Source organism: Sphingomonas sp. 2378 (assembly GCF_038084995.1).
Classification (GTDB): Bacteria; Pseudomonadota; Alphaproteobacteria; order Sphingomonadales; family Sphingomonadaceae; genus Sphingomonas.
Genome location: NZ_JAXCMJ010000007.1, coordinates 1 through 55,405, shown reverse-complemented (window position 1 = coordinate 55,405; position 55,405 = coordinate 1). Strand labels below are relative to the sequence as shown.

The following is a 55,405-nucleotide window of genomic DNA, read 5'->3' as shown; positions in this document are numbered from 1 at the left end:
CGCCTCCGCGATCAGTTCGGGCAGGCGGCGGGGCGCCTCGTCCAGCGTCAGCGCATGGGTGCGGATCGCGTCGGTCGGGATCGCGCCGCTGCGGATGCTGGCGATGACATGGTCGAAATCGACCGACAGCGCGTTGCGGCTGCCGATCAGCGTCGTCTCGCGCTTGTGGAATTCGGGATCGGGAAAGACCAGATCGTCCTTGCACACGCCCACCAGCGTGAAGCTGCCGCCATGCGCCAGCCAGTTCAGCCCCGCGCGCATTGCATGGATATTGCCCGTCGCGTCGAAGACATGGTCGAACATCTCGCCATTCGTCATCGCCGCCAGCCGCGCGGCCATATCGACATCGGCGACCACCCCCTCGGCAAAGCCCAGATGCTCGCGCGCATAGGCCAGGCGCGGCGCGCGGGTATCGACCAGCACGATCCGCCCCGCCCCCGCGATCCGCGCGAACAGGGCGACCGCGATCCCGATCGGCCCCGCGCCGATGACGATCACCTCCTCGCCCGCCGTCAGCATCGATCGCCGCACGGCATGCGCGCCGATCGCCAGAAACTCGACCATCGCCGCCTGGTCGAGCGACAGGCCCTCCGCATCGATCACCGCGCTTTCGGGCACCGACAGCATCTCGCACATGCCGCCATCGGCATGGACGCCCAGCACGCTGATCCGTGCGCAGCAATTGGGTTTGCCCCGGCGACAGGCGCGACAGGTGCCGCAGGCGATATAGGGATTGATCGTCACCACCTGCCCGACCGCGAAGCGCGAGCCCGATGGCACCTCGACCACCTCACCCGCCAGTTCGTGCCCGATCAGGCGCGGATATTCGAGGAAGGGGTGCTTGCCGCCATAGATATGATAGTCGGTGCCGCAAATCCCCGCCCGACGCATCCGCAGCAGCACCTCGCCCTCACCCCGCACCGGCGCGGGGCGATCCTCCACGCGGATCTCGTTCGGCCGCACACAGACCAGAGCCTTCATTCCACCCTCTTCCACATTCCTATATGCGACCATGCTCTCACATATGCCATTGAAGCGCTAGTGCAGGATGGCTAGTCTGGCAAGAATTGCTCTCGGGGCGACCGATGGTACGCATCCGGGGGCGACATGAGAGAAGAGAGGAGGCCCGTTATGGCCCGACGCCTGTGTTTCGCGCTCGATCTGGTCGCGGATGCCGAACTGATCGCGGAATATGAACATGCCCATGCCGCCGGACGCGCCTGGCCCGAGGTGACGGCGGCGATCCGGGCCAAGGGGTTCCTGGCGATGGAGATCTGGCGCACCGGCGACCGGCTGTTCATGATCGCCGAGGTCGCGGACGACTGGCCCCGCGCCATCCCCGCCGAACTGGCCGCCACCGATGCGCGCTGGGAAGCGGCGATGGACCGCTTCCAAAAGCCCCTGCCCCATGCCGCACCGGGCGAGAAATGGGTGGCGATGGAGCGCATCTATTCGCTGGACGAACAATGACCGGCGTGGCCCCCGCCAGTCCCTGCATCCTGCAATTCGGGACCAGCCGCTTCCTTCAGGCGCATGTCGACCTCTTCGCGGAGGAAGCGCGCGCCGGGGGACAGGCGGTGCCGCCGATCGTCATCGTCCAGACCACCCGAGACCCGGAGCGGGCAAAGAGGCTGGCGGGATTTGCAGATCCGGCGGGTTTCCCGGTCATCCTGCGCGGCTTGCGTGAGGGCGCTCCCTTTGAGCGGACCGTCACGATCCGTAGCGTGCGCGAGGGGTTGAGCGCCGCCGCGCAATGGGATCGGCTGACCCGGCTGGCCGTGGAAGAGGCGACGCATATCGTCTCCAACACCGGCGATAGCGGCTATCAGGTGCCCGACAGCGATCGCATCGCCCCGGACGAAGGCGGGGTTCCGGTGAGCTTCGTCGGGATGCTGACCGAATTGCTCCATCGCCGGTGGCGGGCGGGTGGTGCGCCCGTAACCATGCTGCCGTGCGAGTTGGTCGCGCGCAACGGCGACACGCTGAAGGGCGTCGTCACGGGGCTCGCGCGCGAACAGGGGCGCGACCCTGCCTATCTCGACTGGCTGGAGCGGGCCTGCGTCTGGGCCAACACGCTGGTCGACCGGATCGTCAGCGAACCGCTCTCCCCTGCCGGGGCGGTCGCCGAACCCTATGCGCTCTGGGCGGTCGAGCGGCAGCCGGGGCTGATCCTGCCCTTCACCCATCCCGACATCGTCCTGACCGACGATCTGGAGCGATATGAGCGGCTGAAGCTGCACATCCTCAATCTCGGCCATAGCTGGCTGGCGGCGCGCTGGCATGCACGGAGCGGCGCGGCGGACCAGACGGTCCGCGCCGCGCTGGCCGATGGCGAGACGCGGGCGGCGCTGGAGCGGGTGATGGTGCAGGAGGTCATCCCCGGCTTCGCCGCGCATGGGCTGGCCGAAGAGGCGCGCGATTATGCCGCGGCGACGCTGGAACGGTTCGCCAATCCGTTCCTCGACCACCGGCTGTCGGATATTTTTTCCGGACATGCGGCGAAGATCGACAAGCGGGTCGGCGCGTTCATCCGCTGGGTCGATGCGACGGGGGGGACGGTCGCGATGCCGGAGTTGCGGATGCTGGTGGAGCGGGCCTGAACTTCCCTACCTCCGTTCAGCCTGAGCGAAGTCGAAGGCCAAGGGATTCCCGTGCTCTAAGGTCGGGGGCGTGCACTTCGACTTCGCTCAGTGCGAACGGGCGTCGAAAGTCCCTCCTCACGCCGCGCGCGGCAGACAGGCCGGCCCCTTGGCCCCCGCCGCCTTGTAGGTCAGGACGAACTCCTGATGCCCCAGCGCCTCGGACTTGGTTTCCGCGCCCGCCGACACCGCAACGATCAGGTCGACGATCTCCGCCCCCACTTCGTCCAGCGTCGCCTCGCCATAGAGGATGCGACCGGCATTGACGTCCATGTCGCCTTCCATGCGCGCGTACATTTCCGGGTTGGCCGCAATCTTGATGACCGGCGAGATGGCCGAGCCGACCACCGAGCCGCGCCCGGTGACGAACAGGTTGATATGCGCCCCGCACGCGATCAGTTCGCCGATCTCGGCATTGTCGACGATATTGGGGAAGCCGAACTTCGGGTCGCCCGCAGGCACCACATCGAGCAGATACAGCCCCGGCCCCGGCGCCTGTTCGGCGGGCAGGATGACGCCGGTGATCGGACGGCTGCCCGACTTGGCATAGGCGCCCGCCGACTTCTCCTCCTGGCTCGACAGGCCGCCTTCGGCATTGCCCGGCGCGAAGCTGCCATAGCCCATCGCCCGGTAATAGCGTTCGGCCTGCGCGACCGAGGCGATCAACGCGTCGGCCACCTCCGGCGTCGCGGCACGCTCGGCCATATGGCCCTCGCACCCAATCATCTCGCCGGTTTCCTCGAAGATGCAGATCGCGCCCGCATCGTACAGCGTGTCGAAGGCGCGACCCACCGCCGGGTTGCCGGTGATGCCGCTGGTCCCGTCCGACCCGCCGCAGATGGTGCCGATCACCAGCTCGGACATGGTCATCGGCACCCGCACGGCCTGCGCATCCGCCGCCGCGCGGACCCGCTCGACCGCCGCGATCCCCGCCTCCATCGCGCCGCGCGTGCCGCCCGACTGCTGGATGACGATCGTCTCGACCGGACGCCCCTGTTCGCGCGCATTGGCGGCCAGCGCCTCGCGGTTGAAGCTCTCGCAGCCCAGCGACAACAGGACGACGCCACCGACATTGGGATGCGTCGTCAGCGACTTCATCATCGCCAGCGCATAGTCATTGGGGTAGCAGCCGGGAAAGCCGATCAACTGCACGCGCGGGTCGTCCATGCGGTCGACGATCCGTCGCGCGACATGATGCGCACACTCGACCAGATAGACGACGACGATCGCGTCGCGAATGCCCTTGCGGCCATCGGGACGTGCCCAGGCCTGCCAAGTCGGTCCGGTCATGCCCATCGTCATGCGTGATCTCCGTGCGCGTCGCGCAGATGCGCGGGAATATAATCGCTTTGCATATTGTGCATGTGGACCCAGCCCCCGGCGGGCGCGTCCTGCGTCATCGATCCGATGGGCATGCCGTATTTGATGACCTTGGCACCGGCCGCCAGCGGCACGACCGCCAGCTTGTGGCCCAGCGCCACGCGCTCGGTGATCAGCAGGTCATGGCCGTCCACGACGATATGCTCGCCCGGCTCGACCGTGCGGCAGCAGACCGCGACATTGTCCGTCGGGGTCAGGCGGATCGCCGCGACGCTCATGCCACGTCCCCCGGAACGGGCGCATCGGGGCGGACGAGCCCTTCGTCCCGCAGCTCCGCCCAGAAGGCGGACGGAATGGGTTCGGCATAAAGACGCATGGTATCGGCCACTTGTTGCGGATCGGCGATGCCCGGAATGACGCTCGCGACCTGGGGATGCGCCAGGACGAAGGCGAGCGCGGCGGCGGGAAGCGAGACATGGTGCCGCGCCGCGACCTTTTCCAGCGCGCGGACCTTGTCCAGCACGGCGGCGGGCGCGGGGGCATAGTTGTAGCGGGCGGCGGCCTCGCTGCCCGTCGCGAGGATGCCGCTGTTATAGGGCCCGCCGACGACGATGGCGGTATCCGCCTCCGCGCAGGCCGGGAACAGCGCGTCCAGCGCCCCCTGTTCCAGCAGCGTATAGCGCCCGGCGAGCAGGATGACGTCGAACCGCGCCACCTCCATCAACTCCAGACAGACCTCGACCTCGTTCACCCCCAGCCCGAACCCGGCGATCGCGCCCTCGTCGCGGAGCCGCTCCAGCGCCTTGAGGCCACCGCCCGCGATCAGTTGCTCGCGATATCGCGCATCCGCCTCGCCATGCGTGACGCGGCCGATATCGTGGATGAAGGCCAGATCGACCCTGGCCAGCCCCAGCCGCTGAAGGCTGTGCTCATGGCTGCGCATGATGCCGTCATGCGTATAGTCGTAGCGCATGCGGAAGGGCATGGCGGTGTGGAAGCCATCGCGCTCGCGATCGTCGGTGATGCCCGCATCCGGGTCCATCAGCCGCCCGACCTTGGTCGAGACGATCACGTCGCCCCGCCCGCGCAGCGCGTCGCCCAGCCGCCGTTCGCTCAACCCCCGGCCATAATGCGGCGCGGTGTCGAAATAGCGGAAGCCGGCGTCCAGCGCCGCCTCCAGCGTGGCGGCGGCCTGCGTATCGCTCATCGCGGCATAGAGATTGCCCATCGCCGCCGCGCCGAAGCCCAGTTCGGGAAGCCGACAACCGGTCCGACCCACCGGGCGGCGGGGAATATCGGTCATAGGTCCAGGTCCAGTCGATAGATCCGGTTGGCGTTGCGGCCCCACAGGTCACGTCGCTCATCCTCCGAAAAGCCCGCCAGCAGCGTCTCATAGGCGCTAAGCGTCCGTTCGAGATCGGCGGCCAGCCGGTCGGTCGGGAAATTGGTCGCGACCATCACGCGGGAGGGGCCGAACCGGTCGATCACCTCCGCAATGATGTCGGCGAAACCGGCGGGATCGAAACGCGGCCCGATAAAGCCCGCCCCCGACAGCTTGATCGCGGCATGCGGCATGGCGGCGAAGGCGATCAACCCGGCGCGCCATTCCTCCAGCCCGTCCGCCGGGATCGGCAGCGCGAGATGGTTGAGGATGACCGGCACCTCTGGATGTCGAACCGCCACCTCAGCCAGCCCCGCCAGTTGCGCCGGAAAGCCATGGAAGTCGTAGCTGAGCCCATAACGCCCGAGCAGCGCATAGCCTTCCCGCCAGCGTGGATCGCGAGTCAGATCGCGATCATAGGCCCGGCGCGCCGCATCGGTCGGGTGCCAGTTGATCAGGTGACGGATGCCCTTCACGCGAGGATGCGCCGCCTGCCATGCCAGTTGCGGCTCGACCGCCGGATGGTCCAGTTCGACCCGCGCGACGATGCCGCTCGGCAGTCCGTCCGCATCGGCGACGCGATTCAGCCAGACGGTCTCGTCCGCGCCCTGATCGGGATGCGCGCCCGCATCGACATGCACAGCGCCGACCAGGTTCCACGCGGAAAGCTCCGCTCGGTAATCGGCGATCCGATAATCCCCGGCGATCGCGGCGGTGGCCGCATCGTCCAGCCAGGGATAGCGCAGCACGCCATGATCCCACAGGTGGAAATGCGCGTCGACAAAGGGAGGGCGATGCTGGCTCACGCCATCGTCCATCCGCCGTCGATGACGTGCATTTGCCCGGTGGTATAGGCGCTCTCGTCCGAAGCGAGATAGAGCGCGAGTGCCGCGATCTCCTCGGCCCGGCCCAGCCGCCCCATCGGCTGGCGCGCGATAAAGGCAGCGCGGGCCGCCTCCGCATCGCCGGTCGCGGCCAGACGCTCGTCCAGGCTCGGCGACTGGACGGTGCCGGGGCAGATCGCGTTGCAGCGAATGCCTTTGCCCACATAATCCAGCGCGACCGAGCGCGTGATCCCCGCCACCGCGCCCTTGGACGCGCAATAGGCATAGCGGTTGCCCACGCCGATCACCGCGCCCGCGACCGACGCCATGTTGACGATCGCCCCGCCGCCCCGCGCGATCATCGCGGGCAGGAAGGCCTGGAGCATATGGGTGATCGCATGGACGTTCAGGTCGAAGGACAGCCGATACCCGGCGTCCTGCGTCGCCAGCAGGTCGCCCGCATCGACATAGCCCGCGCAGTTGAACAGCACGTCCACCGCCCCCGTCCGCTCACCGAACGCGGCGATCGCCGCCGGGTCGAGCAGATCGAGCGTCTCGGTCTCGCAACCTTTCAGCGTCGCCAGCGCGTCGGCGTTGCGATCCACCGCGATCACCTGCGCCCCCTCGGCGGCGAACAGTTCGGCGGCAGCGCGGCCGATACCCTGGCCCGCGCCGGTCACGATCGCACGCCTGGCCTGCAAACGGCCCATCACTTCATCTCCTTGTGACGCTTTATCAATATGGCGAAGGCCGTGACGACCGCGAAGCTGACGGTTGGAACCAGCATCGCGGCGGTGATCCCCGCACGGTCGGACACCAGACCCATCAGCGCAGTCAGCCCCGCGCCGCCGATGATCGCCATGACGATCAACGACGCACCCGCACGGCGCAGCGGCCCCAGCCCCTCGATCCCCAGCGCGAAGATCGTCGGGAACTGGATCGACATGAAGAAGCTGGCCGCGACCAGCGCGATCAGCCCCGGCCAGCCGCCCAGCAAAACGGCCATGGCGGTCAGCACGATCGACGCGGTCGCGAAGACGGTCAGCAGCCTGACCGGCTCCAGCCTCGCCATCAACGCGCTGCCCAGAAAGCGCCCCGCCGCGAACAGCACCAGCGACACGAACAGCGCATCGGCCCCGCCCCGCTCGCCCAGCCCCGCATTGGCCTGCGCATAGCGGATGGTGTAGCTCCACACCCCGACCTGCGCACCGACATAGAAGAATTGCGCGACGACCGCGCCGAGCAGCCGGGGACGGCGGAAGACATCGACGAATCGCCCACCGCCACTGGCGTCGCCCGCCCGCGCCGGAGCCCCGGCGGGGAAGCGGACGAACGCCGTCGCCAGCGCGAAGAGCAACACGACGATCGCGATCGCAACATAGGGCGGCGCGATCGCCTGCACCTCGGCCTTGTAGAAGGCGGTGCGGGCGGCGGCGTCCATCGTCGCCAGCGCGGCCTCGTCATGCTCGATACCCGACAGGATGAAGAAGCGCCCGATCAGCACGCCGGTGATCGCGCCCAGCGGATTGGCCGCCTGCGCCCAGTTGAGCCGCCGGGTCGCGCCCGCCGGATCGCCCAGCTCGCCCATCAACGGGTTGGCCGAGGTTTCCAGGAACGCCAGTCCCGCCGCGATGACGAACAGGCCGAGCAGGAACAGTTGGTACAGGCTGGCCGCAGCAGCCGGATAGAAAAGCAGCGCGCCGGTACCGTAGAGCGTCAGCCCCAGCACGATCGCCGCCTTATACCCATAGCGCCGCATCACCAGCGAGGCGGGCACCGCGAGCAGGAAATAGCCGAGATAGAAGACCTGCTGGACGAAGCTGGTCCCGAAGTCGCTGAGCGTGAAGGCCTTCCGAAACTGCGCGATCAGAATGTCGTTCAGATTGTTGGCCATGCCCCACAGGAAGAACAGGCTGACCGTGATGATCAGCGCGGGCAGATAGCGCCGCGATGCGGTCCCCTCACCGGAATCCGCAGGGTGTCGAGAGGAAGCGGTCAGCGTATCGACCGGCAGATCGGCGGGAATGGCCATGCCTATCGTTCCTCATGCCCAGGGGATGCTCCGACTGGCACCATGGCGGCGCTCCTTCTCCATGAAATCTGTCTTTTATAGGCGTAATCTTACGACTTCAGCGCTTCGATTGGCAAGGGCTATCGCAGGCGGGATCGGGATTTGGTCGGGGCATTCCCGCCCTTGCCTCTGCGAGGAGGAGTGTTCGGCTTTGGCGGATTGTGGGGCGATGGCGGCTGGAGCGAAAGAGATGGTCGCCGATGCGACAGGCGGGTGTCCCGACTGGAGGGGTTGCACCTGTTTCGCGGTCGGGCGCTCGCTCTCCTTGCCAGGAGCGAAGGAGGCCATGGCGATCGGAGGTCGATTGCGTCTATGGGAACCGCCCCTGCCCTCATCGGTACATCCCTGCACGCATGACCGATTTCATCCTCAACCTGATCGCCTGGGGCGGCTATTTCGGCATCTTCCTGCTGATGGCGCTGGAAAATGTCGTACCCCCTATCCCGTCGGAGGTCATCATGGGCCTGGGCGGCATGGCGGTGGCGCGCGGGCAGATGGAGATGATCCCGCTGATCCTATGGGGCACGGCGGGCACGACGGCGGGCAATTATGCCTGGTACGCGGTCGGTCGCTATATCGGTTACGAGCGGTTCCGGCCCTTCATCGACAAGCATGGCCGCTGGCTGACCATGGAGTGGCGCGATGTCGAGCGGCTGCACCGGTTCTTCGTCCGGCATGGCGGCTGGGTGGTGTTCGTTTTCCGCTTCATGCCCGCCTTTCGCACCCTGATCTCGCTGCCCGCCGGGATCACGCGGATGCCGCTGGGCAAATTCCTGCTCTGGACCTTTGCGGGCAGCACGATCTGGAACGCGATCCTCGCCTATGCAGGCCTGTGGCTGGGCGAGAATTTCGAGGCGATCAACCGCTATGTCGGTCCGGCGGCGGTGGTGATGACGGTGGCGATCGTGATCGGCTATCTCTGGCGGGTCATCACCTGGAAGCCGTCGCGCAAAAGCTGATGCTCAGGCGCGGGGATGCGCGGTGCGATAGACGTCGAGCAGATGCGCCGCATCCACCGCCGTATAGATTTGCGTCGAACTCAGGCTGGCATGGCCCAGCAATTCCTGAAGCTGGCGAAGATCGGCTCCGCGCCCCAGCAGATGCGTTGCGAAGCTGTGGCGCAAGGCATGGGGCGTCGTCCGCGCGCCCAGCCCCAGCCGATCGCGCGCGCCCTGTACCGAGCGCCGGATGATCGCGGGCGACAGCGGCCCGCCCTTGGCCCCGCGAAACAGCGGCTCGTCCGGCTCGAGGGCGAAGGGCACCAGCGCGGCATAGCGCTCGATCGCCTCGCGCAATTCGGGCAGCAGCGGCACGATCCGCGTCTTGTCGCGCTTGCCGGTCACGCGGATCGTCTCGCCGAGCGGCAGGATATTGGCCGGGAGCATCATCGCCTCCCCGATCCGCAGCCCAGCGCCGTAGAGCAGTAACAGCACCGCCCAGTCGCGCGCCGCGATCCAGGGTTCGGCGGCGCTTTCGCAGACATCCTCCGACAGGGCGATGATGTCGGCGGGCGCTTGCGGGCGCGGGATGCTGCGCTTGCGGCGGGGGCCTTTCAGCGCGGGCGGCTCGGTTCCGGTCCAATGGAGGAAGGTTCGCACCGCCGACAATTCCCGCGCGGTAGAGGCGGCGGTCAGCCCCTCGCCCCGCCGTCTGGCGAGATAGGCGCGCAGATCGGCGGCGGTGATCCGCGCGAGCGTCGCGCCATCGATCGCCTCGCCCCAATGCTCGGAGAGGAATCGGCATAGCCGCTCGGCGGTGGCGACATAGGCGCGCACCGTGTGATCGGACCGGCGCAGGTCGACGGTCAGGTGGCGGTAATAGTCGGCGATCAGCGCGGTCATGCCGGGGGTTTAGGGCCGGAACTTGCCGAGCACGAGGGGGTAAGGTGATTTGGTTCGCCGCACGCGGGGGAAATCCGACGGGGATCACGGCTTGGGGCGAGGCCCCTACTCCAAACCCCTCCCCTGCCGGGGAGGGGCTTCGCACACTGCGATGCCCTGACCGAGGGCGTGGCCTCGCTCTCACCAAGGCATCGGCCAGCGGCAAGAAAACCAAAGTCACCTCTGGCCGCTCCCCTCCCGCAGGCGGGAGGGGATGGGGGAGGGCAAGGAGTCTCACCGAGACCAGCGCCCGTGGCCCAGCCCCCACCCCCAACCCCTCCCCCCTGCCGGGAGGAGGGGCTTTGCTTACGGCTCCGCGCCAACACGGAAATAAAAAAGGGGCGCTCCCTTTCGGAAACGCCCCTCTTCAAACGCTCGGGTGTGAATCAGCGATCCAGGATCGCGTCGATCTCGGCCCCCACCGCATCCATCGCGGCCATGCCGTCGACACGGCTGACGATCCCGCGCGCCTCATAGACCGGCAGGATCGGGGCGGTCTTGGCGCGGTATTCGGCCATGCGGGTGCGCACCGTCTCGGCATTGTCGTCGGGACGACGCTTGAACTCGGTCGAGCCACATACGTCGCAGACGCCCGCGACCTGGGTCGGCTTGAAGCTGTCATGATAGCCAGCCCCGCACGACGCACAGGTGAAGCGCCCGGTGATCCGCTCGACCAGCGCATCCTCGTCCACCGCCAGTTCAATGACATGGTCCAGCGTCTTGCCACGCTCGGCCAGCAGCACGTCCAGCGCCTCGGCCTGTGCCTCGGTCCGCGGATAGCCGTCGAAGATCGCGCCGCCTTCCGCCTCGGCCGCGTCCAGCCGCTCGCCGATCAGCGCCGAGACGATCGCGTCCGACACCAGTTCGCCCGCATCCATCACCGCCTTGGCCTGGAGCCCGACGGGGGTGCCCGCCTTGACCGCCGCGCGCAGCATGTCGCCGGTCGACAACTGCACCATGCCGCGATTGGCCACCAGCCGCTGCGCCTGGGTTCCCTTGCCCGCCCCCGGCGGACCCAGCAGGATGATGTTCACGCCCACGTCACTCTCCCCTGTATTCCCTGTACCGTCCGCGCGATCAGCGCAGACGACCGCCTTTCAGCTTCGCCTTCTTGATCAGATCGCCATATTGATGCGCGAGCAAGTGGCTTTGAATCTGCGTCACCGTGTCCATCGTCACGTTGACGACGATCAGCAGGCTGGTGCCGCCCAGATAAAAGGGAATCTGGAGCGCCGAAACCAGATATTCCGGCAGCAGACAGATGATCGTCAGGTACGCCGCGCCGATCACCGTGATGCGGGTCAGCACATAATCCAGATAAGTCTCGGTGTTCTTGCCCGGACGGATGCCGGGAATGAAGCCGCCATAGCGCTTGAGGTTGTCCGCCGTCTCTTCCGGGTTGAAGACGACCGCGGTGTAGAAGAACGAGAAGAAGATGATGCCCGCGCCGTACAGCAGCATGTAAACCGGCGAGCCGTGCTGCAGATACTGGTTCAGACTGATGATGAAGTCGCCCCAGCGGCTCTCACCCGCGACACGCTGGCCCGCGAACTGCGAGATGGTCAGCGGCATCAGCAGCAGCGACGAGGCGAAGATCGGAGGGATCACGCCCGCCGTGTTGATCTTGAGCGGAAGGTGGCTGCGGTCGGCCTGCATCCCGCGCTGCGTGGCGCGCTTGGGATATTGGATCAGGATGCGGCGCTGCGCGCGCTCCATGAAGCAGATGAACAGGACGAGCACGATCACCGCGACGATGATGCCGATCAGGCGGACCGGATCGATGCTGCCGGTCCGGCCGCCTTCGAGCAGGTTGACCAGCGTGGTCGGCAGATGCGCGACGATGCCCGCCATGATGATCAACGACACGCCGTTGCCGATACCCCGGCTGGTGATCTGCTCACCCAGCCACATCAGGAACATCGTACCGCCGATCAGCGAGATGACCGCGGCGATGCGGAAGGTCATGCCCGGCTCGATCACCGCCTGGATGCCCTGGCTGGCGCCCAGCGTCTCAAGGCCGACGGCGATGAAATAGCCCTGGATCGCGGTCAGCAGCACCGTGCCGTAGCGGGTATATTGGTTCAGCTTCTTGCGGCCGCTCTCGCCTTCCTTCTTGATGGCGGCAAGCTGCGGGCTCAGCGAGGTCGCGAGCTGCACGACGATCGACGCCGTGATGTACGGCATCACGCCCAGCGCGATCAGCGACATGCGGCTGAGCGAACCGCCCGAGAAGGTGTTGAAGAAGTCGAGCACGCCGCCCGTGGTCTTCTGGCTCAGCAGCCCCAGCGCGGTCGGGTCGACGCCCGGCAGCGGAACATAGCTGAGCAGGCGGAAGACGATCAGCGCGCCGATGGTGAACCACAGCCGCTTCTTGAGGTCGGTGGCCTTGGCGAATTTCGCCAGGCTGATGCTTTGCGCCATCTGGTCGGCTGCGGATGCCATAGCTGTTGCGTTATCCTGGAAACGAAAAACGGCGGGATGCGTTTTGAACCGCCCCGCCGCTCATATAGGCGCGAAGACGCGCTTGTCTAATCCGGATGAAAAAATCCGCCGCTGTCATGGTGGCCTCGCGCCATCCGACAGCGGCGGATCTTATCCGATTCAGGCCTTGGCGGCGAGCTTCGCGGCGCGGGTCTTGCCCTTCTTCGCAGCGGCCTTCTCGGCGGCGGGCACGATGTGCGGCACGTCGACCGAACCACCGACCTTCTCGACCGCCGCGCGCGCCGAGGCCGACACGCCCTGCACGACGAACGACAGCTTGGCGGTCAGTTCGCCCTTGGCGAGCAGACGGACGCCGTCCTTGCCGCCACGCGCCAGGCCAGCGGCCTTCAGCGCGGCGTGGTCGATCGTGCCGTCGGTCTTCAGCTTGCCCGAGTCGACCGCCTTCTGGATCGCGCCCAGGTTCACCTCGGCATAGTCCTTGGCGAAGATGTTGTTGAAGCCGCGCTTCGGCAGACGCATGTGGAGCGGCATCTGACCGCCCTCGAAGCCCGCGATGGACACGCCCTCACGGCTCTTCTGGCCCTTGACGCCGCGACCACCGGTCTTGCCCTTGCCCGAACCGATACCGCGACCGACGCGGATCTTGGACTTGCGGGCACCCTGGTTGTCGGAAAGTTGATTCAGCTTCATGATTTGCACTCGCTTTCGCTTGTTTCGCGCATGGATGGGAAGTGCGCGCGCCTAGCAGCGTTGGGCGGCGGAGTCACGCCCTTTCGTCGCGAACAGCCGCGCCACGAGGATCGACGATTGTCGCAGTCCCCTCTACCTCGGTCAATGACGCAAATCGTCCCGGAACCCTATGCGCAAACGCCTTGCCTCATCTGCCGACGTGCTACACATGATTCCCAGTTTTCAACGACGAATGAGGCCGACCGATGAATTCGACGCCCGCCGCCCGGATTCCTCGATTGATCCACCAGACCTATCGGACGAAGGATCTGTCCGATGACCTGCTGGCCAATGTCGAGCATCTCAAGACGCAGAATCCGAGCTTTTCGCATCATCTTTACGACGATGCCGATATCGCCGACTTCATCCGCGACGAATATGGCGCGAAGGTCCAGGCCAGCTACGACAGGATCAGGCCGGAGTACGGCGCGGCGCGGGCCGATCTGTTCCGCTATCTGCTGATGTATGCGCGCGGCGGGGTCTATCTCGACATCAAGAGCACGACGACGCGTCCGCTCGAAGAGACGTTGCGGCCCGACGATTCGTTCGTGACCTCGCATTGGGCGAACCGTCCGGGCGAACGTTACGAGAATTGGGGGAACGACACCGTCCGCTTCCCCGAAATGCCCGAGGGCGAGCTACAGCAGTGGCATATCATCGCCGAGCCGAAGCATCCCTTCCTCGAAGCGGTCATCAAACGGACGCTCGGCAATATCGATCATTACAGCCCCTGGCGCCTGGGCATCGGTGCGCCCGGCACGCTCCAGACCACGGGCCCGATCTGCTACACCCGCGCGATCCTGCCGCTGTTCGGCCAGCATCCGCACCGGCGCGTGCGCACCAATGACGAGATCGGGCTGCAATATTCGATCTACGAACGGCTCCAGCAGCATCAGGCGCTGAGCAAGAACTATTATCGCTTCCAGACCAAGCCGATCGTCAACGCCACCGATAGCCTGGGCAAGGTGTCGCAGGCGGCCTATCAGGCGCAATGGCTGGTCCAGCGCAAATTCCGCCATCTGGGGCGGATACTGGGTCTTCGCAAATAGCCGAGCGCCTTTGATCCGAGGCTCTTGGCCGACGCGGATCGGCGTCGGCGTGGATGCGAGGTGATTGCGGCACGCGGAGATATCGCGCCCCGCCGGCCAACGCCCGAGCGGGCCTGAGGCCGGATCTACATTCAGATATGTCCATCTTTTCCCTCGCCCCCCATAGAGGGAGAGGGTTGCGCAGACTTGGCCTTTGCAGAAGCAAGGGCTTGGTCGGAGCTGGGTGAGGGGAAAGCGTGAGCGCGCGCGAGCCTATGGCTCGCTCAACCCCTCACCTAAGCTCCGTCAGCCAGCAGGCTGGCAAGCTCCGCCAACCCTCTTCCCTGTCCAGGGGAGAGGTAGCATGAATGGCGATGGGCCCTGGGCATCGTACATCCCACGGATCGAAGCGCCGTAGGAGCCCCCCTCGCTCCCGGCAAACCACCCCTGCCCTCGTGAACCACGAACGACCTATGACGATCGCGGCCCCGCCAACGCGCTTATGCCCAACGAAAAGAGGCCGTGGTCACCCCAGGATGACCACGGCCCCAATTCGCTTGTTCCGATGGGAAAGGGCTTAACCCTCGACCACCTGAACCATGTGCTGCACCTTGCGGATCATGCCGCGGACTTCAGGGGTATCCTGAAGCTCGGCAACCTTGTGCATCTTGTTCAGGCCCAGGCCGACGAGGGTCGCGCGCTGGTCCTTGGTGCGGCGGATCGGCGAACCGGTCTGCTTGATCTTGATGGTAGCCATGGTCGCTTACTCCACGACGGCCGCGGCTTCCGCCTCGGCAGTCTGCTGGGTGGCACCGTGACCGCGACCCAGCAGGTCGGCGATCTTCTTGCCACGACGCTGCGCCACCGCCTTGGGCGAGGTCTGCTCGCCAAGGGCTTCGAAGGTGGCACGGATCATGTTGTACGGATTCGACGTACCGACCGACTTCGTCACCACATCGGCAACGCCGAGCGATTCGAAGATGGCGCGCATCGGACCACCGGCGATGATGCCGGTCCCCTGGGGTGCCGACCGCACCGTCACGCGGCCCGCACCGAAATGGCCATTGCCATCATGATGCAGCGTGCGACCGTCCTTCAGCGGAACGCGGACCATCGCCTTCTTGGCGGCAGCCGTCGCCTTCGAGATGGCTTCCGGCACTTCGCGCGCCTTGCCATGACCGAAGCCCGCACGTCCCTTGCCATCGCCGACCACGACGAGCGCGGCGAAGCCGAAACGCTTACCACCCTTCACGGTCTTCGAGACGCGGTTGATGTGGACGAGCTTTTCGATCAGCTCTTCGCCCTGGTCTTCGGTGCCACCGCGACGGTCGTCGCGACGACCACGGTTGCCGTCACGGCCGCCACGGCCGCGATCGCCGCCCGGACCGCGGCCACGGCCGCCCCGGGGACCACGACCCTGGGTCGCGTCCTGCGCGGCGCCTTCGGCACCGGCAACGGCCACGTTGTTCTCGTCAGCCATATTAGAACTCCAATCCCGCTTCGCGTGCCGCCTCGGCCAGCGCCTTGACGCGACCGTGGAACAGGAAGCCGCCACGGTCGAAAACGACCTGCGTGACGCCGGCGGCCTTGGCCTTCTCGGCCACGCGCTTGCCGACTTCGGTCGCCGCTGCGACGTTCGCGCCCGACTGGCCGCGCACGTCCTTTTCCAGCGTCGAGGCCGAAGCCACGGTACGACCCGCCTCGTCGTCGATCACCTGGGCATAGATGTGCTTGCCCGAGCGATGCACCGACAGGCGCGGACGGGTGCCCGCACGCGCACGCAGCGCGGTACGGTTGCGCCGACGGCGCTTCTCGAAAAGAGAGAGACCCTTGGTCATTACTTCTTCTTCCCTTCCTTGCGGAAGATGAACTCGCCGTCGTACTTGATGCCCTTGCCCTTATACGGCTCGGGCTTGCGCCAGCGGCGGATCTCGGCGGCCAGCTGGCCGACCTTCTGCTTGTCCGCACCGCTGATTTCGACGGTGGTGGCGTCCGGCGTCTTCACCTCGATGCCTTCCGGCACGTCGATGTTGACGTCGTGGCTGTAGCCGAGCTGCAGCTTCAGGTTCTTGCCCTGAGCGGCGGCACGGTAGCCGACGCCGGTGATGACCAGCTTCTTCGAGAAGCCTGCGGTCACGCCGGTGACGAGGTTCTGCACCATGGTGCGCTGCATGCCCCAGAAGGCGCGGGCGCGCTTCGTGGCGTTGGCAGGCTGCACCGAGATGGCGTCCGCCTGGACGTCATAGGTGATCTCGTCGGCGAGCGGCATGGACAGGGTGCCCTTCGGACCCTTCACGCTCAGCACCTTGTCGGCGATGGTCGCGGTGACGCCGGCCGGAACCGGGACCGCCTTCTTACCGATGCGGCTCATCAGAACACCTCCGCCAGGACTTCGCCACCGACATTCTGCTCGCGCGCTTCGGCGTCCGACAGAACGCCACGCGGCGTCGACACGATGGTGATGCCCAGGCCGTTGCGAACGCGCGGAAGCTCCTGCGCGCCCGAATAGACACGGCGGCCGGGCTTCGAGACGCGCGCGACATGCTTGATCGCGGGCTGGCCTTCGAAATACTTCAGCTCGATGCGGATGCCGGCCGCGGGGCCCATCTGCTCTTCGCTGTAACCACGGATATAGCCTTCGCGCTGGAGCACGTCGAGCACGCGGGCGCGCAGCTTCGACGCAGGCGTCAGGACGGAGTCCTTGCGCGCGCGCTGGCCGTTGCGGATGCGGGTGAGCAAGTCACCCAGGGGATCGGTCACTGCCATCTCAAATGGTCCTTACCAGCTCGACTTGGTGACGCCGGGGATCTGGCCCTTGTTGGCCAGTTCACGCAGCATGACGCGAGCGAGACGGAACTTGCGGTAATACGCGCGCGGGCGACCGGTGATCTCGCAGCGATTGCGGATACGGGTCGGGTTGCCGTTGCGGGGGATCTCGGCCATCTTCAGGCGCGCGATCAGACGCTCGGTCTCATCGAGGCTCTGGTCGTTCGCGATCGCCTTCAGCTTCGCGTACTTTCCGGCATACTTCTTGACGAGGAGACGACGCTTCTCGTTCTTATTGATTGAACTCAGTTTCGCCATGGACTTAAGCTCTTTCTGTAAGGACCCCCTCCCCGGCGTGGAGAGGGGGCAGTCCGGTTACGCCGCCTTCTTCTCGTCGGCAGCGTCTTCCTTGGGGAACGGGAAGCCGAACAGACGCAGCAGCTCGCGCGCTTCGTCGTCGGTCTTCGCCGAGGTGGTCACGATCACATCCATGCCGCGCACCTTGTCGATGCGGTCATAGTTGATTTCGGGGAAGATGATCTGTTCCTTGATGCCGCAGGCATAGTTGCCGCGACCGTCGAAGGACTTGGGGTTCAGGCCGCGAAAGTCGCGAACGCGCGGCAGCGCGATCGTGATGAAGCGGTCCAGGAACTCGTACATGCGCTCGCGACGCAGCGTGACCTTCACACCGATCGGCATGCCTTCACGCAGCTTGAACTGCGCGATCGACTTCTTCGCCTTGGTGATGACGGGCTTCTGACCCGCGATCAGCTCCATCTCGGAGGCGGCCTGGTCGACGCGCTTCTTGTCCTGCGTCGCTTCGCCCACGCCCATGTTGAGCACGATCTTCTCGATCCGGGGGATCTCGTTGACGTTCTTATAACCGAACTTCTCGGTCATCGCCTTGATGATGCTATCGTCATAGATAGCCTTCATGCGGGGCTTGTAATCAGCCATCGATCTTCTCCCCGGTCTTGACGGCCACGCGGACCTTCTTGCCATCCTGCGTCTCGAAACGGACGCGGGTCGGCTTGCCATCGGCGGTCACGTGCGCAACCTTCGAGATGTGCAGCGGAGCGGCGGTGCGCTCCAGGCCACCCTGCGGGTTCGCCTGGGTGGGCTTGCGGTGACGGGTGGCGATGTTGACGCCGTCCACGACGACCTTGCCGTCCTTCGGCATGGCGAGCGACACGGTGCCGGTCTTGCCCTTGTCCTTGCCGGACAGGACGATGACCCTGTCACCCTTCTTGATGCGTGCAGCGGCCATTACAGAACCTCCGGCGCCAGCGAGATGATCTTCATGTGCTTCTTGCCGCGAAGCTCACGCACGACCGGGCCAAAGATACGGGTACCGATCGGCTCCTCGTTCTTGTTGACCAGAACGGCGGCGTTACCGTCGAAACGGATCACCGAACCGTCGGCGCGACGGATGTCCTTGGCGGTACGCACGATCACCGCACGGTGAACGTCGCCCTTCTTCACGCGGCCACGCGGCTGCGCTTCCTTGACGCTGACGACGATGATGTCGCCGACCGATGCGGTACGGCGCTTCGAGCCGCCCAGCACCTTGATGCACTGCACCCGCTTCGCGCCGCTGTTGTCCGCGACGTCGAGATTGGACTGCATCTGGATCATGGATCCGCTTCCTTCTCTCTTCTGGGGAGGATACCGACCCTACCCCGCCTTAAAAAACGACCCCCGGCGCGGGGCTACCGCACCAGGGGGAGAGGCCCCTTAGCCACTCCTGGACCGAAAGGCAAGCGAGTCGCCTCGCGCCCTTCGACCAATCCGCTCTGTGCCCCGAAGGGCTCCGTGGTCCCGTCCTTCCCGTGGCCTTCGACTTCGCTCAGGCTGACCGGGGTGGGGAGCCAGGCTCCCCGGACGGGATCGACGGACTCAGCCCTCGGCCGAGGCCCGTTCCGGCGTCATGTGGGTATCGACCCGCTCGACGACCTTCCAGGTCTTCAGCTTCGAGATCGGGGCGGTCTCTTCGATCCGCACCGTCTCACCGGCCTTATACTCGTTCGCCTCGTCATGGGCGTGGTACTTCTTCGACCGACGGATGATCTTGCCGTAGAGGGGGTGCTTGACCTTCCGCTCCACATTGACGACGACCGTCTTGTCGGTCTTGTCCGAGACAATCACCCCGGTCAGCACGCGCTTCGGCATGTGTCTCGGTCCTTACTTGGCAGCCGCAGCGGAGCGCTGCGCCTGGATGGTCTTGATCCGCGCGATGTCGCGACGGACTTCCTTGACCCGGCTGGGCTTTTCGAGCTGGCTCGTGGCCGCCTGGAAGCGCAGGTTGAACTGCTCGCGCTTCAGGTTGCCCAGCGCCTCGACGAGCTGGTCGTCGCTCTGGCCGGTATATTCAGTCTTGGCCATTACTCGCCTCCGAGGTGCGAGGTGTCGCCCAGGCGGGCAACGACCTTGGTCTTGATGGGCAGCTTCATCGCGGCGCGCTCGAATGCCTCGGCGGCCAGCGGGCCGTCGACACCGTCGAGTTCGAACAGGATGCGACCCGGCTTCACGCGGGCGGCCCAGAATTCGGGCGAACCCTTACCCGAACCCATGCGGACTTCGGCGGGCTTCGACGAAACCGGAACGTCCGGGAAGATGCGGATCCACAAGCGCCCCTGACGCTTGATGTGGCGCGTGATCGCGCGGCGAGCCGCCTCGATCTGGCGAGCGGTGATCCGCTCCGGCTCCATGGCCTTCAGGCCATAGGAACCGAAGTTCAGGCTCGTGCCGCCCTTCGCATCGCCGTGGATGCGGCCCTTGAAGGCCTTGCGGAACTTGGTGCGCTTTGGTTGCAGCATGTTCTTTGATCCTTAGCGGCGATGATCGTCGCGCGCCGGGCGCACGCCGGAGGTCTGAGCCTCCATCATCAGCCGGTCCTGCGCCATGGGGTCATGGCCCAGGATCTCACCCTTGAAGATCCACACCTTCACGCCGCACACGCCATAAGCGGTGTGCGCCTGCGCTTCGGCATAGTCGACGTTCGCGCGCAGCGTGTGCAGCGGAACGCGGCCTTCACGATACCATTCGGTCCGCGCGATTTCCGCGCCGCCCAGACGGCCGCCGCAGGTGATGCGGATGCCTTCCGCGCCCAGACGAAGCGCCGACTGCACCGCGCGCTTCATGGCGCGACGGAAGGCGATACGACGCTCGAGCTGGTCGGCGACGCCCTGTGCGACGAGCTTGGCGTCGATTTCGGGCTTGCGGATCTCGACGATGTTCAGCGACACTTCGGACGAGGTCATCGAACCCAGCTTCTTGCGAAGCTTTTCGATGTCGGCGCCCTTCTTGCCGATGATCACGCCCGGACGCGCCGCGAAGATCGAGATGCGGCACAGCTTGGCCGGACGCTCGATGACGACCTTCGAGATCGCGGCCTGGGGCAGCGTCTTCATGATGAACTGGCGGATCTTCAGATCCTCCAGCAGCAGGCGGCCATAGTCATGGCCTTCGGCGAACCAGCGGCTGTCCCAGGTACGGTTGATCTGGAGACGCAGGCCGATCGGATTGCTCTTCTGACCCATTATGCTTCTTCCTGCTCGCGGACGACGATGCGGAGCCGCGAAAACGGCTTCAGGATGCGGGTCGACTTGCCACGACCGCGCGTCGCGAAACGCTTCATGGTGATCGACTTGCCGACCGACGCCTCGGCGACGACGAGCGCGTCGACGTCGAGGTTGTGGTTGTTCTCGGCGTTGGCGATCGCCGAGGCGAGCACCTTGCGCGCGTCGACGGCCATCGCCTTCGTCGAGAAGGCGAGGATGTTCATCGCGTCGCCGACCTTCTTGCCACGGATCAGACCCGCGACCAGGTTCAGCTTCTGCGCCGAACCCCGGATCTGCGTGCCGACCGACAGCGCTTCCTTGTCACCGACCTTGCGGGGGGATGCGGGCTTCGACATCAGCGCTTACCCTTCTTGTCGGCAGCGTGGCCGGGGAAGTAGCGCGTGGGCGCGAATTCACCGAGCTTCATGCCGACCATGTCCTCGTTCACCGAGACGGGAACGAACTTGCGACCATTATAGACGTTGAAGGTCAGACCGACGAACGACGGCAGGATGGTCGAGCGGCGCGACCAGGTCTTGATCGGACCTGCGCGGTTGCCGGCATCCTGAGCCACTTCGGCCTTCTTCAGGAGATGGAGGTCCACGAAAGGACCCTTCCAAACGGAACGAGCCATTGCGTGTTAGCCCTTCTTCTTGGCGTGGCGGCTACGGATGATCATCTTGTCCGTCGCCTTGTTGTGACGAGTGCGCGCACCCTTGGTCGGCTTGCCCCACGGGGTGACCGGATGACGGCCGCCCGAGGTCCGGCCTTCACCACCGCCGTGCGGGTGGTCGACCGGGTTCTTCGCCACACCACGGGTCAGCGGACGATGGCCCTTCCAACGGTTGCGACCAGCCTTTGCCAGGTTGGTGTTGCCGTTGTCGGGGTTCGACACCGCGCCGACCGTCGCCATGCAGTTCGCATGGATGTAGCGCTGCTCGCCCGAGTTCAGGCGGACGATGACCATGCCCTTGTCGCGGCCCACGACCTGCACATAGGTGCCGGCCGAACGGGCGATCTGACCGCCCTTGCCGGGCTTCATCTCGACATTGTGGACGATGGTGCCGACCGGCATCTGGCCCAGTTCCATCGCGTTGCCCGGCTTCACGTCGGTCTTCTTGCCCGCGATAACCTTGTCACCAACGGCCAGACGCTGCGGCGCGATGATATAGGCAACGTTATCCTTGCCCTCGGCATCGGCGCCGTAGTTGATCAGCGCGATGAAGGCGGTGCGGTTGGGATCATATTCGATCCGTTCCACGGTGCCCTCGACGTCCCACTGACGACGCTTGAAGTCGATGAAGCGGTAACGCTGCTTGTGGCCGCCCGCGATACCGCGGCTGGTCACATGGCCCTTGTTGTTGCGGCCGCCGGTCTTGCGCTTGCCTTCGGTAAGCGCCTTGACGGGCGCGCCCTTCCAGAGCGCCGAGCGGTCGACGAGGATCAGGCCGCGGCGGGCCGGGCTCGTCGGGTTATAATGCTTGAGTGCCATCGGCTCAGATCCCCGTCGTCACGTCAATGGACTGACCGTCCTTGAGGGTGACGATCGCCTTCTTCATGTCCGAGCGCTGGTACGGAGCGCCCTTCCACTTCTTGGTCTTGCCCTTCTGGACGATGGTGTTCACGCCAGTGACGTTGACGTCGAACAGCGCTTCCACCGCCGCCTTGATCTCGGGCTTGGTAGCACCGGGGGCGACCTTGAACACCACGGCGTTGTGCTCGCTGAGGAGCGTCGCCTTCTCGGTGATGTGCGGCGCGACGATCACGTCATAATGACGCGGATCGATCGCCTTCTGCTGCTTAGCCATGGAAACGGGCCTCCAGCTTCTCGACAGCCGAGCGCGTCAGCACCAGGGTGTCATGCTTCAGAATGTCGTAGACATTGGCGCCGGCGGCCGGAAGGACGTTGATTTCCTTCAGGTTGCCCGCGGCCAGTGCGAACGACGTTTCGACGGCATCGCCATCGATGACCAGCGCGGTCTTGCCGAAGCCGAGCTTCACCAGATCGCCCTGCAGCGTCTTCGTCTTGTTACCCTCGACGGCCAGATCGTTCATCACGATCAGCGAACCCGCCTTGGCATGGCTCGACAGCGCCATCTTCAGACCCAGGGCGCGAACCTTCTTGTTCAGACCCGGATTGAAGTCGCGGACGCGGGCGCCGTGCGCCTTACCACCGCCGATGAAGACGGGAGCACGACGATCGCCGTGACGAGCGACACCGCCGCCCTTCTGACGACCGAGCTTCTTGCCCGAGCGGGCCACATCGGCACGCTCACGGGTGCCGCGCGCGGTGGCGCGACGCTTTTCCAGCTGCCAGGTCACAACGCGGTGCAGGATGTCGGCGCGCGGATCGAGGCCGAAGACCTCGTCGTTGAGCTCGATCTCTGCGGCGTCGGTGCCGGCGAAGGATTGAACCTTGACCTTCACGACTTAGCCCTCCTGGCTCTCGGTGGCTTCCGGAGCAGGCTCGGCAGAAGCGTTGTTGTTGGCGGCCGCCTTGATGCTGGCGGGGAACGGGGCGTCCGCGTGGCGCGAAACCTTGACCGCGTCCTTGACGATCAGCCAGCCACCCTTCGAGCCGGGCACCGAGCCCTTGACGAAGATCAGGCCGCGCTCGACGTCGGTCGACACGATTTCCAGATTCTGCTGCGTGCGGTTCTTGTCGCCCATGTGACCGGCCATCTTCTTGTTCTTGAAGACGCGGCCCGGATCCTGACGGTTACCGGTCGAACCATGCGAACGGTGCGAGACCGAGACGCCGTGGGTCGCGCGCAGACCACCGAAGTTCCAGCGCTTCATCGCACCGGCAAAGCCCTTACCCTGGGTACGACCCTGGATATCGACATACTGGCCGGGGACGAAATGGTCGGCGGAGATTTCCGCGCCGACGTCCAGCAGGCCGTCTTCGTTCACGCGGAACTCGACCAGCACCTGCTTGGGCTCGACTTCGGCCTTGCCGAAATGGCCACGCTGCGGCTTGGCGACATTCTTGGTCTTGGCGACACCTGCACCAAGCTGGACGGCGGTGTAGCCGTCACGATCCATCTCGCGGCGAGCGACGACCTGTACGCCTTCAAGCGCCAGAACGGTGACCGGCACGTGCCGACCATCGTCCTGGAACAGGCGGGTCATCCCCAGCTTCTTCGCGATCACGCCGGTACGCATGATCCTGTTCCTTCCTCGACAGAGGCCCCCAAGAACCATTCAAGGGGGGCATATCCAGCCCGGATAAAGCGAAACGAGCCCCCGTCCCGGGCTGGCGACCGGCGGACCGGTCAGACGGGGGACGCTGCCCCGGCACCATCTCGCTTGCGCGAAACCACCGGGAGGTATCCCTTAAGAGTGCCGGATCACGGGAGCGACCTCGGCGCGCTTCCTGGCTGCTTTAGAACCGGGAAACGCCAAAATCCCGTGGGACGGAATCGTCGACCACGGGAACGCTGGCCCTCTTACGCCAGCTTGATCTCGACATCAACACCTGCGGCGAGGTCGAGCTTCATCAGCGCATCGACGGTCTGCGGGGTCGGCTGCACGATGTCCAGCATCCGCTTGTACGTGCGGACCTCGAACTGCTCGCGCGACTTCTTGTCGATGTGCGGACCACGGTTGACCGTGAACTTCTCGATGCGCGTCGGAAGCGGGATCGGACCGCGGATAAGAGCGCCGGTGCGGCGCGCGGTGTCGGCGATGTCGCCGGTCGCCTGATCGAGCACGCGATGGTCGAACGCCTTCAGACGAATGCGGATATTGCTGTCCATGATCCCTACCGATGCGAAAGAGCGGGCTTTCCGGCCTCCTCCCTGCGGGCGACAAGTGCGATCGGCTTTCCGACCGGGCACTCGACCGTCCGCCGTGAAGGCGACCTTGGGCCGAAACAAACTCTGGGTTACGGCAGCGGCGGCGAACCACCCCTGCCCTCACTAAAAGCAAACGGCCGACCCCGGTGTTTCCGGTGCCAGCCGATTCCCTCAAGACGGGTGCCTATACGCATATGCCGGGGGTGCCGCAAGGGGGTGATCGAGGGTTTTTGTTGGAGGGCGTGGAACCATGCGCGGCCCCCGCCCCACTCCCCAACCTCCGTTCAGCCTGAGCGAAGTCGAAGGCCACGTCCTGGTCGGCCCGCGGGGCGTGCACTTCGACTTCGCTCAGTGCGAACGGGGTGCGGTCCGTCATCCCGGCGAAGGCTGGGATCTTCCGCAAAAGCTCCGTGCCTGCGGAGGAAGGCCCCAGCCTGCGCTGGGGCGACGTCCAGACAACGAAAAAGGCCGACCCCGTCGCCGGGGCCGACCCTTTCCTAAGCAGTAACAGGCTTTCGCCCGAGACTTACTTGTCGATCGCGCTGACGACGCCGGCGCCGACGGTGCGGCCGCCTTCACGGATCGTGAAGCGCTGACCGATGTCCATGGCGATCGGAGCGATCAGCTTCACGCCCAGAGCGACGTTGTCGCCCGGCATGACCATCTCGGTGCCCTCAGGCAGCTCGACGGTGCCGGTGACGTCGGTCGTGCGGAAGTAGAACTGCGGACGATAGTTCGCGAAGAACGGGGTGTGACGGCCGCCTTCTTCCTTCGACAGGACGTACACTTCCGACTTGAAGTCGGTGTGCGGCTTGATCGAACCCGGCTTGCAGAGAACCTGGCCACGCTCGACCTGGTCGCGCGCAACGCCACGGATCAGCGCACCGATGTTGTCGCCGGCTTCACCCGAATCGAGCAGCTTGCGGAACATTTCGACGCCGGTGACGGTGGTCTTGCGGGTGTCGTTGATGCCGACGATCTCGACTTCTTCGCCAACCTTGACGATGCCGGTCTCGACGCGGCCGGTGACGACCGTACCACGACCCGAGATCGAGAACACGTCTTCGATCGGCATCATGAACGGCTTGTCGAGCGGACGCTCGGGCTGCGGGATGTAGTCGTCGACGGCCTTCATCAGCTCGAGGACGGCTTCCTTGCCGAACTTGTCGTTCGAACCCGACAGGGCGCAGGTGGCCGAACCCTTGATGACGGGGATGTCATCGCCCGGGAATTCGTACGAGCTCAGCAGCTCGCGGATTTCCAGTTCGACCAGCTCGAGGATTTCCTCGTCGTCGACCAGATCGACCTTGTTCATGAACACGACCATCGCGGGCACGCCGACCTGACGGGCGAGCAGGATGTGCTCGCGGGTCTGCGGCATCGGGCCGTCGGTCGACGACACGACCAGGATCGCGCCGTCCATCTGCGCCGCGCCGGTGATCATGTTCTTCACATAGTCGGCGTGGCCGGGGCAGTCGACGTGCGCATAGTGGCGGTTCGTCGTCTCATACTCGACGTGCGCGGTCGAGATGGTGATGCCGCGCTCACGCTCTTCCGGAGCCTTGTCGATGTTCGCGAAGTCTACGGCGGTACCGCCGGTCGTTTCGGCCAGAACCTTGGTGATTGCGGCGGTCAGCGAGGTCTTGCCATGGTCGACGTGACCGATGGTGCCGATGTTGAGGTGCGGCTTGTTCCGCTCGAATTTTGCCTTTGCCATTTTCCTACCTTCTGAATCGAATTCGGTGCCGCATCCGAGGCCACGCGAACGCGGCCCCATAGCGGGTGTTTCAGGTGATTGCCAGCCCCTAGCGTGTTCGCGCCCCCAGTTGCCCCGGGGGCGCGATATACGCCTTAGGCGAGCTTCGCCTTGACTTCGTCCGCAACATTCTGCGGCACTTCGTCATAGTGCGAGAACTGCATCGAGTATTGCGCACGGCCCTGGGTGAACGAGCGGAGCGCGTTCACATAGCCGAACATGTTGGCCAGCGGGACCATCGCCTCGACCGTCTGCGCGTTGCCGCGCGTGTCGGTGCCCTGGATCTGGCCACGACGGCTGTTCATGTCGCCGATGACGTCGCCCAGATAGTCCTCCGGGGTCACGACTTCGACCTTCATGACCGGCTCGAGCAGCGTGATGCCCGACTTCTGGGCCGCTTCGCGCATCGCGCCGCGGGCACAGATTTCGAACGCCAGCGCCGACGAGTCGACGTCGTGATACGCGCCGTCATACAGCAGGACTTCGAAGTCGATGATCGGGAATCCGACCAGCGAGCCGGTTTCCGCGGTTTCACGGAAGCCCTTCTCGATCGCGGGGATATATTCCTTCGGAATGTTACCGCCCTTGATCTCGTCCTTGAAGACGAAGCCCGAACCACGCTCGCCGGGGGTCAGCTTGACCTTGACGCGGCCGAACTGGCCGGTGCCGCCCGACTGCTTCTTGTGCGTGTAGTCGATGTCGACCGGCTTCTTGAGGTATTCGCGATACGCCACCTGCGGCGCACCGACATTCGCCTCGACCTTGAACTCGCGCTTCATGCGGTCGACCAGGATCTCGAGATGGAGCTCGCCCATGCCCTTGATGATGGTCTGGCCCGACTCGGCGTCCGAGGTCACGCGGAACGAGGGGTCCTCGCGCGCGAGACGATTGAGCGCGACGCCCATCTTCTCCTGGTCGGCCTTGGTCTTCGGCTCCACCGACAGCTCGATCACGGGCTCGGGGAATTCCATCCGCTCCAGGATGATCGGGGCGTTCTGCGCGCAGAGCGTGTCACCGGTCGTGGTGTCCTTGAGGCCCGCGAGAGCGACGATGTCGCCCGCATAGGCTTCCTGGATGTCCTCACGGCTGTTCGCATGCATGAGCAGCATACGGCCGATCTTTTCCTTCTTGTCCTTCACCGAGTTCAGGACCTGCGACGACGTTTCGAGCTTGCCCGAATAGATGCGCGCGAAGGTGAGCGAACCGACGAACGGATCGTTCATGATCTTGAACGCCAGCGCCGAGAAGGGCTCGCTGTCCGACGAAGGACGCTCGTCCGGCGTCTCGCCGTCGAGCTTCACGCCCTTGATGGCCGGAACGTCGAGCGGCGACGGCAGATAGTCGATGACCGCGTCGAGCAGGGGCTGCACGCCCTTGTTCTTGAACGCCGAGCCGCAGACCACGGGGACGAACGCCATTTCCAGCGTGCCCTTGCGGATCAGCTTCTTCAGCTCCTCGACCGACGGCTCGTTGCCTTCCAGGTACGATTCCATCGCGGCATCGTCCTGCTCGACGGCCATTTCGATCAGGTCGCTGCGATACTTGGCGGCCTTTTCCTTCAGGTCATCGGGGATGTCCTGATATTCGAACTTGGCGCCCAGCGACTCTTCGAGCCAGATGATCGCGCGGTTCTCGACCAGGTCGACCAGACCCTTGAAGCCGCCCTCGATGCCGATCGGCAGATACAGGACCGCCGGACGCGCACCCAGGCGCTCGATGATCGAGTTCACGCAGAAATAGAAGTCGGCGCCGGTGCGGTCGAGCTTGTTGACGAAGCACATGCGCGGCACGCCGTACTTGTCGGCCTGACGCCACACGGTTTCCGACTGCGGCTCAACGCCCGCCACGCCGTCGAAACAGGCGACCGCGCCGTCGAGCACGCGGAGCGAACGCTCCACCTCGATGGTGAAGTCGACGTGCCCGGGGGTGTCGATGATGTTGATGCGGTTGTCGTTCCAGAAACAGGTCGTCGCGGCCGACGTGATGGTGATGCCGCGCTCCTGCTCCTGCTCCATCCAGTCCATGGTGGCGGTGCCTTCATGCACTTCGCCGATCTTGTAGGACTTGCCGGTATAATAAAGAATGCGCTCGGTCGTGGTCGTCTTGCCGGCATCAATGTGCGCCATGATGCCGATGTTGCGATACTTCTCGAGCGGATGGCTGCGGGCCATGATCGATCTTCCTCAAGCGTAGGGGGGAGCCGGTTGGCCCGGCTCCCCCTTATATAGGCTGTTTGCGTGACCAGCGGAAGACCGCCGGCACCGCACCCTGAAAAGGTTGCGGCGGGGCGGAAATACATCCGGTCCGCCGCAAGACCCTTACCAGCGGTAGTGCGAGAAGGCGCGATTCGCTTCCGCCATGCGGTGCGTGTCTTCGCGCTTCTTGACCGCATTGCCGCGGTTGTTGGCGGCATCCATCAGCTCACCCGACAGACGCGCGGCCATCGTGTTCTCCGAACGGGCGCGCGACGCGCCGATCAGCCAACGGATGGCCAGGGCCTGGGCACGCTCCGGACGGACTTCGACCGGGACCTGGTAGGTCGCACCGCCGACGCGGCGCGAACGGACTTCGATGCCCGGCTTGATGTTGTTCAGCGCATCGTGGAACACGCCGATCGGATCGCGCTTGGCGCGCGTTTCGACGGTTTCCAGAGCACCATAGACGATGGATTCGGCGACGGACTTCTTACCGTCCAGCATGACCGAATTCATGAACTTCGACAGGACCACATCTCCGAACTTAGGGTCCGGCAGGATTTCCCGCTTTTCGGGACGACGACGACGAGCCATTCTCGTATTTCCTTACAAAACTTCAGCCTTTGATGGTCGAGGAGCCTGAAAACAGGCCCGACCGGCTTACTTCGGACGCTTGGCGCCGTACTTCGAGCGGGACTGCTTGCGATCCTTCACGCCCTGCGTGTCGAGGACGCCGCGCAGCACGTGGTAGCGCACGCCGGGAAGGTCGCGCACACGGCCGCCGCGGATGAGCACCACCGAGTGCTCCTGCAGGTTATGGCCTTCGCCCGGAATGTACGAGATGACTTCGCGGCTGTTGGTCAGACGGACCTTGGCCACCTTGCGAAGCGCCGAGTTCGGCTTCTTCGGGGTCGTCGTGTAGACACGGGTGCAAACGCCGCGCTTCTGCGGGTTCTGCTCCATTGCAGGGACCTTGGACTTGGCCTTCTGCAGTTCGCGGCCCTTGCGGACCAGCTGGTTGATCGTCGGCATTGAAGCCTTCACCTTTCCATGAGGTTACTTTGCTGGAGCCATCACAGCACTTCGGAATACAAAAAGGGGCCATCGCGGCTTTCGCCCGGCCCTATTCGCATCCAGCAATGTTCAAGCTTGCCCGACGGATAAGTCCCGAATCCCGAGAAATCCCCTTCGTGCAGTGGCGGGCTATACGCGGGAAGGCGTGTCGGGTCAACGTGGGCTGGACAGGGCTTCGGATACCCGTCGCAGCCGGGTACGATTTTTTCGCACGGAACGCTTGCCCCGCCCGGCCACTCGGGCTAATGGCGACCGCCTCGCAGGAGTGTAGCTCAGTTGGTAGAGCATCGGTCTCCAAAACCGAGGGCCCACGGTTCGAGTCCGTGCACTCCTGCCACTTTTCATGACATCGTCGGATAGATGACGCCGCAGTTTGTGGCGGGCGCTGACGCGCGATGGCTTGCCTGAAACCGTCATCCCAGCGCAGGCTGGGATCTCTGACAGTCGTTCCGGCGCGCTCGATAAAGGCCCCAGCCTGTGCTGGGGCGACGGTGAGGTGTTGACGGAATGGACCGTCAATTCACCGGTCGGGGCCCGACGCCCGGCGGAGTCGCTGGGTCGACCTCATCGATTTCGTCGCCCCGGTTGCCGCCACCGGCCCCTGCCCCGCTGCCATGCACTTCGCCCGTCTTCGGATCGACCGAGGCGCGCCGGCCATTGTCCGCAGGCAGACTGGTCTCCGCATGGCCTTCACCGGTCGCGGGCGCGGCGGTGGTGACGCTGCCCGCCGGTTCGGCGCGGCCCATCGCATCCTCGTCATCTCGGGTATAACCCTGCCCCGAATAGCCGCTGTCGCGGTCGAAGGGCTGGGGTGGGCGCTTGTCGGTGTCGGACATGGACGATCTCCTTGCTGCCCAGGTCAACGGGAGAGGAGAGCCGCCGTTCCCCGAAATGCGAAAGGGGCGCCCGGCCTGTCGGCGGACGCCCCTCTCCCTCAAACCGAAGCCCGATCGAGTCAGCTACGGAACAGCGAATGCGGATCGATGATGTCGTCACCGCGCGTGACCGTATCGGCGTCGCGGCTCTGCTGCTCGCGCTCCGCCCGCAGCGAGGCGAGCAGCGCTTCGCGATCGCCCTCCAGGCGGTTGTCGGTCGGCTGCGCATCGGCATTGCCACCGGTCGACTTGGCCGCCTTGGCCACGGCCGAGTCCAGTTCGCGCTGCGTGGTCAGGCCCAGGGTCACCGGATCCTTCGGCGTGATGTTGGCGATGTTCCAGTGGCTGCGGTCGCGGATCGCCGCGATCGTCGTGCGCGTGGTGCCGATCAGGTTCGAAATCGCGCCGTCCGAGATTTCGGGATGGTTGCGGATGATCCAGGCGATGCCGTCCGGCTTGTCCTGCCGCTTGCTGACCGGCGTGTAGCGCGGGCCCTTGGTCCGGCGGACCTGTTCGGGGCCCTTGATCATCTTCATGCGGTAATCGGGATCGGCCTGCGCCTTCTCGATCTCGGTCTGTGCCAGTTCGTGCGCACGGACGGGATCGCGGCCGGTCAGTTTGGTGGCGGCGGTGTCGTCGGCGATCGCCTGCACCTCGAGGATGTGGAGGCCGCAGAAATCCGCGATCTGCTCGAACGAGAGCGACGTGTTGTCGACCAGCCAGGAAGCGGTCGCATGGGGCATGAGCGGCTGGGCCACGAAGATCACTCCAGTCGGAAAATAAAAGGGCCGCCCCTCATCGGAGCGGCCGTAGCGGCGGTAAATCTAGTGAAAGCCACACCCAAGAGCAAGGTGCACCACCACAAACTGTCCGGATTGGCCCGGCGTGCCTAAGCGGCGACGCCTATCAGACCCGGCGCCGGGGCTCAATCCTCATCGAATCGACCGAAGGGAAGAAGTTGCGAGGCGAGCCTGCGCGCCGCCTGCATATCCCCCGCACGCAGCGGGACCAGCACCTGCGCCGCACCGCGTTGCAGGATGCGGTCGAGCGCCGTGGGCGCCTCGGCGCGGGTCGCCTGCTCGGCGAGCGCCCGGCCACGCGGGTCGCGCGGATCGAGTTCCAGCCGCAACAGCGCGGCAAGGCCCGGAAACAGCGCGCGGTCGCCGCCCAGCGCCACCGCCCGCTCCAGCGCGGAGAGCCCCAATGATCGCTGTGCCCCCAATGCGGCGCGCCCCATGATCGTGCCGAGCTTCTTCACCGCGCCGATATGCCAGGCCCCCAGCGCCACCTGCGCCTCCGCATCGCGGGGGTTCTGCGCGACCAGCGCCTCGAACTGCCGCCGCGCCGCCACCGCATCGGTGCGGTTCCCGGTCAGCTTCGCGCGATAGCCGAGTGCGGTGGCGCGCATCAGCAAAGCCTCCCGGTCGTCGGGTGCCCGCCGCAACGCATTGCCCGCGGCGGCATAGGCATTGGTCACGCGGTGCAGCGCGCTCGCCTCGTCCGCATCGCCGAACGACGCCTGGGTCAGGATATCGCGCGCGGATTGGGCCAGCGCCGGAAGCGGCAGAGCGGCGCATGTGGCGACGGCCATCATGACGAGCCCCGCTCGCCCCCATCGCTGCGCCATCATCATCATCTCCCCCGACCCTCGCTGAAATCCATGCCGGAAAACGGCCGATCTGGTCTTTTGCCTTCGTCGCAAGCTTTGCCGCCGCGATCAAGCCCGGCTTAGGGGGATCAATGCTCCAGCGTCAGGACGATCTTGCCCAGATGGTCGCCCGCCTCCATCCGGCGATGCGCGTCGGCCACCTCGGCCAGCGGGAAGCTGCGGTCGATGACGGGGCGAAGCCGCCCTTCCTCGACATGCGGCCAGACGATCCGCGCGATCTCGTCGGCGACCATCGCCTTGAACTCGCGGTCGCGCCCGCGCAGCGTCGAGCCGGTCAGGATCAGGCGGCGGCGCATCACCTCCCAAATCGGGATTTCGGCCTTGGCCCCACGCTGCACCGCGATCGAGACGTGCCGCCCCTCCTCGGCCAGGCATCGCAGGTTGCGCGGGACATAGTCGCCGCCGACCATGTCCAGCACGATGTCGACGCCGCGCCCGTCGGTGAAGCTCTTCACCGCCTCGACGAAATCGGTGGATTTGTAGTTGATCGCCCTGGCCGCGCCGAGCTTTTCGGCGGCGGCGCATTTCTCGTCCGATCCGGCGGTGACGATGACCGTCAGGCCGAACAGCTTGCCCAGCGCGATCGCCATGGTACCGATGCCGCTCGTCCCGCCATGGACCAGCAGGGCGTCGCCGTCGCGGGCGTAGGCGCGCTCGAAGACGTTGGTCCACACGGTGAACAGCGTTTCCGGCAACGCCGCCGCCTGCACCATCGACAGGCCGTGCGGGACGGTCAGGCAGTGCTCGGCGACCGCGACCGCATATTCGGCATAACCGCCGCCGCCGATCAGCGCACAGACCGGCTGGCCCAGCATCTCGAACCCGACGCCCGCACCGACCGCGACGATCTCGCCCGCGATCTCCAGCCCCGGGATCGACGGCGCGCCCGGCGGCGGCGGATAGAGGCCCTGACGCTGCATCACGTCGGGCCGGTTGACGCCCGCCGCCGCGACGCGGATCAGCACCTCGCCCTCCCCCGGCATGGGGGTGGGACGCTGTAAGGGCACCAGCACTTCGGGACCGCCCGCCACCTCGGGATCGATGGCGGTCATCATTTCGGGAATGTCCACGATCCCCATCACATCGCTATCCGCGCGCACCGATCCGCCCCTTCGCCCGTCCGTCTTCGCGACCGTTATTGACATCGTCGGCCACCGGGTCAACGCTGCATACCCAGATGGATACGGATGATTCCCCCCTCCGCACGCCGGACAGCCTGACCACGCTGGTCCAGGCTGACCTCGATCCGCTCTCGCTCGCCGAGCTGGAAGCGCGGATCGCCGTGCTGCAAGGGGAGATCGAGCGAACGCGAAGCCATATGGCGCGCGCCTCGCTGCACCGGGCCAGCGCCGACGCGCTGTTCAAGCGGTGACCCGTACCGGATCGGCCGGGCGATCATATGCCTTTTGCCGGTCCATCGGGTCGCCCGCCGCCGCGCGACACGCTTTGTTCAGCGGTCGTGCGCTACCCCCGCTTGATGCCGGGGCCTGCCATCCCGACATTGGTCGAAACGAGGCGCCCGTCCCCTGCGCCTCGGAAGGAGTATCGTAGATGCCATCTTTCGCCCCCGCGCTCGAGACCACGCTTCACAAGGCGCTGGAAGCCGCGACGTTGCGGCGCCACGAATATGCCACGCTGGAGCACCTCCTCCTCGCGCTGATCGACGACGACCATGCCTCCAAGGTGATGGAAGCATGCCATGTCGACCTGGGCGAGCTGAAGGCAACGGTCGCCCAGTATCTCGACACCGAACTCGACGCGCTGAAGGTCGAGGCGGCGACGGACCCCTCCCCCACCAGCGGGTTCCAGCGCGTGGTCCAGCGCGCGATCCTGCACGTCCAGTCGTCGGGGCGTGACGAAGTGACCGGCGCCAACGTGCTGGTCGCGCTGTTCTCCGAACGCGAATCCTATGCCGTCTATTTCCTGCAACAGCAGGACATGAGCCGCCTGGATGCCGTCAGCTTCATCAGCCACGGCGTCGGCAAGGGCGGCGCGACCAGCGAATCGACCCCGCCCAAGGGCGTCGAGGAGGAAAAGCCCGCCAAGCCGACCGAGAAGGGCAAGGCCGAGAGCGCGCTCAAGCAGTTCACCGTCGACCTCAATGAAAAGGCCAAGGCGGGCAAGGTCGATCCGCTGATCGGGCGCGGGCCCGAAGTGGACCGGACCGTCCAGATCCTGTGCCGCCGGTCGAAGAACAACCCGCTCTATGTGGGCGATCCCGGCGTCGGCAAGACCGCCATCGCCGAAGGTCTGGCGCGCAAGATCGTCGAGGGCGACGTGCCCGAAGTGTTGAAGCCGGCCGTCATCTACTCGCTCGACATGGGCGCGTTGCTGGCGGGCACCCGCTATCGCGGCGATTTCGAGGAGCGGCTGAAGGCGGTCGTCAACGAACTGGAGAAGCTGCCCCACGCGGTCCTCTTCATCGACGAGATCCACACCGTCATCGGCGCGGGCGCAACCAGCGGCGGGGCGATGGATGCGTCGAACCTGCTCAAGCCCGCTCTGTCGGGCGGCACGATCCGCTGCATCGGCTCGACCACCTATAAGGAGTTCCGCAACCACTTCGAAAAGGACCGCGCGCTGCTGCGCCGGTTCCAGAAGATCGACGTGAACGAGCCGACCATCGAGGATACGATCAAGATCCTCGCCGGACTTCGCACCGCGTTCGAGGAGCACCATCAGGTCAAATACACCCCCGACGCGATCAAGTCGGCGGTGGAACTGTCCGCGCGCTACATCAACGACCGCAAGCTGCCCGACAAGGCGATCGACGTGATCGACGAAGTGGGCGCGATGCAGATGCTGGTGCCGGTCAACAAGCGCAAGAAGACGATCACGCCCAAGGAGATCGAGGCCGTGATCGCCACCATGGCCCGCATCCCGCCGAAAAGCGTGTCGACCGACGACCGCCAGCAACTGGAAACGCTGGAGACCGACCTCAAGCGCGTGGTGTTCGGCCAGAATGCCGCGATCGAGAACCTTTCGTCGGCGATCAAGCTGAGCCGGGCGGGGCTTCGCGATCCCGACAAGCCGATCGGCAACTACCTCTTCACCGGCCCCACCGGTGTCGGCAAGACGGAAGTGGCGCGCCAGTTGGCGACGATCCTGGGCATTCCGCTCCAGCGGTTCGACATGTCCGAATATATGGAGCGTCACTCGGTCAGCCGGTTGATCGGCGCGCCTCCGGGCTATGTCGGCTATGACCAGGGCGGGTTGCTGACCGATGCGGTCGACCAGAATCCGCATTCGGTGCTGCTGCTCGACGAGATCGAGAAGGCGCATCCCGACCTGTTCAACATCCTGTTGCAGGTGATGGACAATGGGAAGCTGACCGATCACCACGGCAAGACGGTCGATTTCCGCAACACGATCATCATCATGACGACCAATGCGGGCGCCGCCGACATGGCGCGCGAGACGGTCGGCTTCGGCAACCTCACCCGCGAGGGCGAGGATGAGCAGGCCGTGCAGAAGATGTTCACGCCGGAATTCCGCAACCGCCTGGATGCGATCGTGCCCTTCGGCTATCTCCCGCCCGAAGTCGTCGCGCGGGTGGTGGACAAGTTCATCCTCCAGCTCGAACTCCAACTGGCCGATCGCAACGTCCATATCAGCCTGGACGAGGCGGCGAAGAGCTGGCTCACCGAAAAGGGCTATGACCGCCTGTACGGCGCGCGTCCGATGGGCCGCCTGATCCAGGAAAAGATCAAGCAGCCGCTGGCCGAGGAACTGCTGTTCGGCAAGCTGGTCCATGGCGGCGAGGTGACGGTGCGGATGAAGGACGGCGCGCTGTCCTTCGCGATCGAACCCGCGGCGCCCAAGAAGCCGCGCAAGAAGGGGGGCAAGCCCGCCTCGGTCGACGCGAGCTGATCCCGCTTTCGACAGGATCGTGGATGAAGAGGCCGGGTGGCGACACCCGGCCTTTTTCATGTTCTCCGATCCGCGGGATCATCCGAAACGGATTGACCTTTTACCGGGAGCATTCTCGACTTTAACCACATTTTTGGGCTTTTGCAGACACATGGCGGCCCATGAACGGCGTGGGTCGCATTAAAATCTGGGCATTGGTGCTGGCGATGTGGACCATCGTCTGGCCGTTCGCCTCCGCCCATGCGCAGGCGGGAGAGGCCGTCGCCACCTGTATCCGCCCGATCGAACCGGGCCAGACCGCCGCCGCGATGTTCGGCCAACCGCAGGGCTTCGATTGCCGCGACGACCAGTCCTCCTATGGCGCGGGCGACTTCTGGGTCTTGTCCCAACCCCTGCCCGCCTTGCCCGGCGATCCGCGCGAGCGGCTGACCATCGCCTTCGCCAGCACTTGGCAGGACGCGACGACGCTCCATATCCTCTATGCCGACGGGCAGGTCCGGCGGATCGCCTTTACCAGCGCGACGACATCGCCCTATCTGCTGCTGGGCCCGATGATCGCGGTCCCCCTGCCCCGCATGACCACACGACCGGTACGCATCCTGTGGGAAGCGCATGGCGCGGCCAATATGCGCGGCGTGGTCCGGGGGGCACGGCTGCAACATCATGCCGAGGCGCTGGAGGTCGAGGGGCAACTCGGCCTGCTCTACGGCACGATCATGGGGATGGTCGTCGCGCTGGCGCTCTATAACATCGTCCTGTGGCCCGCGCTGCGCCAGCCCTTGCAGCCGGTCTATTGCCTGCTCCTGTTCTTCATCACCGGCTATGCCCTGTGTTCGTCGGGGCTGATCGGGCAGTGGTTGCCCTGGCTCGACAATAACGAGCGGCACCGGTGGAATGCGATCATGCTGGGCGGCGTGGCACTGACCATCGTGATCTTCGCGCGCTATTTCTTCGAGCGGGAGGTGTTTCGCGGATGGCTGGACCGGATGGCGGTGGTCGTCTTCTCCCTGATCGCCGTTCCCAATCTTGCCTTCGCGCTGCTGGCGCCCTTGTGGATCCGCACGCTCGACGCGCTGGTCGTGGCGGGGTTCGCGATCCTGCTGGCGTTCCTGATCGCCGTGCTGGTGCAGGCATGGCGGCGGCGGAGCAACTTCCTCTGGGCCTTCGCCATCGGATGGGGGACGCCGATCATCCTGGCGATGTTCCGGGTGCTCAATGCCGCGCATCTGATCGCCTGGCGCCCGTGGATCGACCAGTCGACGGTGTTGTCCATGGGAGCCGAAGCCCTCTGCGCCAGCCTGGGGGTCGCCTATCGAATCTATCTGCTCAGCCGCGAGCGCGATCTGGCCCGCGCCGATGAGCGCGTCGCCCGGCGGCTGGCCGATACCGACCCGCTGACCGGTCTGTTCAACCGCCGCGCCTTTCTGGACCAGGCGATCGGGCGGAGCGGGCCGCAGACGCTGATCCTGGCCGATATCGACCATTTCAAGCGGATCAACGACGCGCTGGGCCATGATGGCGGCGACGAGGTGCTGCGCATCTTCGCCCGGTCGCTGGCCGATCCGCTGGGCCCCGACATGCTGGTCGCGCGAATCGGGGGCGAGGAATTCGCCCTTCTCGCCGATGCCGCCCGTGCGCCCGATGCCGAGCTTCTGCTCGCCCGCCTGCGCGCCGCCAGCTATCCCATGGGCGCCAAGGTGACCGCCAGCCTGGGCCTGTGCACCGGCCCCATGGCCAGCGAGGAGGATTGGCGCCGCGTCTATCGCGAAGCCGATCAGGCGTTGTTCGCCGCCAAGGACGGCGGCCGCGACCGGGCCTGTTGGGGCGTGCCGCTGTCCGGCGACGGCTATCCACCGCCCCCCTTGCCCAACAACCGGCCCCGCCCTAGACAGGAGCAAGGGGAGAAGGGCGTGTGCGCGAACGGCGGATCTTGATGGCCATGACGATACTGGCGCTGATCGCGCTGGCCTATCGCCACCCCACCGCCGATATCCGCCTGATCACCCATGACATCGCCGACCGATCGCCGCGCCGTGTGCAGGCCGCGGTCGATCTGGGCCTGTTCGGCGTCTCGATCCTCTACACCTGGACCGTCGACCGGTTGCGCTGAGGTGCGATCCGGCGGCGCTGGACCGGACGGCACCGGCCCGGTTTCGCGGGAGTGGATCAAACTAGGCGCGAGCATCCTTGCGCGTGCGCCGGGCCTGCCCCATAGCGGCGTCATGGATACGCCCATCGAAGAACTGACGTTCGAGGACGCCCTCAAGGAACTGGAGAGGATCGTCGGCCGACTGGAAAGCGGCGAAGCGACGCTCGACGAATCGATCCGCCTCTATGAGCGCGGCGACCGTCTGCGCCAGCGCTGCGCCGAGCGGCTGGACGCGGCACAGGCCCGGATCGAGGCGATCCGCCTCGACGCCGAGGGCAAGCCCGCGGGCACCCGCCCGTTCCAGGCGGGTTGAGCGTGACGCTGACCGCCACCACCCTGTCGGGTGCCCTGGCCGAAGTCGCCGAGGACATCGACGCCCGCTTCGCGCAGTTGCTCGCCGATCCGGGCGATCCGCGCGCCTCGCTCTATGCCGCGATGCGCCATGCTGCGATCGGCGGGGGCAAGCGGTTGCGCCCGCTACTCGTCTTCGCGACGTCGCATCTGTTCGCCGTCGATCGCGACACGGCGGGCTGGGTCGCGACCGCGCTGGAGTCGATCCATGTCTATTCGCTGATCCATGACGATCTGCCCGCGATGGACGACGACGATATGCGGCGCGGCAAGCCGACCGTGCACAAGGCGTTCGACGAGGCGACGGCGATCCTGGCGGGCGACTGTCTCCATGCGCTGGCCTTCGAGATTCTGGCCGATCCCTCGACCCATGCCGATCCCTTCGTCCGGTCGGAGTTGATCCTCGACCTCGCCCGCGCTTCGGGCCCTAGCGGCATGGCGGGCGGGCAGCAGATGGACCTGGAGGCGGAACGACAGGTGTTCGACCTCGCCACCGTCACCCGGCTTCAGCAGATGAAGACCGGCGCGCTGATCTGCGCCGCGGTCGAGGCGGGCGCGATATTGGGCCGGGTGCCGCCGGAGGGCCGGACGCATCTGCGCGGCTATGCGCATGATCTGGGCCTCGCCTTCCAGATCGCCGACGACCTGCTCGACGCCGAGGGTGACGAGGCCGTGGCGGGCAAGAAGCTGCGCAAGGACGAAGAGGCGGGCAAGGCGACCTTCCTCAGCCTGCTGGGCGTCGCGCGCGCGCGGGAACAATGCCGGATGCTGGTCGCCCAGGCGATCGAGCACTTACGCGATTACGGCCCCGAGGCCGATCTGCTCCGTGCCATCGCCTCCTATGTGGTGGAGCGCGACCGATGACCCGGATCGGCGTCTATCCCGGCACCTTCGATCCCGTCACGCTGGGTCATATGGACATCATCCGGCGCGGCGCGAAGCTGGTCGACCGGCTGGTGATCGGCGTCACCACCAATCCCTCCAAATCGCCCATGTTCACCCTTCAGGAACGGATGGAGATGGTGCGGCGCGAGGTAGCCGATGTCGCGGGCGAGATTCATGTCGTCGCCTTCGATTCGCTGCTGATGGACTTTGCCGAGCGCGAGGGGGCGAAGGTGATCGTCCGTGGCCTGCGCGCCGTCGCCGATTTCGAATATGAATATCAGATGGCGGGCATGAACCAGCAGATCAATCCGCGGGTCGAAACCGTCTTCCTGATGGCCGATGTCGCCCTGCAACCCATCGCCAGCCGGTTGGTCAAGGAAATCGCCATGTATGGCGGCAATATCGCCAAATTCGTCACCCCCGCCGTCCGAACCCAGGTGATCGAGCGGGTGGAAAAGATCGGCCGCAAGGGATCGTAACCTCCTCCCCGGCACGGGGAGGTGGCAGGGCGAAGCCCTGACGGAGGGGGGCTTCCTCACAGGACACGCTTTGCCGCACGCCCCCTCCACCAGCTTTGTTGGTCCCGCTCCCCGTGTAGGGGAGGATCATTTGCCCCCAAAAGGTTCAGATTGGCGCAAGGGGCGATTTGCTCTACAGCCACCCCATTCCTTTCCTTGTCGTAGAGATGTGATGCGCGTTCTCGCCGCTCTTGCCATGATGATGGCCAGCCTGATCGCCGTTCCGGCCCAGGCGCAATCCCAGTCCCAGACCCCGCCCAAATTCACCACCCCCGCCAAGGCGGCACAAGTGCTGGAGGCCAATGTCGCGGGTCGCCCGACCCCGCCGCCGGTCACCGACAAGGAGAATCTCTGGCTGCTCGACCTGTCGACCGGCGGGCGGGTGACGATCTGGCTGCGTCCCGATGTCGCGCCCAAGATGGTGGAGCGGATCAAGACGCTGACCCGTCGTCATTTCTATGACGGGCTGCTCTTCCACCGCGTGATCGACGGCTTCATGGCGCAGGGCGGCGATCCCAAGGGTGACGGCACCGGCGGGTCGGACCTGCCCAACATCCCCGCAGAGTTCAACTATCTGCCCCATGTGCGCGGATCGGTGGCTGCGGCGCGAGCCGACGACCCGAACAGCGCCAACAGCCAGTTCTACATCGTCTTCCAGCCGCGCTTCGCGCTCGACAAGAAATACACGGTGTTCGGGCGCGTGATCGACGGTATGCAGTGGGTCGACCGGATCGAACGCGGCGAGCCCCCCGCGAACCCCAGCAAGATCGTCCATGCCTATATCGCGGCGGACAATCCCCCTGCCTATGTGCCCCCCGCCCCCGTCGCGGCCCCCGATCTGGGTGCGCCGGTGACGCTGCCGGGCGCCCCGCCCGCCACCAAGCCGGCGGCAGCACGCCGTCCCGCGCCCAAGGCGGCTCCGGCCAAGAAGGCGGCAACGGCCACCAAGTGAACGTAGATCTTTTCGACTTCGCGCTGCCGCCCGAGCGGATCGCGCTTTATCCGGCCTCGCCGCGCGATTCGGCGCGGATGCTGGTTCTCGACGGCGACGCCACCCGCGACCAGCGGGTGAGCGACCTGCCGACCTGCCTCCGCCCCGGCGACCTGCTGGTGTTCAACGACACTCGCGTCATCCCCGCCCAGCTTGAGGGCACGCGGGGCGAGGCGAAGATCGGCGCGACGCTGCACAAGCGTGAGGGCACCCGCCGCTGGCGCGCCTTCATCCGCAACGCCAAGCGGTTGCGCGACGGCGACGTGATCGACTTCGGCGCGGGCGTCAGCGCCACCGCGCGCGACCGGGCCGAGGATGGCAGCTTCGCCCTCGATTTCGCCGGCGACGAACCGGTCGAGCTGCTGCTGGAGCGGGCGGGCACCATGCCGCTGCCCCCCTATATCGCGCAGAAGCGCGGCATCACTGAAAAGGACGCCGACGACTATCAGACCATGTTCGCCAATGAGCCCGGCGCCGTCGCCGCGCCCACGGCGGCGCTGCACTTCACGCCGGAGCTGCTCGCCGCGCTCGATGCGGGCGGCATCGAGCATGCGACGCTGACGCTGCATGTCGGCGCGGGCACCTTCCTGCCGGTCAAGGCGGAGGACACGGTCGATCACAAGATGCATGCCGAATGGGGCCGCATCGATGCCGCCACCGCCGACCGGCTGAACGCCGTCAAGGCGCGCGGCAGCCGGGTGATCGCGGTCGGCACCACCTCGCTGCGCCTGATCGAGAGCGCGGCAGGCGAGGATGGCGTGATCCGTGCCTTCGAGGGCGATACCGCGATCTTCATCACGCCGGGCTATCGCTTTCGCGGGATCGACGGGCTGATGACCAATTTCCACCTGCCCCGCTCGACGCTGTTCATGCTGGTGTCCGCCTTGATGGGGCTGGAGCGGATGCAGGCGGCCTATGCCCATGCGATCGCCAACGCATATCGCTTCTATTCCTATGGCGACGCCTCGCTGCTGCTGCCGGAGCACGCGGCGTGATCCTGCTCGCGCTGCTGCTCCAGGCGGCGACGCCGGGCGCGAACGAGACGGTGACCGTCACCGCCCGTCCCACCCCCTTCGCGCAGACGCCCGCGACCATGGTGGTGGAGCCTGTCGCGATGATGATCGCCGCGTTCGATGCGGACGGCGACGGCAAGACCAGCCGCGAGGAGATGGAAGCGGGCGTAAAGCACTCCTACGACGCCATCGACACCGCGCATCGGGGCTCCATCGGCTATCTCCAGTTCGCCGACTGGGCCGAGCGCTGGCTGGGCGACCGCAATGCGCTGCCCAGCCCGTTCGATGTCGACAAGGACAGCGACAATCGCATCACCCTGGCCGAATTGCAGGCGCATTTCTCGCGCCTGTTCTCGCGCTTCGACCGCGACCATGACGGCGCGATCAGCCGCGCTGAGGCGCTGACCATCCGCACCATTCCCGCCGACGCCAATGGCCCTGCCGGCCCGCTCGCGCCCCGAGACAAAAGACAATGACCGCCCGCTTCTCCTTCGCCATCCACGCCACCGACGGCCGCGCCCGCACCGGCACCATCACCATGAAGCGCGGCGAAATCCGTACCCCCGCCTTCATGCCCGTCGGCACCGCCGCCACCGTCAAGGCGATGAAGCCCGGCGATGTGCGCGCGAGCGGTGCGGACATCATCCTGGGCAACACCTATCACCTGATGCTGCGCCCCGGTGCCGAGCGGGTGAACCGGCTGGGCGGGTTGCACGGCTTCATGGGCTGGGACCGGCCGATCCTGACCGACTCGGGCGGCTATCAGGTGATGAGCCTGGCCGATCTGACCAAGCGGTCGGAGGATGGCGTATCCTTCAAAAGCCATCTCGACGGCACCCGCCATCTGCTCAGCCCGGAACGCTCGATCGAAATCCAGCGGCTGCTGGGCAGCAACATCGTCATGGCGTTCGACGAACTGGTCCCCACCACCTCGACCCGCGAGGTGCAGGCCGCCGCGATGGAACGCTCGATGCGCTGGGCGAAGCGCAGCCGCGACGCCTTCGACGCGGGCGGCCTACATGCCGAGGACAATGCGATCTTCGGTATCCAGCAAGGCGCGCTGGACGAAGGGTTCCGCAAAAGCTCCGCCGATGCGCTGATCGATATCGGTTTTGACGGCTATGCGATCGGCGGTCTCGCGGTCGGCGAAGGGCAGGAGGCGATGTTCGGCTGCCTCGACTTCGCGCCGGGCCAGTTGCCCGCCGACAAGCCGCGCTACCTGATGGGCGTGGGCAAGCCGACCGATATCGTCGGCGCGGTCGAGCGCGGGGTCGACATGTTCGACTGCGTGCTCCCCACCCGCTCCGGCCGCACGGGGCAGGCCTTTACGCGGCAGGGGCCGATCAACATCCGCAACGCCCGCTTCGCCGAGGATCAGGGGCCGCTCGACCCCGCTTGTGGCTGCCCGGTCTGTGCGACCTGGAGCCGCGCCTATCTCCATCACCTGGTCCGCGCGGGCGAAATCCTGGGCGCGATGCTGATGACCGAGCATAATATCTGGTTCTACCAGCAGATGATGGCCGATCTGCGCGCCGCGATCAGCGAAGGACGGCTCTCGGCCTTTGCGGACGACTTCCGGGCGCGCTACGCTGGCGGCGGAGTAGGAGAGTAACCATGACCGACCGTACCGAAGACGCCCCCAACGAAATCCTCGCCGCCGCCAAGGAGGCCAAGGACCACGCCATTGCCGCCGCCGAAGCCGCTGCCGAATCGGTGAAGGAGCAGACCCGCAACTGGCCGCTGGGCAAGATCGGGCTGGGCGTCGGCATCGGTTCGGCGGCGATCGCGGCGGCCGTCCTCTACGGCACGCGCAACAAGTCCAAGTAACACGTCCAACCAAGAGGGTTTTCATGCGCCTTTTCCGTGCCGCGCTTCTGCTCGGCGTCGCCGCCCTTCCCACACTGGCCGGGGCGCAAACAGCGCCAGGCCCGGCGCGCACGGAAAGCGTGAAGCCCATCGCCTTCACCACGCGCACCCTGCCCAACGGCCTGCGCGTCTATGCCATTCGCGACACGACGACGCCCAACGTCTCGGTCCAGGTCTGGTATGATGTCGGGTCGAAGGACGATCCGAAGGGCCGCTCGGGCTTCGCCCACATGTTCGAGCATCTGATGTTCAAGGCGACGCGCAACCTTGTCCCCGAACAGATGGATCGCCTGACCGAGGATGTCGGCGGCTATAACAACGCCTCCACCGCCGACGACTATACCAATTATTTCGAGGTGGTGCCCGCCAATCACCTGCAACGGCTGCTCTTCGCGGAGGCCGACCGCATGGCCGCGCTGGTCGTCGAGCCCAAGAGCTTCGCCAGCGAGCGCGACGTGGTGAAGGAGGAACTGCGCCAACGCACCCTCGCCCAGCCCTATGGCAAGCTGTTCTCCATCTACTATCCCAAGCTGGCCTATACGACGCATCCCTATGCGCGCCCCGGCATCGGCAGCCTGGAGGAACTGGAGTCGGCGGGCATCGATGACGTCCGCGCCTTCCACGCCACCTATTACCGGCCCGACAATGCGGTGCTGGTCGTCGCGGGCAATTTCGATCCCGCGCAGCTCGACCGCTGGGTCGATCAGTATTTTGCGAACATCAAACGCCCCGCCAATCCGATCCCGCGCGTCACCGTGCAGGAGCCCAGGCGGACCGAGGCGGTCACCCGCAGCGTCTATGAGGCGAATGTCCCGCTGCCCGCCGTCCTGATCAGCTATCATATCCCGCCGGAGCGTAGCGCGGATACCCCGGCGCTGATGGTGCTGAACGCGATCCTGTCGGCGGGCGAAAGCTCGCGGCTGTACGAGGATCTGGTCTATCGCGACCAACTCGCCCAGTCCGCCGCGACCTTCCTCGACACCAAGCAATCGACCGGCAATTTCGTCGCCTATGCGATGATGGCGGGCGGCAAGCCGGTCGCCGAGGGCGAAGCGGCGCTGAAGAAGGAGATCGCGCGGCTGCGTGACGCGCCCGTCTCCGCCGCCGAACTGGCCGAGGCGAAGAACGAATTGCTGACCGCCGCGCTCAAGCAGCGCGAGACCGCCGAGGGCAAGGCGAACCTGATCGCCAACAGCGTCATCGTCGATGGCGACCCGACCGCCGCCGACCGCCAGATCGCCGCCGTCCAGACCGTGACCGCCGCCGATGTCCAGCGCGTGGCGCGCGAATATCTAGGGGATAGCCAGAGCGCGACCATCCGCTACCTCCCCGAGTCGGACCGCCCCGCGAACGTGCGCCTGATGCCGATCGAGATCGCGCCGACGGTCCAGACGGCGGCGCTCACCCCGCCCGCCGATATCGCGGTCGTCACCCCCGCGCCCGATGGTCAGCGCATCCTGCCCCCCGCCCCCGGCGCACCGATCGCGCCCACCTTGCCGCAACCGGTGGTCGCCACCCTGTCCAACGGCCTGCGCGTCGTGACGGTCGAGCGACATGACCTGCCGCTGGTCACCGCTTCGCTGGTCGCATTGGGCGGCGCGGCGACCGATCCGGCGGGCAAGGCGGGCGCCAGCAGCCTGTCCGCCGAATTGATGACCAAGGGGACGCGGACCCGCTCCGCCACCGAGATCGCCCGCGCGGTCGAAAGCCTGGGCGGATCGATCGCCAGCAGCGCGACCGACGATGGGGCCAGTATCGACCTGACCGTACCGTCGGCCCAGGCGGACACGGCGATGACCATCCTGGCCGATGTCGCCACCCATCCCGCCTTTGCGCAGGAGGAGATCGACCGCGCCCGGACCCAGTCGATCGACAGCCTGAACGTCGCGATGAAGAATCCCGCGCAGCTCTCGGCGATGGTCGCGGACCGCGTGGTCTATGGGGCACGCGCCTATGGCCAGCCGCTGTCGGGCACGCCCAACTCGCTCAAGGCCCTGACCCGTGCGGACCTGACCGCCGCCTATGCCCGAAGCTGGAAGCCCGCACAGGCGACCCTGCTACTGGTCGGCGACGTCACCCCCGCTCAGGCGCGGACGCTGGCCGAGCGTCATCTGGGGACATGGCGTGTGGCAGGTGCCACGGCGGTAGCGGCCAAGCCCGCCGAACCGGCCTTCCCCGCGCCGCGCGTCATCGTCGTCGACATGCCCGATGCCGGACAGGCGGGCGTGGTCGTCGCGCGCTCCGGCATCCGCCGCGCCGATGACCGCTACTACCCGCTGGCAGTCGCCAATACGGTGCTGGGCGGCGGCTTCTCCTCGCGGCTCAACCAGGAAATCCGTATCAAGCGCGGCCTGGCTTATGGCGCGGGCAGTTCGGTGGCGACCGGTCGCGATATCGGCCTGATCTCCGCCCGGACCCAGACCAAGAACCCGTCCGCCGCCGAGGTGGTCGGCCTGATCGATGCCGAGATGACGAAGCTGGGTACCGCGCCCGTGCCGCAGGACGAACTGGCGACGCGGCAGGCGGTGCTGGTCGGTGGTTTCGGCCGCACGATCGAGACGACGGACGGCATCGCCGACATCCTCGCCAGCTACACGCTTCAGGGCGTGCCGCTGGACGAGCTCAGCCGCTACATCCCGCGCGTGCAGGCGGTCGATTCGGCGGCGGTCCGGTCCGCCTCCGCCGCGCTGCTCGATCCCAAGGCGGCGAGCATCGTCGTGGTCGGCGACGCCAAGCAGTTCCTGCCTGCGCTGAGGGCGGCGCATCCGCAGGTCGAGGTGATCCCGGCGGACGCGATCAACCTCGACACGCCCAAGCTCCGCTGAAACCGGGGCCTCCGCGCGGATCGGTACGTGGCCCAAGGCCGTGCACCATCCCGACGGAGGCCCGGGTCCCGTCAGGAAAGGATTTAGGGTCCGATCGACATTCCCGCGGCGCCCCCTTCACTCCTCCCCTGCAAGGGGAGGGGGACCAGCGAAGCTGGTGGAGGGGTGTCACCGCCCGCGAGAATGGTCCTCTCTCTCCAACCGCGACACTCCTCCGTCAGGCCTTCGACCTGCCACCTCCCCTTCGAGGGGAGGAATGGAATGAATGTCGGTCGCCCCTAGCGACGTGCGAACGGCAGGGCGATGACGTGCGCGACGCCATGCGAAATCCTTAATATTCTCGGCTATAGCGGGCCGGACGGTTCAGGTTCGGCAAGGAAATCCACGCGTTGCGGGTGGCGAGGCAGACGGTAAGGCGAATGGTGCAGGTCTGGCTGGCATTGCTCGGCCTGATGCTGACCTTCGGCCTGATGCTGGCGGCGCAGGGCGCATGGCGACGGTCCGCGTCGCGAACGGTGGCGGCGGGGTCGCGCTCTCCCGCCCCGGCATCGGCCGCTCCGGCAGCCCACGCCGCCGATGCCCTTCCCGCGATCGACGGCAGTACGGGCACGGTCGCCCTGCCCGCCTTGCCCATTCCGCCGGGCGCGGTTCTGACCGACAGCGGCGTCTCCGCTGCCCGTCCTTTCCTCTGGGGCCCGGCCAACGCGATCGATCGCGCGCGCGCGATGCAGTGCCTGACCGCCGCCATCTATTACGAAGCCAATGGCGAAAGCATCGACGGCCAGCGCGCAGTGGCCCAGGTCGTGCTGAACCGAGCCCGCCATCCCGCCTTTCCGGGCACGGTCTGCGGCGTCGTCTATCAGGGGGTGGAGCGGGCGCATTGCCAGTTCAGCTTCGTCTGCGACGGTGCCCTGGCGCGTGCCCCGGCCGTGTCCGGCTGGGCGCGGGCGGCGCGGATCGCGGCAGCGGCCTTGTCGGGCGGCGTCTTCGCCCCGGTCGGGCTCGCCACCCATTATCACACTTTCGCGGTCGCCCCGCCCTGGAACCGGGCAATGGTGATGACCGATATGGTCGGCGCGCACCTGTTCCATCGCTGGAAGGGATATTGGGGCACGGCGGCGGCGATGAATCGGACCTATCGTGGCGGGGAGGTGCTGCCCAGCCTGCCGGTGGCGGGCGGGACACCTGCGGCCGCGAGCGAGATGCCGGTCGCCAATGCCTTGCCCGTTCCCCCCCTGCCGACCGCCTCCGCCAGCCCCGCTGCGGCCCCCGCCCCGCGCGACACGCGGAACACGCCACCGCCGGTATCGGCGAGCGGCGCGGTCATCAGCGAGCGGCTGGCCCGGTCGGGCGAGATACTCGACAAGTGGAAGGACAGCGGCCGTCCGATCGAACGGCCGGACGGACCGCGCCCGGCAATGCCCGGCGCAGCCCCCGTCACCGATCAGCGACGATAGTTGCGGTCGTTCTTCTCGAACCGGACCTGACGGGTCAGCACCGCATAGCGACGGTCGAGGTCGTTGCGCTCCGACGCGCTCAGCCCGCCACCCGACCGGCGATAGCGATATTCGAGCTGGCTCAGATCATGCAACTGCGTGCGCAGACGCACCGCCTCGCGCCGGTTCAGCGCGCCCGAGCGGATGCCCTGATCGATCCGCGACTGAAGCTGGCCCTGCCGCTGGGCGATCGGGGTCCAGCGCTGCGCATCGGCGACCGACGGAACCGCGATCGTGGCGAACCCCAAGCCTGCGAGGATCATGGCCTTCATGACGTTACTCCCATTACAAAGCGGGCGAATACCGGCCCGATCCCCTCTATGGGGAGGGATGATCGCAAAGCTGTCCCAGAGACCTGACGATTATGTCACCAAGTGTCGCAACCCGTGACGCTTCGTTCATCTTCACATCGACCGCCCGGGGTCGCCCGACTTTCCGATACGCCCCCTCCCCCAAGGAGAGGGCGTCGGGAACGGCCTTCTCGTCCGGCTATGCGGACACGGCGTCGTTGTCAGCGGCAGCGGACATTGTTCCGCTCGATGGCCCGGCCGGCCAGCGCGCCGCCGGCGGCGCCGAGCAGCGTGCCCAGCGTCTGGGATCCGCCCGAGGTGATCGCCGCGCCCAGCGCGCCGCCTGCGATGCCGCCGACGATCAGGCCGGTGGTGCCGTCATTGCGGCGGCAATAATAGCGCCCGTCCTGACCGACATAGACGCGGTCGTTGCGGCCCAACCGCCGTTCGCGATAGCGCTGGTTGTCGACATAATAGCGGTCGGCATAATAGCCGCCATAAGCAGGGTCGGGACGGTTATAGTCATAGCCGTAGCGCGGCCCGCCATAACCACCGCCGCCATAGGTCGAGCAGCCCGAAACCAGAGTCGCGGCCGCCACCAGGCCGAGTGTCAGTGCACGCATTGCATCCTCCCTTATGAATGATGCGGGACAATCGTTTCGAGCACGGAAAAGTTGCGATATGTTGGGGAGGTGTTGGTCGAGGCGGGGCGTGCACTTCGACTCCGCTCAGTGCGAACGGGGTGGGTGGCTAAGCCCCTGCCAATTCCCCCCTACCTCCGTTCAACCTGAGCGAAGTCGAAGGGGCCAAGGGGATCCGCCAGAACGCACCCCAATCCTCCCCGACACGGGGAGGTGGCAGGCCGAAGGCCTGACGGAGGGGAACTTCCAAATAGGACGTCCTTTGCGGAGAGCCCCCTCCACCACCGCTTCGCGGCGGTCCCCTCCCCGTACCGGGGAGGACTTACTCCGCCGCCTGCGCCTGCCCCTTGTCGAGCAAGGGCTTCAGATATTTCCCCGTGAAGCTGCGCGGTTCCGCCGCCACCACCTCCGGCGTGCCGACGGCGACGATTTCGCCGCCCTTCACGCCGCCCTCGGGGCCGAGATCGACGATCCAGTCGGCGGTCTTGATGACGTCGAGATTATGCTCGATCACCACCACCGTATTGCCCTGTTCGACCAGCGCGTGCAGCACCTCGAGCAGTTTGCGCACATCCTCGAAATGCAGCCCCGTGGTCGGCTCGTCGAGAATGTAGAGCGTGTTGCCCGTCGCCCGGCGCGACAATTCCTTGGCCAGCTTCACCCGTTGCGCCTCACCGCCCGACAGGGTGGTCGCCTGCTGCCCGACCTTGACATAGCCCAACCCGACCTCGACCAGCATCGCCATCTTGTCGCGGATCGGCGGCACCGCCTGGAAGAACTCCGCCGCATCCTCGACGGTCATGTCGAGCACATCGGCGATCGAGTGGCCCTTGAACTTCACCTCCAGCGTCTCGCGATTATAGCGCGCGCCGTGGCACACGTCGCAGGTCACATAGACATCCGGAAGGAAGTGCATCTCGATCTTGAGCACACCGTCGCCCTGGCACGCCTCGCACCGGCCACCCTTGACGTTGAAGCTGAACCGGCCGGGCTTGTAGCCGCGCGCCTGCGCCTCGGGCAGCCCCGCGAACCAGTCGCGGATCTGGGTGAACGCGCCGGTGTAGGTCGCCGGGTTCGACCGCGGGGTACGGCCGATCGGCGACTGGTCGATATCGATGACCTTGTCGAGATGCTCCAGCCCGGTGATCTTCTCATGCTTGCCCGCCAGGATGCGTGCGCCGTTCAGCGTCCGCGCGGCGGCGGCGTAGAGTGTGTCGATCGTGAAGCTCGACTTGCCCGATCCCGACACGCCGGTGATGCAGGTGAAGGTGCCAAGCGGGATGCTCGCCGTCACGCCATGGAGATTATTGGCGGTCGCCTTGTGCACGGTCAGCTTCTTGCCCGATCCCTTGCGGCGTTTGGCCGGGACCGCGATCTCGCGCGTGCCGTTCAGATAATCGGCGGTGACGCTGGTCTTGGACTTGAGCAGTTGTTTGAGCGTACCATGCGCGACGATCTGGCCGCCATGCACACCCGCGCCCGGCCCCATGTCGATGACATAGTCGGCGGTGCGGATCGCATCCTCGTCATGCTCGACCACCAGCACGGTGTTGCCTAGGTCGCGCAACCGCCGCAGCGTCGCGAGCAGCATGTCGTTGTCGCGCTGGTGAAGCCCGATCGACGGCTCATCCAGCACGTAGAGCACGCCCGACAGGCCCGAGCCGATCTGCGACGCAAGCCGAATCCGCTGGCTCTCGCCACCCGACAGCGTACCGCTGGTCCGGTCGAGATTCAGGTAATCGAGGCCGACATTGTTGAGGAAGCCCAGCCGCTCGACGATCTCCTTCAGGATGGGCTGCGCGATGGCCCGCTGCTGGTCGGTCAGATGCTCGGGGAGTCCCGTGAAGAAGGCCAGCGCATCGACCACCGACAAATGGGTGGCGTAGCTGATATCCTTCATGGCGATCTTGACCGCCAGCGCCTCGGGCTTCAGGCGCGCGCCGTGGCAGACTTCGCAGGGTTGCGACGACTGATAGTTGGACAGTTCCTCGCGCATCCAGGCGCTCTCGGTCTGGAGCATCCGACGGTTGAGATTGCCGATCACACCCTCGAACGGCTTTTTCACGTCATAGGACTTCTTGCCGTCGATGAAGGTCAGCGTGACCGCCTTGCCCTTCGTCCCGTACAGGATCGCGTCGCGGACCTTCTCGTCCAGATCCTTCCACGGCGTCTCCAGCGAAAAGCCGAACTCGCGCGCCAGGCTGCCCAGCACTTGCATATAATAGGGGCTGGGCGGGTTGGACTTGGCCCAGGGCACCACCGCGCCCTTCTTGATCGACAGTTCGTGATTGGGGACAACCAGATCCTCGTCGAAGATCAGCTTCTCGCCCAGCCCGTCACAGGCCGGACACGCCCCCTGCGGTGCGTTGAACGAGAAGAGGCGCGGCTCGATCTCCGAAATGGTGAAGCCGCTGATCGGGCAAGCGAACTTCTCCGAAAACACGATGCGACCATCGGGCGCATTGTTGCCCAGCACGACGGACTTGGGCGTCGCGGGCTCGACCGGATCGGCGGGATCGACATAGGCCAAACCATCGGCCAGCTTCAGCGCTGTCTCGAAACTGTCGGCCAGGCGCGTGGCGATATCCTCGCGCACGATCAGGCGATCGACCACGACCTCGATATCGTGCTTGAACTTCTTGTCGAGCGCCGGTGCCTCGTCGATCTCGTAAAGCTGGCCGTCGATGCGGACGCGGGTGAAGCCCGCCTTCTGCCACTCGGCCATCTCCTTGCGATATTCGCCCTTGCGCCCGCGCACCACGGGGGCGAGCAGATAGAGGCGCGTGCCCTCTGGCAGCGTCATCACCCGGTCGACCATCTGGCTGACCGTCTGCGCCGCGATCGGCTCTCCGGTGGCGGGCGAATAGGGGATACCGACCCGCGCCCAGAGCAGGCGCATATAGTCGTAGATTTCGGTGACGGTCGCCACGGTCGAGCGCGGATTGCGGCTGGTCGTCTTCTGCTCGATCGAGATGGCCGGCGACAGCCCCTCGATATGGTCGACGTCCGGCTTCTGCATCATCTCCAGGAACTGGCGCGCATAGGCGGACAGCGACTCGACATAGCGCCGCTGCCCCTCGGCATAGATGGTGTCGAAGGCGAGGCTGGACTTGCCCGACCCCGACAGGCCGGTGATGACCGTCAGCGTGTCACGGGGAATGTCGATATCGACATCCTTGAGATTATGCTCGCGCGCGCCTCGGACGGAAATCTTGGTCAGCATAGGGCGGGTTCTACTTCTGTTCCGGGAGAAATGCCAGAGGCGAGATAGGTTGCGGTGCGGTGTATTTCGAGAGCCGAGGCTTGCGGTAACGTGCGACAATCGCCCATGATCCCCGGCGGAGCGCGGGGATTGCACGTCCCGGACGCTTCATGTGATATAGTATCACATATTGTTCGTGGAGACGTTCCATCTTGTCGAAGACCCTGCACCTGTCCGCGCTGTTGCTGCTCGCCGCCACTGCCGCCGCCCCGGCCACCGCGCAAAAGGCCGAGAAGACCGAAACCAAGACGACGACAGAGAAGAAGGACGACGACGCCAAGCGCCCGCCCCTGCCCGACGACAAGACGATCAGCCAGACCGCACGGATCGGCGGCAAGCTGATCAGCTACAAGGCGACCATCGGCAAGATCGCGGTGCGCGACGAGAAGGGCAAGGAGATCGGGCAGGTCGTCTATACCGCCTATACCGTGCCCGGCGGCGATGTCCGGCGGCCCGTCACCTTCGCGTTCAACGGCGGCCCCGGTGCGGCCTCGGTCTATCTGAATCTCGGCGCGGTGGGGCCGAAGCATGTCCAGTTCGGCGCACAGGGCGATGCGCCGTCCGACTCGCCGGTCACCACCGACAATGCCAATAGCTGGCTGGACTTTACCGACCTGGTCTTCATCGATCCGATCGGCACCGGCTTCAGCCGCAGCCTGGTGGACGAGGCGGAGACCAAGAAGGCCTTCTACGCCAACGACCCGGACATCAAATATCTGTCCAAGGTCGTCTATGACTGGCTGGTCAAGGAAGGGCGGTTGCGCTCGCCCAAATATGTCATGGGCGAAAGCTATGGTGGGTATCGCGCGCCGCGCATCGCCTATGAACTGCAATCGCAGATCGGGGTGGGCGTCAACGGCATCGTGATGGTGTCGCCCTATCTCGACCCCGCCTCGGGCGATGACGCGACGGCCTTGTCGCCCTTGCCCTGGATGATCGATCTGCCCTCGATGGCGGCGGCGCAACTGGAGCGGCAGGGCAAGCTGACGCCCGAGGCGATGGCGGGGGTCGAGGCCTATGCGCGCGGCGATTACCTGCGCGACCTGATGCGCGGGCGGTCGGACACCCAGGCGGTCGAGCGGCTGGTGACCCGCGTCACCGAACTGACCGGGCTCGACCCGGTGCTGGTCCGCAAGCTGGGCGGACGGGTCGATACGCGGACCTACCTGCGCGAAATCCACCGCAACGATTCGACCATCGGCAGCATCTACGACTCCAACGTCACCGCCTTCGACCCCTTCCCCTGGTCGTCGCAGCAGCGGTCCAACGACCCGCTGCTCGACTCGCTGATCGCGCCGACGACGAGCGCGATGGTCGATTTCGTCACGCGTGAAGTGGGCTGGAAGACCGACGCCCGCTATCATGCCCTGTCCTATGAGGTGAACAGCGCCTGGGATCGCGGCAAGCCCGAGGATGCGCCCGTCACCGACCTGCGCAAGGCGATCGCCAACGATCCGAAGATGAAGGTGATGATCGTCCATGGCTGGGACGACCTGTCCTGCCCCTATTTCGCGTCGCGGCTGATCGTCGACCAGATGCCCAGTTATGGCGTGGCGCAGCGGGTGCATCTGAACGTCTATCCGGGCGGGCACATGTTCTACAGCCGGTCGGACAGCGGTGCCGCGTTCCGGCGGGATGCGATGGCGATGTATGGGGGGTAAGTGCCCTGTCCCTAACGCCCGTTCAGCCTGAGCGCAGTCGAAGGCCACGCTATAGCTTCGCGGCGGGGCGTGTGCTTCGACTTCGCTCAGCACGAACCGAGGGTGGGAATTGGGAATGCCGTCGCTCCGGCTGGCATCCCGTTCCAACTCACGCTACACGCGAAACCGTATACGAAACGGAGCGAGTAGCATGGCAGGCATGATCGGCGGATCGACGGCGGAGCGCGAACTGGCGAGCCTGGCGCCTTGGGCGAACCCCGCGCCCGTCATCACCGCCGATGAGCGCGCCCGGCGGATGGACCGCGCGCGCGAACTGACGGCACGGATGGGGGGCGACGCCATCCTGATCGGCGCGGGCGCGAGCCTCCGCTACTTCACCGGCGTCGCCTGGGGTGCGACCGAACGACTGGTGGCGATGGTGCTGCCGGTCAAGGGCGATCCGATCTTCATCTGCCCGGCGTTTGAATTGGGCTCGTTCGAGGCGAGCCTGAGCATCCCCGCCACCGATATCCGCCTGTGGGAAGAGGATGAAAGCCCCTCCGCGCTGGTCGCCGATGCGCTGAACGGAGCGAAGACGCTGGCCATCGACCCGGCGCTGGCCTTCCTGTTCGTCGACCGCATCCGCGAGGCCGCACCGGGTGTGGCGCTGGTCAGCGGCGCGCCGGTGGTCGATGGCTGTCGCTCGATCAAGTCGCCCGCCGAGATCGCGCTGATGCAACAGGCGATGGACATGACGCTGGAGGTCCATCGCCGCGCCGCCCGCATCCTGCATGAGGGCATTCGCGCGTCCGAAGTGATCCGCTTCATCGACCAGGCGCACCGCACGCTGGGCGCGTCGACCGGCAATTATTTCTGCGCCGTGCAGTTCGGGCGCTCGACGGCGTTCCCCCATGGCCTGCCGCAGGACGATGTGCTGCGCGAGGGCGATGTGGTGCTGGTCGATACCGGGACGCTGATCGACGGCTATCACAGCGACATTACGCGCACCTATGCGTTCGGCGAGGTCGGCGACGAGGTTCGCCGCATCTGGGATATCGAGAAGGAAGCGCAAGCCGCCGCCTTCGCCGCCGTGCGTCCGGGCGAGCCGTGCGAGGCGGTGGATTATGCCGCCCGCACGGTGTTGGAGCGGGCGGGCCTGGGCCCCGACTATCGCCTGCCCGGCCTGCCCCACCGCACCGGGCACGGCATCGGCCTGTCGATCCACGAGCCGGCCTATCTGGTGCGCGGGGACAAGACCCCGCTGACGCCGGGCATGTGCTTTTCGAACGAGCCGATGATCGTGGTGCCGGAGCGCTTCGGCGTGCGGCTGGAGGACCATTTCTACGTGACCGAGACGGGTGCCGCCTGGTTCACCGAGCCCCAGCCCGCGATCGACGACCTGGGGTGAAGGATCGCCCCGGTGAAGGCCGGGGCAGGTTCGCGCGAAGCCGCGATGACGCGAAGGCGTTTTGCTCGCGCGGAGACGCGGAGGCGCGGAGATGACGGGGAGTGTCAGGAATTTCGTGTGCGGGCGGGCATAAAGGGGAAGAAGGAGACCCGATATGTCCCGACGCAAAGAGCCTGCGATACCGAACGAGTTAC

Annotated in this window: 62 protein-coding genes and 1 tRNA gene (1 of these 63 cut by a window edge); 21 read left to right on the top strand and 42 right to left on the bottom strand. The window is 66.0% G+C overall.

Annotation, left to right across the window (positions count from 1 at the left end):
- Positions 1-981 carry the 5' portion of a zinc-binding alcohol dehydrogenase family protein gene (locus SM191_RS05880; protein ID WP_341505356.1) on the bottom strand. 36 nt of this gene lie to the left of the window's left edge, so only the first 981 of its 1,017 coding nucleotides appear in the window; its start codon is at positions 979-981; the stop codon falls past the left edge of the window.
- A 150-nt stretch (positions 982-1,131) separates the two neighbouring features.
- On the opposite strand from SM191_RS05880, the gene SM191_RS05875 reads away from it, so the two are divergent.
- Both SM191_RS05875 and SM191_RS05870 read left to right on the top strand, forming a co-directional pair.
- Positions 1,132-1,470, top strand: a complete 339-nt coding sequence (locus SM191_RS05875) for an L-rhamnose mutarotase (protein WP_307002187.1) — start codon at positions 1,132-1,134, stop codon at positions 1,468-1,470.
- On the top strand, positions 1,467-2,600 hold the full coding sequence (locus SM191_RS05870; RefSeq protein ID WP_341505355.1) for a mannitol dehydrogenase family protein: 1,134 nt from the start codon (positions 1,467-1,469) through the stop codon (positions 2,598-2,600). The genes SM191_RS05875 and SM191_RS05870 overlap by 4 nt, the downstream gene beginning before the upstream one ends.
- Before the next feature lie 117 nt (positions 2,601-2,717).
- Here SM191_RS05870 and SM191_RS05865 read toward each other — a convergent pair whose 3' ends face one another.
- Genes SM191_RS05865 through fucP form a run of 6 tightly spaced genes read right to left on the bottom strand, consistent with a single transcriptional unit; the run spans position 2,718 to position 8,190 of the window.
- On the bottom strand, positions 2,718-3,929 hold the full coding sequence (locus SM191_RS05865; RefSeq protein ID WP_341505354.1) for a UxaA family hydrolase: 1,212 nt from the start codon (positions 3,927-3,929) through the stop codon (positions 2,718-2,720).
- An 8-nt stretch (positions 3,930-3,937) separates the two neighbouring features.
- Complete coding sequence (locus SM191_RS05860) at positions 3,938-4,237, bottom strand: UxaA family hydrolase (protein ID WP_341505353.1); 300 nt, start codon at positions 4,235-4,237, stop codon at positions 3,938-3,940.
- A complete protein-coding gene (locus tag SM191_RS05855; RefSeq protein ID WP_341505352.1) occupies positions 4,234-5,262 on the bottom strand; it encodes an aldo/keto reductase in 1,029 nt (342 codons plus the stop codon). Before SM191_RS05855 ends, SM191_RS05860 begins: the two co-directional genes overlap by 4 nt.
- Positions 5,259-6,146, bottom strand: coding sequence for an amidohydrolase family protein (locus SM191_RS05850; protein WP_341505351.1), 888 nt, complete (start codon positions 6,144-6,146; stop codon positions 5,259-5,261). Before SM191_RS05850 ends, SM191_RS05855 begins: the two co-directional genes overlap by 4 nt.
- Positions 6,143-6,874, bottom strand: coding sequence for an SDR family oxidoreductase (locus SM191_RS05845; protein WP_307002197.1), 732 nt, complete (start codon positions 6,872-6,874; stop codon positions 6,143-6,145). The genes SM191_RS05850 and SM191_RS05845 overlap by 4 nt, the downstream gene beginning before the upstream one ends.
- Complete coding sequence (gene fucP / locus SM191_RS05840; protein WP_445949819.1) at positions 6,874-8,190, bottom strand: L-fucose:H+ symporter permease; 1,317 nt, start codon at positions 8,188-8,190, stop codon at positions 6,874-6,876. Before fucP ends, SM191_RS05845 begins: the two co-directional genes overlap by 1 nt.
- A 398-nt stretch (positions 8,191-8,588) precedes the next feature.
- Between fucP and SM191_RS05835 the strand changes: the two genes are divergently transcribed.
- Positions 8,589-9,194, top strand: coding sequence for a DedA family protein (locus SM191_RS05835; protein ID WP_341505349.1), 606 nt, complete (start codon positions 8,589-8,591; stop codon positions 9,192-9,194).
- Between the two features lie 3 nt (positions 9,195-9,197).
- Here SM191_RS05835 and SM191_RS05830 read toward each other — a convergent pair whose 3' ends face one another.
- The 4 genes from SM191_RS05830 to rplO all read right to left on the bottom strand — a co-directional run bounded on the left by SM191_RS05830 (position 9,198) and on the right by rplO (position 13,247).
- A complete protein-coding gene (locus SM191_RS05830; protein WP_341505348.1) occupies positions 9,198-10,076 on the bottom strand; it encodes a tyrosine recombinase XerC in 879 nt (292 codons plus the stop codon).
- A 425-nt stretch (positions 10,077-10,501) separates the two neighbouring features.
- Positions 10,502-11,149, bottom strand: a complete 648-nt coding sequence (locus SM191_RS05825) for an adenylate kinase (RefSeq protein ID WP_307003269.1) — start codon at positions 11,147-11,149, stop codon at positions 10,502-10,504.
- A 43-nt stretch (positions 11,150-11,192) separates the two neighbouring features.
- Positions 11,193-12,557: a preprotein translocase subunit SecY gene (gene secY / locus SM191_RS05820; RefSeq protein ID WP_341505347.1), complete on the bottom strand. Its 1,365-nt coding sequence runs from the start codon at positions 12,555-12,557 to the stop codon at positions 11,193-11,195.
- Positions 12,558-12,716: 159 nt separating this feature from the next.
- On the bottom strand, positions 12,717-13,247 hold the full coding sequence (gene rplO / locus SM191_RS05815; protein ID WP_341505346.1) for a 50S ribosomal protein L15: 531 nt from the start codon (positions 13,245-13,247) through the stop codon (positions 12,717-12,719).
- 245 nt (positions 13,248-13,492) lie between these two features.
- Between rplO and SM191_RS05810 the strand changes: the two genes are divergently transcribed.
- Positions 13,493-14,335: a glycosyltransferase family 32 protein gene (locus tag SM191_RS05810; RefSeq protein ID WP_341505345.1), complete on the top strand. Its 843-nt coding sequence runs from the start codon at positions 13,493-13,495 to the stop codon at positions 14,333-14,335.
- Between the two features lie 556 nt (positions 14,336-14,891).
- Here the strand turns inward: SM191_RS05810 and rpmD are convergent.
- From rpmD to rpsL, 24 genes are all read right to left on the bottom strand, one after another.
- Positions 14,892-15,071, bottom strand: a complete 180-nt coding sequence (gene rpmD, locus SM191_RS05805) for a 50S ribosomal protein L30 (protein WP_307002209.1) — start codon at positions 15,069-15,071, stop codon at positions 14,892-14,894.
- Positions 15,072-15,077: 6 nt separating this feature from the next.
- Positions 15,078-15,794 carry a 30S ribosomal protein S5 gene (gene rpsE, locus SM191_RS05800; RefSeq protein WP_307002211.1) on the bottom strand — a complete coding sequence of 239 codons (717 nt, stop codon included), beginning with the start codon at positions 15,792-15,794 and terminating at the stop codon, positions 15,078-15,080.
- A gap of 1 nt (position 15,795) precedes the next feature.
- A complete protein-coding gene (rplR, locus tag SM191_RS05795) occupies positions 15,796-16,152 on the bottom strand; it encodes a 50S ribosomal protein L18 (protein ID WP_267435506.1) in 357 nt (118 codons plus the stop codon).
- Positions 16,152-16,685, bottom strand: coding sequence for a 50S ribosomal protein L6 (gene rplF, locus SM191_RS05790; protein ID WP_307002213.1), 534 nt, complete (start codon positions 16,683-16,685; stop codon positions 16,152-16,154). The genes rplR and rplF overlap by 1 nt, the downstream gene beginning before the upstream one ends.
- The gene (gene rpsH, locus SM191_RS05785) at positions 16,685-17,080 is read right to left on the bottom strand and encodes a 30S ribosomal protein S8 (protein WP_267435508.1); all 396 of its coding nucleotides are present in this window, start codon (positions 17,078-17,080) and stop codon (positions 16,685-16,687) included. The genes rplF and rpsH overlap by 1 nt, the downstream gene beginning before the upstream one ends.
- Before the next feature lie 12 nt (positions 17,081-17,092).
- A complete protein-coding gene (gene rpsN, locus SM191_RS05780) occupies positions 17,093-17,398 on the bottom strand; it encodes a 30S ribosomal protein S14 (RefSeq protein ID WP_058716514.1) in 306 nt (101 codons plus the stop codon).
- Between the two features lie 57 nt (positions 17,399-17,455).
- Complete coding sequence (rplE, locus tag SM191_RS05775) at positions 17,456-18,037, bottom strand: 50S ribosomal protein L5 (RefSeq protein ID WP_307002215.1); 582 nt, start codon at positions 18,035-18,037, stop codon at positions 17,456-17,458.
- A complete protein-coding gene (rplX, locus tag SM191_RS05770) occupies positions 18,030-18,347 on the bottom strand; it encodes a 50S ribosomal protein L24 (protein ID WP_341505344.1) in 318 nt (105 codons plus the stop codon). Before rplX ends, rplE begins: the two co-directional genes overlap by 8 nt.
- Entirely contained in the window at positions 18,347-18,715 is a 369-nt protein-coding gene (gene rplN / locus SM191_RS05765) for a 50S ribosomal protein L14 (protein WP_007406105.1), read from the bottom strand. Before rplN ends, rplX begins: the two co-directional genes overlap by 1 nt.
- 261 nt (positions 18,716-18,976) lie before the next feature.
- Entirely contained in the window at positions 18,977-19,249 is a 273-nt protein-coding gene (gene rpsQ / locus SM191_RS05760; protein ID WP_056430742.1) for a 30S ribosomal protein S17, read from the bottom strand.
- A gap of 12 nt (positions 19,250-19,261) precedes the next feature.
- Entirely contained in the window at positions 19,262-19,462 is a 201-nt protein-coding gene (gene rpmC, locus SM191_RS05755; RefSeq protein ID WP_267435509.1) for a 50S ribosomal protein L29, read from the bottom strand.
- Complete coding sequence (rplP, locus tag SM191_RS05750) at positions 19,462-19,896, bottom strand: 50S ribosomal protein L16 (RefSeq protein WP_007406071.1); 435 nt, start codon at positions 19,894-19,896, stop codon at positions 19,462-19,464. The genes rpmC and rplP overlap by 1 nt, the downstream gene beginning before the upstream one ends.
- Positions 19,897-19,908: 12 nt before the next feature.
- On the bottom strand, positions 19,909-20,619 hold the full coding sequence (rpsC, locus tag SM191_RS05745) for a 30S ribosomal protein S3 (protein ID WP_341505343.1): 711 nt from the start codon (positions 20,617-20,619) through the stop codon (positions 19,909-19,911).
- Positions 20,619-20,996, bottom strand: a complete 378-nt coding sequence (gene rplV, locus SM191_RS05740; protein WP_230481236.1) for a 50S ribosomal protein L22 — start codon at positions 20,994-20,996, stop codon at positions 20,619-20,621. Before rplV ends, rpsC begins: the two co-directional genes overlap by 1 nt.
- Positions 20,996-21,274, bottom strand: a complete 279-nt coding sequence (gene rpsS / locus SM191_RS05735; RefSeq protein ID WP_037569384.1) for a 30S ribosomal protein S19 — start codon at positions 21,272-21,274, stop codon at positions 20,996-20,998. The genes rplV and rpsS overlap by 1 nt, the downstream gene beginning before the upstream one ends.
- A 6-nt stretch (positions 21,275-21,280) precedes the next feature.
- Positions 21,281-22,132, bottom strand: coding sequence for a 50S ribosomal protein L2 (gene rplB, locus SM191_RS05730; protein ID WP_261269267.1), 852 nt, complete (start codon positions 22,130-22,132; stop codon positions 21,281-21,283).
- A gap of 4 nt (positions 22,133-22,136) precedes the next feature.
- Positions 22,137-22,448, bottom strand: a complete 312-nt coding sequence (locus SM191_RS05725; RefSeq protein ID WP_322965695.1) for a 50S ribosomal protein L23 — start codon at positions 22,446-22,448, stop codon at positions 22,137-22,139.
- Positions 22,441-23,067, bottom strand: coding sequence for a 50S ribosomal protein L4 (gene rplD, locus SM191_RS05720; protein WP_341505342.1), 627 nt, complete (start codon positions 23,065-23,067; stop codon positions 22,441-22,443). The genes SM191_RS05725 and rplD overlap by 8 nt, the downstream gene beginning before the upstream one ends.
- A 3-nt stretch (positions 23,068-23,070) precedes the next feature.
- Entirely contained in the window at positions 23,071-23,805 is a 735-nt protein-coding gene (gene rplC / locus SM191_RS05715) for a 50S ribosomal protein L3 (RefSeq protein WP_056430750.1), read from the bottom strand.
- A 284-nt stretch (positions 23,806-24,089) separates the two neighbouring features.
- The gene (rpsJ, locus tag SM191_RS05710; RefSeq protein ID WP_007406109.1) at positions 24,090-24,398 is read right to left on the bottom strand and encodes a 30S ribosomal protein S10; all 309 of its coding nucleotides are present in this window, start codon (positions 24,396-24,398) and stop codon (positions 24,090-24,092) included.
- Between the two features lie 565 nt (positions 24,399-24,963).
- Complete coding sequence (gene tuf, locus SM191_RS05705) at positions 24,964-26,154, bottom strand: elongation factor Tu (protein ID WP_230481231.1); 1,191 nt, start codon at positions 26,152-26,154, stop codon at positions 24,964-24,966.
- 134 nt (positions 26,155-26,288) lie between these two features.
- On the bottom strand, positions 26,289-28,364 hold the full coding sequence (gene fusA / locus SM191_RS05700) for an elongation factor G (protein WP_230481230.1): 2,076 nt from the start codon (positions 28,362-28,364) through the stop codon (positions 26,289-26,291).
- A 147-nt stretch (positions 28,365-28,511) separates the two neighbouring features.
- Complete coding sequence (rpsG, locus tag SM191_RS05695) at positions 28,512-28,982, bottom strand: 30S ribosomal protein S7 (RefSeq protein WP_230481229.1); 471 nt, start codon at positions 28,980-28,982, stop codon at positions 28,512-28,514.
- A 66-nt stretch (positions 28,983-29,048) separates the two neighbouring features.
- Positions 29,049-29,420 carry a 30S ribosomal protein S12 gene (gene rpsL, locus SM191_RS05690; RefSeq protein ID WP_007406072.1) on the bottom strand — a complete coding sequence of 124 codons (372 nt, stop codon included), beginning with the start codon at positions 29,418-29,420 and terminating at the stop codon, positions 29,049-29,051.
- A 303-nt stretch (positions 29,421-29,723) separates the two neighbouring features.
- Between rpsL and SM191_RS05685 the strand changes: the two genes are divergently transcribed.
- Positions 29,724-29,799: transfer RNA gene (locus tag SM191_RS05685), tRNA-Trp, on the top strand.
- A gap of 178 nt (positions 29,800-29,977) precedes the next feature.
- On the opposite strand, the gene SM191_RS05680 is transcribed toward SM191_RS05685, so the two are convergent.
- From SM191_RS05680 to SM191_RS05665, 4 genes are all read right to left on the bottom strand, one after another.
- A complete protein-coding gene (locus SM191_RS05680; RefSeq protein ID WP_307002222.1) occupies positions 29,978-30,298 on the bottom strand; it encodes a hypothetical protein in 321 nt (106 codons plus the stop codon).
- A 119-nt stretch (positions 30,299-30,417) separates the two neighbouring features.
- Positions 30,418-31,095 carry a DUF1013 domain-containing protein gene (locus tag SM191_RS05675; protein ID WP_307002224.1) on the bottom strand — a complete coding sequence of 226 codons (678 nt, stop codon included), beginning with the start codon at positions 31,093-31,095 and terminating at the stop codon, positions 30,418-30,420.
- Positions 31,096-31,262: 167 nt separating this feature from the next.
- On the bottom strand, positions 31,263-31,931 hold the full coding sequence (locus SM191_RS05670; RefSeq protein WP_341505341.1) for a hypothetical protein: 669 nt from the start codon (positions 31,929-31,931) through the stop codon (positions 31,263-31,265).
- A 143-nt stretch (positions 31,932-32,074) separates the two neighbouring features.
- Positions 32,075-33,058 (bottom strand): NAD(P)H-quinone oxidoreductase, encoded by a 984-nt coding sequence (locus tag SM191_RS05665; RefSeq protein ID WP_341505393.1) that lies wholly within the window; start codon positions 33,056-33,058, stop codon positions 32,075-32,077.
- A 125-nt stretch (positions 33,059-33,183) separates the two neighbouring features.
- Between SM191_RS05665 and SM191_RS05660 the strand changes: the two genes are divergently transcribed.
- From SM191_RS05660 to SM191_RS05595, 14 genes are all read left to right on the top strand, one after another.
- Entirely contained in the window at positions 33,184-33,378 is a 195-nt protein-coding gene (locus SM191_RS05660; RefSeq protein WP_307002228.1) for a DUF1192 domain-containing protein, read from the top strand.
- A 179-nt stretch (positions 33,379-33,557) separates the two neighbouring features.
- Positions 33,558-35,876, top strand: a complete 2,319-nt coding sequence (clpA, locus tag SM191_RS05655; protein WP_341505340.1) for an ATP-dependent Clp protease ATP-binding subunit ClpA — start codon at positions 33,558-33,560, stop codon at positions 35,874-35,876.
- Positions 35,877-36,037: 161 nt separating this feature from the next.
- Complete coding sequence (locus SM191_RS05650) at positions 36,038-37,810, top strand: sensor domain-containing diguanylate cyclase (protein ID WP_341505339.1); 1,773 nt, start codon at positions 36,038-36,040, stop codon at positions 37,808-37,810.
- Positions 37,810-37,986, top strand: coding sequence for a hypothetical protein (locus SM191_RS05645; RefSeq protein ID WP_341505338.1), 177 nt, complete (start codon positions 37,810-37,812; stop codon positions 37,984-37,986). Before SM191_RS05650 ends, SM191_RS05645 begins: the two co-directional genes overlap by 1 nt.
- A 112-nt stretch (positions 37,987-38,098) precedes the next feature.
- Positions 38,099-38,338, top strand: a complete 240-nt coding sequence (locus tag SM191_RS05640; RefSeq protein ID WP_307002235.1) for an exodeoxyribonuclease VII small subunit — start codon at positions 38,099-38,101, stop codon at positions 38,336-38,338.
- 8 nt (positions 38,339-38,346) lie between these two features.
- A complete protein-coding gene (locus SM191_RS05635) occupies positions 38,347-39,240 on the top strand; it encodes a polyprenyl synthetase family protein (protein ID WP_445949818.1) in 894 nt (297 codons plus the stop codon).
- Positions 39,237-39,740, top strand: a complete 504-nt coding sequence (coaD, locus tag SM191_RS05630; protein ID WP_307002238.1) for a pantetheine-phosphate adenylyltransferase — start codon at positions 39,237-39,239, stop codon at positions 39,738-39,740. Before SM191_RS05635 ends, coaD begins: the two co-directional genes overlap by 4 nt.
- Before the next feature lie 211 nt (positions 39,741-39,951).
- Complete coding sequence (locus tag SM191_RS05625) at positions 39,952-40,731, top strand: peptidylprolyl isomerase (protein WP_341505336.1); 780 nt, start codon at positions 39,952-39,954, stop codon at positions 40,729-40,731.
- A complete protein-coding gene (gene queA / locus SM191_RS05620) occupies positions 40,728-41,765 on the top strand; it encodes a tRNA preQ1(34) S-adenosylmethionine ribosyltransferase-isomerase QueA (protein ID WP_341505335.1) in 1,038 nt (345 codons plus the stop codon). The genes SM191_RS05625 and queA overlap by 4 nt, the downstream gene beginning before the upstream one ends.
- Positions 41,762-42,259 (top strand): EF-hand domain-containing protein, encoded by a 498-nt coding sequence (locus tag SM191_RS05615; protein ID WP_341505334.1) that lies wholly within the window; start codon positions 41,762-41,764, stop codon positions 42,257-42,259. The genes queA and SM191_RS05615 overlap by 4 nt, the downstream gene beginning before the upstream one ends.
- A complete protein-coding gene (gene tgt, locus SM191_RS05610) occupies positions 42,256-43,395 on the top strand; it encodes a tRNA guanosine(34) transglycosylase Tgt (RefSeq protein WP_341505333.1) in 1,140 nt (379 codons plus the stop codon). Before SM191_RS05615 ends, tgt begins: the two co-directional genes overlap by 4 nt.
- 2 nt (positions 43,396-43,397) lie before the next feature.
- Positions 43,398-43,610, top strand: a complete 213-nt coding sequence (locus SM191_RS05605; protein ID WP_341505332.1) for a hypothetical protein — start codon at positions 43,398-43,400, stop codon at positions 43,608-43,610.
- A 23-nt stretch (positions 43,611-43,633) separates the two neighbouring features.
- Complete coding sequence (locus SM191_RS05600) at positions 43,634-46,474, top strand: M16 family metallopeptidase (RefSeq protein ID WP_341505331.1); 2,841 nt, start codon at positions 43,634-43,636, stop codon at positions 46,472-46,474.
- 419 nt (positions 46,475-46,893) lie between these two features.
- Entirely contained in the window at positions 46,894-47,931 is a 1,038-nt protein-coding gene (locus tag SM191_RS05595; RefSeq protein ID WP_341505330.1) for a cell wall hydrolase, read from the top strand.
- On the opposite strand, the gene SM191_RS05590 is transcribed toward SM191_RS05595, so the two are convergent.
- The 3 genes from SM191_RS05590 to uvrA all read right to left on the bottom strand — a co-directional run bounded on the left by SM191_RS05590 (position 47,919) and on the right by uvrA (position 52,124).
- A complete protein-coding gene (locus SM191_RS05590) occupies positions 47,919-48,242 on the bottom strand; it encodes a hypothetical protein (RefSeq protein WP_341505329.1) in 324 nt (107 codons plus the stop codon). The two genes, SM191_RS05595 and SM191_RS05590, sit on opposite strands and share 13 nt — an antisense overlap.
- A gap of 239 nt (positions 48,243-48,481) precedes the next feature.
- Positions 48,482-48,883, bottom strand: a complete 402-nt coding sequence (locus SM191_RS05585) for a glycine zipper 2TM domain-containing protein (protein ID WP_341505328.1) — start codon at positions 48,881-48,883, stop codon at positions 48,482-48,484.
- Between the two features lie 340 nt (positions 48,884-49,223).
- A complete protein-coding gene (gene uvrA, locus SM191_RS05580) occupies positions 49,224-52,124 on the bottom strand; it encodes an excinuclease ABC subunit UvrA (protein ID WP_341505327.1) in 2,901 nt (966 codons plus the stop codon).
- Positions 52,125-52,315: 191 nt separating this feature from the next.
- Here uvrA and SM191_RS05575 point away from each other — a divergent pair, with 191 nt between their 5' ends.
- Together SM191_RS05575 and SM191_RS05570 are read left to right on the top strand one after the other, a co-directional pair.
- A complete protein-coding gene (locus SM191_RS05575) occupies positions 52,316-53,824 on the top strand; it encodes a S10 family peptidase (protein ID WP_341505326.1) in 1,509 nt (502 codons plus the stop codon).
- Between the two features lie 190 nt (positions 53,825-54,014).
- Positions 54,015-55,211 (top strand): M24 family metallopeptidase, encoded by a 1,197-nt coding sequence (locus SM191_RS05570; protein ID WP_341505325.1) that lies wholly within the window; start codon positions 54,015-54,017, stop codon positions 55,209-55,211.
- The last annotated feature ends 194 nt before the right edge of the window (positions 55,212-55,405 follow it).

Excerpts from the sequence above, each read along its gene's own strand:
- SM191_RS05855 (WP_341505352.1), bottom strand. The coding sequence starts at position 5,262 with ATGACCGATATTCCCCGCCGCCCGGTGGGTCGGACCGGTTGTCGGCTT.
- SM191_RS05845 (WP_307002197.1), bottom strand. The coding sequence starts at position 6,874 with ATGGGCCGTTTGCAGGCCAGGCGTGCGATCGTGACCGGCGCGGGCCAG.
- SM191_RS05670 (WP_341505341.1), bottom strand. The coding sequence starts at position 31,931 with ATGATGGCCGTCGCCACATGCGCCGCTCTGCCGCTTCCGGCGCTGGCC.
- SM191_RS05860 (WP_341505353.1), bottom strand. The coding sequence starts at position 4,237 with ATGAGCGTCGCGGCGATCCGCCTGACCCCGACGGACAATGTCGCGGTC.
- SM191_RS05650 (WP_341505339.1), top strand. The coding sequence starts at position 36,038 with ATGAACGGCGTGGGTCGCATTAAAATCTGGGCATTGGTGCTGGCGATG.
- rplF (WP_307002213.1), bottom strand. The coding sequence starts at position 16,685 with ATGAGCCGCATCGGTAAGAAGGCGGTCCCGGTTCCGGCCGGCGTCACC.
- rplE (WP_307002215.1), bottom strand. The coding sequence starts at position 18,037 with ATGGCTGATTACAAGCCCCGCATGAAGGCTATCTATGACGATAGCATC.
- rpsG (WP_230481229.1), bottom strand. The coding sequence starts at position 28,982 with ATGGCTCGTCGTCGTCGTCCCGAAAAGCGGGAAATCCTGCCGGACCCT.
- rpsQ (WP_056430742.1), bottom strand. The coding sequence starts at position 19,249 with ATGCCGAAGCGCGTGCTGACCGGGGTGATTGTCTCGGACAAGACCGAC.
- SM191_RS05660 (WP_307002228.1), top strand. The coding sequence starts at position 33,184 with ATGGATACGGATGATTCCCCCCTCCGCACGCCGGACAGCCTGACCACG.
- SM191_RS05875 (WP_307002187.1), top strand. The coding sequence starts at position 1,132 with ATGGCCCGACGCCTGTGTTTCGCGCTCGATCTGGTCGCGGATGCCGAA.
- rplN (WP_007406105.1), bottom strand. The coding sequence starts at position 18,715 with ATGATCCAGATGCAGTCCAATCTCGACGTCGCGGACAACAGCGGCGCG.
- SM191_RS05605 (WP_341505332.1), top strand. The coding sequence starts at position 43,398 with ATGACCGACCGTACCGAAGACGCCCCCAACGAAATCCTCGCCGCCGCC.
- rpsS (WP_037569384.1), bottom strand. The coding sequence starts at position 21,274 with ATGGCTCGTTCCGTTTGGAAGGGTCCTTTCGTGGACCTCCATCTCCTG.
- SM191_RS05870 (WP_341505355.1), top strand. The coding sequence starts at position 1,467 with ATGACCGGCGTGGCCCCCGCCAGTCCCTGCATCCTGCAATTCGGGACC.
- rpsJ (WP_007406109.1), bottom strand. The coding sequence starts at position 24,398 with ATGGACAGCAATATCCGCATTCGTCTGAAGGCGTTCGACCATCGCGTG.
- rpmC (WP_267435509.1), bottom strand. The coding sequence starts at position 19,462 with ATGGCCAAGACTGAATATACCGGCCAGAGCGACGACCAGCTCGTCGAG.
- SM191_RS05665 (WP_341505393.1), bottom strand. The coding sequence starts at position 33,058 with ATGACCGCCATCGATCCCGAGGTGGCGGGCGGTCCCGAAGTGCTGGTG.
- rplP (WP_007406071.1), bottom strand. The coding sequence starts at position 19,896 with ATGCTGCAACCAAAGCGCACCAAGTTCCGCAAGGCCTTCAAGGGCCGC.
- SM191_RS05865 (WP_341505354.1), bottom strand. The coding sequence starts at position 3,929 with ATGACCGGACCGACTTGGCAGGCCTGGGCACGTCCCGATGGCCGCAAG.
- rpsE (WP_307002211.1), bottom strand. The coding sequence starts at position 15,794 with ATGGCTGACGAGAACAACGTGGCCGTTGCCGGTGCCGAAGGCGCCGCG.
- SM191_RS05590 (WP_341505329.1), bottom strand. The coding sequence starts at position 48,242 with ATGAAGGCCATGATCCTCGCAGGCTTGGGGTTCGCCACGATCGCGGTT.
- SM191_RS05570 (WP_341505325.1), top strand. The coding sequence starts at position 54,015 with ATGGCAGGCATGATCGGCGGATCGACGGCGGAGCGCGAACTGGCGAGC.
- SM191_RS05645 (WP_341505338.1), top strand. The coding sequence starts at position 37,810 with ATGGCCATGACGATACTGGCGCTGATCGCGCTGGCCTATCGCCACCCC.
- SM191_RS05835 (WP_341505349.1), top strand. The coding sequence starts at position 8,589 with ATGACCGATTTCATCCTCAACCTGATCGCCTGGGGCGGCTATTTCGGC.
- rpsL (WP_007406072.1), bottom strand. The coding sequence starts at position 29,420 with ATGCCGACGATCAACCAGCTGGTCCGCAAGGGCCGCGAACTGCAGAAG.
- rpsC (WP_341505343.1), bottom strand. The coding sequence starts at position 20,619 with ATGGGTCAGAAGAGCAATCCGATCGGCCTGCGTCTCCAGATCAACCGT.
- SM191_RS05595 (WP_341505330.1), top strand. The coding sequence starts at position 46,894 with ATGGTGCAGGTCTGGCTGGCATTGCTCGGCCTGATGCTGACCTTCGGC.
- coaD (WP_307002238.1), top strand. The coding sequence starts at position 39,237 with ATGACCCGGATCGGCGTCTATCCCGGCACCTTCGATCCCGTCACGCTG.
- rpmD (WP_307002209.1), bottom strand. The coding sequence starts at position 15,071 with ATGGCTACCATCAAGATCAAGCAGACCGGTTCGCCGATCCGCCGCACC.
- SM191_RS05680 (WP_307002222.1), bottom strand. The coding sequence starts at position 30,298 with ATGTCCGACACCGACAAGCGCCCACCCCAGCCCTTCGACCGCGACAGC.
- rplV (WP_230481236.1), bottom strand. The coding sequence starts at position 20,996 with ATGTCGAAGCCCGCATCCCCCCGCAAGGTCGGTGACAAGGAAGCGCTG.
- rplC (WP_056430750.1), bottom strand. The coding sequence starts at position 23,805 with ATGCGTACCGGCGTGATCGCGAAGAAGCTGGGGATGACCCGCCTGTTC.
- SM191_RS05585 (WP_341505328.1), bottom strand. The coding sequence starts at position 48,883 with ATGCGTGCACTGACACTCGGCCTGGTGGCGGCCGCGACTCTGGTTTCG.
- rpsN (WP_058716514.1), bottom strand. The coding sequence starts at position 17,398 with ATGGCGAAACTGAGTTCAATCAATAAGAACGAGAAGCGTCGTCTCCTC.
- rplO (WP_341505346.1), bottom strand. The coding sequence starts at position 13,247 with ATGAAGCTGAATCAACTTTCCGACAACCAGGGTGCCCGCAAGTCCAAG.
- rplB (WP_261269267.1), bottom strand. The coding sequence starts at position 22,132 with ATGGCACTCAAGCATTATAACCCGACGAGCCCGGCCCGCCGCGGCCTG.
- fusA (WP_230481230.1), bottom strand. The coding sequence starts at position 28,364 with ATGGCCCGCAGCCATCCGCTCGAGAAGTATCGCAACATCGGCATCATG.
- SM191_RS05830 (WP_341505348.1), bottom strand. The coding sequence starts at position 10,076 with ATGACCGCGCTGATCGCCGACTATTACCGCCACCTGACCGTCGACCTG.
- tgt (WP_341505333.1), top strand. The coding sequence starts at position 42,256 with ATGACCGCCCGCTTCTCCTTCGCCATCCACGCCACCGACGGCCGCGCC.
- SM191_RS05810 (WP_341505345.1), top strand. The coding sequence starts at position 13,493 with ATGAATTCGACGCCCGCCGCCCGGATTCCTCGATTGATCCACCAGACC.
- clpA (WP_341505340.1), top strand. The coding sequence starts at position 33,558 with ATGCCATCTTTCGCCCCCGCGCTCGAGACCACGCTTCACAAGGCGCTG.
- rplR (WP_267435506.1), bottom strand. The coding sequence starts at position 16,152 with ATGACCAAGGGTCTCTCTCTTTTCGAGAAGCGCCGTCGGCGCAACCGT.
- SM191_RS05725 (WP_322965695.1), bottom strand. The coding sequence starts at position 22,448 with ATGGCTAAGCAGCAGAAGGCGATCGATCCGCGTCATTATGACGTGATC.
- SM191_RS05640 (WP_307002235.1), top strand. The coding sequence starts at position 38,099 with ATGGATACGCCCATCGAAGAACTGACGTTCGAGGACGCCCTCAAGGAA.
- SM191_RS05600 (WP_341505331.1), top strand. The coding sequence starts at position 43,634 with ATGCGCCTTTTCCGTGCCGCGCTTCTGCTCGGCGTCGCCGCCCTTCCC.
- secY (WP_341505347.1), bottom strand. The coding sequence starts at position 12,557 with ATGGCATCCGCAGCCGACCAGATGGCGCAAAGCATCAGCCTGGCGAAA.
- uvrA (WP_341505327.1), bottom strand. The coding sequence starts at position 52,124 with ATGCTGACCAAGATTTCCGTCCGAGGCGCGCGCGAGCATAATCTCAAG.
- rplX (WP_341505344.1), bottom strand. The coding sequence starts at position 18,347 with ATGGCCGCTGCACGCATCAAGAAGGGTGACAGGGTCATCGTCCTGTCC.
- SM191_RS05625 (WP_341505336.1), top strand. The coding sequence starts at position 39,952 with ATGCGCGTTCTCGCCGCTCTTGCCATGATGATGGCCAGCCTGATCGCC.
- tuf (WP_230481231.1), bottom strand. The coding sequence starts at position 26,154 with ATGGCAAAGGCAAAATTCGAGCGGAACAAGCCGCACCTCAACATCGGC.
- rpsH (WP_267435508.1), bottom strand. The coding sequence starts at position 17,080 with ATGGCAGTGACCGATCCCCTGGGTGACTTGCTCACCCGCATCCGCAAC.